General features: G+C 73.2%; 44 protein-coding genes and 2 pseudogenes (1 of these 46 running past the window's edge). 15 read left to right on the top strand and 31 right to left on the bottom strand.

Annotation, left to right across the window (positions count from 1 at the left end; genetic code table 11):
* Window positions 1-271: 271 nt before the first annotated feature.
* The 4 genes and pseudogenes from AMK16_RS25770 to AMK16_RS25760 form a co-directional block, all read left to right on the top strand.
* Window positions 272-781, top strand: a complete 510-nt coding sequence (locus AMK16_RS25770) for a hypothetical protein (protein ID WP_073919738.1) — start codon at window positions 272-274, stop codon at window positions 779-781.
* Window positions 782-944: 163 nt separating this feature from the next.
* On the top strand, window positions 945-1,163 hold the full coding sequence (locus AMK16_RS35910; protein WP_143196870.1) for a hypothetical protein: 219 nt from the start codon (window positions 945-947) through the stop codon (window positions 1,161-1,163).
* A gap of 357 nt (window positions 1,164-1,520) precedes the next feature.
* A pseudogene (locus tag AMK16_RS25765) lies at window positions 1,521-1,980 on the top strand (lamin tail domain-containing protein); the annotation flags it as partial.
* A 1-nt stretch (window position 1,981) separates the two neighbouring features.
* A partial coding sequence (locus tag AMK16_RS25760) for a lamin tail domain-containing protein (RefSeq protein ID WP_143196896.1) occupies window positions 1,982-2,269 on the top strand: 288 nt, incomplete at its 5' end.
* A 182-nt stretch (window positions 2,270-2,451) separates the two neighbouring features.
* Here the strand turns inward: AMK16_RS25760 and AMK16_RS25755 are convergent.
* The 7 genes from AMK16_RS25755 to AMK16_RS25725 all read right to left on the bottom strand — a co-directional run bounded on the left by AMK16_RS25755 (window position 2,452) and on the right by AMK16_RS25725 (window position 8,370).
* Window positions 2,452-3,129: a hypothetical protein gene (locus AMK16_RS25755; RefSeq protein ID WP_073919736.1), complete on the bottom strand. Its 678-nt coding sequence runs from the start codon at window positions 3,127-3,129 to the stop codon at window positions 2,452-2,454.
* A 145-nt stretch (window positions 3,130-3,274) separates the two neighbouring features.
* The gene (locus AMK16_RS25750) at window positions 3,275-4,132 is read right to left on the bottom strand and encodes a hypothetical protein (protein WP_073919735.1); all 858 of its coding nucleotides are present in this window, start codon (window positions 4,130-4,132) and stop codon (window positions 3,275-3,277) included.
* Window positions 4,132-4,656 (bottom strand): sigma factor-like helix-turn-helix DNA-binding protein, encoded by a 525-nt coding sequence (locus AMK16_RS25745; protein ID WP_073919734.1) that lies wholly within the window; start codon window positions 4,654-4,656, stop codon window positions 4,132-4,134. Before AMK16_RS25745 ends, AMK16_RS25750 begins: the two co-directional genes overlap by 1 nt.
* Before the next feature lie 302 nt (window positions 4,657-4,958).
* Window positions 4,959-5,603 carry a GAP family protein gene (locus AMK16_RS25740; protein ID WP_073919733.1) on the bottom strand — a complete coding sequence of 215 codons (645 nt, stop codon included), beginning with the start codon at window positions 5,601-5,603 and terminating at the stop codon, window positions 4,959-4,961.
* 267 nt (window positions 5,604-5,870) lie between these two features.
* Window positions 5,871-6,416 (bottom strand): nucleotidyltransferase domain-containing protein, encoded by a 546-nt coding sequence (locus AMK16_RS25735; protein ID WP_073919732.1) that lies wholly within the window; start codon window positions 6,414-6,416, stop codon window positions 5,871-5,873.
* A 90-nt stretch (window positions 6,417-6,506) separates the two neighbouring features.
* Window positions 6,507-7,169, bottom strand: a complete 663-nt coding sequence (locus AMK16_RS25730; RefSeq protein ID WP_073919731.1) for a DUF5701 family protein — start codon at window positions 7,167-7,169, stop codon at window positions 6,507-6,509.
* Between the two features lie 523 nt (window positions 7,170-7,692).
* Window positions 7,693-8,370, bottom strand: a complete 678-nt coding sequence (locus AMK16_RS25725) for an SDR family NAD(P)-dependent oxidoreductase (RefSeq protein ID WP_242438939.1) — start codon at window positions 8,368-8,370, stop codon at window positions 7,693-7,695.
* Window positions 8,371-8,424: 54 nt separating this feature from the next.
* On the opposite strand from AMK16_RS25725, the gene AMK16_RS38175 reads away from it, so the two are divergent.
* Both AMK16_RS38175 and AMK16_RS38170 read left to right on the top strand, forming a co-directional pair.
* A complete protein-coding gene (locus AMK16_RS38175) occupies window positions 8,425-8,967 on the top strand; it encodes a LysR family transcriptional regulator (protein WP_079191765.1) in 543 nt (180 codons plus the stop codon).
* Complete coding sequence (locus AMK16_RS38170) at window positions 8,964-9,290, top strand: LysR substrate-binding domain-containing protein (RefSeq protein ID WP_158071240.1); 327 nt, start codon at window positions 8,964-8,966, stop codon at window positions 9,288-9,290. The genes AMK16_RS38175 and AMK16_RS38170 overlap by 4 nt, the downstream gene beginning before the upstream one ends.
* A gap of 191 nt (window positions 9,291-9,481) precedes the next feature.
* Here the strand turns inward: AMK16_RS38170 and hisC are convergent, their stop codons facing one another.
* From hisC to AMK16_RS25625, 17 genes are all read right to left on the bottom strand, one after another.
* Window positions 9,482-10,591, bottom strand: coding sequence for a histidinol-phosphate transaminase (gene hisC, locus AMK16_RS25705; protein ID WP_073919729.1), 1,110 nt, complete (start codon window positions 10,589-10,591; stop codon window positions 9,482-9,484).
* A 35-nt stretch (window positions 10,592-10,626) separates the two neighbouring features.
* Complete coding sequence (locus AMK16_RS25700) at window positions 10,627-11,901, bottom strand: ATP-grasp domain-containing protein (protein ID WP_073919728.1); 1,275 nt, start codon at window positions 11,899-11,901, stop codon at window positions 10,627-10,629.
* 31 nt (window positions 11,902-11,932) lie between these two features.
* Window positions 11,933-12,772, bottom strand: coding sequence for a TauD/TfdA dioxygenase family protein (locus tag AMK16_RS25695; RefSeq protein ID WP_073919727.1), 840 nt, complete (start codon window positions 12,770-12,772; stop codon window positions 11,933-11,935).
* Window positions 12,754-13,974 carry an MFS transporter gene (locus AMK16_RS25690; RefSeq protein WP_073919726.1) on the bottom strand — a complete coding sequence of 407 codons (1,221 nt, stop codon included), beginning with the start codon at window positions 13,972-13,974 and terminating at the stop codon, window positions 12,754-12,756. Before AMK16_RS25690 ends, AMK16_RS25695 begins: the two co-directional genes overlap by 19 nt.
* The gene (locus tag AMK16_RS25685) at window positions 13,971-15,377 is read right to left on the bottom strand and encodes an FAD-binding oxidoreductase (RefSeq protein ID WP_073919725.1); all 1,407 of its coding nucleotides are present in this window, start codon (window positions 15,375-15,377) and stop codon (window positions 13,971-13,973) included. Before AMK16_RS25685 ends, AMK16_RS25690 begins: the two co-directional genes overlap by 4 nt.
* Window positions 15,374-15,586 (bottom strand): ferredoxin, encoded by a 213-nt coding sequence (locus AMK16_RS25680; protein ID WP_073919724.1) that lies wholly within the window; start codon window positions 15,584-15,586, stop codon window positions 15,374-15,376. Before AMK16_RS25680 ends, AMK16_RS25685 begins: the two co-directional genes overlap by 4 nt.
* Before the next feature lie 32 nt (window positions 15,587-15,618).
* Window positions 15,619-16,824: a cytochrome P450 gene (locus AMK16_RS25675; RefSeq protein WP_242438905.1), complete on the bottom strand. Its 1,206-nt coding sequence runs from the start codon at window positions 16,822-16,824 to the stop codon at window positions 15,619-15,621.
* On the bottom strand, window positions 16,814-23,215 hold the full coding sequence (locus AMK16_RS25670) for a non-ribosomal peptide synthetase (RefSeq protein ID WP_073919722.1): 6,402 nt from the start codon (window positions 23,213-23,215) through the stop codon (window positions 16,814-16,816). Before AMK16_RS25670 ends, AMK16_RS25675 begins: the two co-directional genes overlap by 11 nt.
* Window positions 23,212-23,634: a nuclear transport factor 2 family protein gene (locus AMK16_RS25665; protein ID WP_073919721.1), complete on the bottom strand. Its 423-nt coding sequence runs from the start codon at window positions 23,632-23,634 to the stop codon at window positions 23,212-23,214. Before AMK16_RS25665 ends, AMK16_RS25670 begins: the two co-directional genes overlap by 4 nt.
* On the bottom strand, window positions 23,631-25,877 hold the full coding sequence (locus AMK16_RS25660; RefSeq protein ID WP_143196869.1) for an aminotransferase class III-fold pyridoxal phosphate-dependent enzyme: 2,247 nt from the start codon (window positions 25,875-25,877) through the stop codon (window positions 23,631-23,633). Before AMK16_RS25660 ends, AMK16_RS25665 begins: the two co-directional genes overlap by 4 nt.
* A gap of 221 nt (window positions 25,878-26,098) precedes the next feature.
* The gene (locus tag AMK16_RS25655) at window positions 26,099-27,997 is read right to left on the bottom strand and encodes a beta-galactosidase (RefSeq protein ID WP_143196868.1); all 1,899 of its coding nucleotides are present in this window, start codon (window positions 27,995-27,997) and stop codon (window positions 26,099-26,101) included.
* Window positions 27,994-29,031 carry a zinc-dependent alcohol dehydrogenase gene (locus AMK16_RS25650; RefSeq protein ID WP_073919718.1) on the bottom strand — a complete coding sequence of 346 codons (1,038 nt, stop codon included), beginning with the start codon at window positions 29,029-29,031 and terminating at the stop codon, window positions 27,994-27,996. Before AMK16_RS25650 ends, AMK16_RS25655 begins: the two co-directional genes overlap by 4 nt.
* A complete protein-coding gene (locus AMK16_RS25645; protein WP_073919717.1) occupies window positions 29,028-29,981 on the bottom strand; it encodes an inositol monophosphatase family protein in 954 nt (317 codons plus the stop codon). The genes AMK16_RS25650 and AMK16_RS25645 overlap by 4 nt, the downstream gene beginning before the upstream one ends.
* Complete coding sequence (locus AMK16_RS25640; protein ID WP_073919716.1) at window positions 29,978-31,246, bottom strand: aspartate aminotransferase family protein; 1,269 nt, start codon at window positions 31,244-31,246, stop codon at window positions 29,978-29,980. Before AMK16_RS25640 ends, AMK16_RS25645 begins: the two co-directional genes overlap by 4 nt.
* Window positions 31,247-31,515: 269 nt before the next feature.
* Window positions 31,516-32,109, bottom strand: coding sequence for a GPP34 family phosphoprotein (locus AMK16_RS25635; protein WP_073919715.1), 594 nt, complete (start codon window positions 32,107-32,109; stop codon window positions 31,516-31,518).
* Entirely contained in the window at window positions 32,106-32,708 is a 603-nt protein-coding gene (locus AMK16_RS25630; protein WP_073919714.1) for an HAD family hydrolase, read from the bottom strand. The genes AMK16_RS25635 and AMK16_RS25630 overlap by 4 nt, the downstream gene beginning before the upstream one ends.
* Window positions 32,705-33,943 carry an MFS transporter gene (locus AMK16_RS25625; RefSeq protein ID WP_073919713.1) on the bottom strand — a complete coding sequence of 413 codons (1,239 nt, stop codon included), beginning with the start codon at window positions 33,941-33,943 and terminating at the stop codon, window positions 32,705-32,707. Before AMK16_RS25625 ends, AMK16_RS25630 begins: the two co-directional genes overlap by 4 nt.
* A 161-nt stretch (window positions 33,944-34,104) precedes the next feature.
* On the opposite strand from AMK16_RS25625, the gene AMK16_RS25620 reads away from it, so the two are divergent.
* The 3 genes and pseudogenes from AMK16_RS25620 to AMK16_RS25610 all read left to right on the top strand — a co-directional run.
* A complete protein-coding gene (locus tag AMK16_RS25620; RefSeq protein WP_073919712.1) occupies window positions 34,105-34,872 on the top strand; it encodes a DeoR/GlpR family DNA-binding transcription regulator in 768 nt (255 codons plus the stop codon).
* A gap of 608 nt (window positions 34,873-35,480) precedes the next feature.
* Complete coding sequence (locus AMK16_RS25615; RefSeq protein ID WP_073919711.1) at window positions 35,481-36,416, top strand: helix-turn-helix transcriptional regulator; 936 nt, start codon at window positions 35,481-35,483, stop codon at window positions 36,414-36,416.
* A 91-nt stretch (window positions 36,417-36,507) separates the two neighbouring features.
* Window positions 36,508-36,966: pseudogene (locus tag AMK16_RS25610) on the top strand (Tn3 family transposase); the annotation flags it as partial.
* A gap of 52 nt (window positions 36,967-37,018) precedes the next feature.
* Here AMK16_RS25610 and AMK16_RS25605 read toward each other — a convergent pair.
* From AMK16_RS25605 to AMK16_RS25590, 4 genes are all read right to left on the bottom strand, one after another.
* Complete coding sequence (locus AMK16_RS25605; RefSeq protein ID WP_073919709.1) at window positions 37,019-37,348, bottom strand: alpha/beta hydrolase; 330 nt, start codon at window positions 37,346-37,348, stop codon at window positions 37,019-37,021.
* 495 nt (window positions 37,349-37,843) lie between these two features.
* Window positions 37,844-38,848, bottom strand: coding sequence for an NADP-dependent oxidoreductase (locus AMK16_RS25600; RefSeq protein WP_073920019.1), 1,005 nt, complete (start codon window positions 38,846-38,848; stop codon window positions 37,844-37,846).
* A gap of 171 nt (window positions 38,849-39,019) precedes the next feature.
* Window positions 39,020-39,373: an aldo/keto reductase gene (locus AMK16_RS38555; protein WP_443333606.1), complete on the bottom strand. Its 354-nt coding sequence runs from the start codon at window positions 39,371-39,373 to the stop codon at window positions 39,020-39,022.
* A gap of 45 nt (window positions 39,374-39,418) precedes the next feature.
* Complete coding sequence (locus tag AMK16_RS25590; protein WP_073919708.1) at window positions 39,419-40,111, bottom strand: SDR family oxidoreductase; 693 nt, start codon at window positions 40,109-40,111, stop codon at window positions 39,419-39,421.
* A gap of 125 nt (window positions 40,112-40,236) precedes the next feature.
* Between AMK16_RS25590 and AMK16_RS25585 the strand changes: the two genes are divergently transcribed.
* Both AMK16_RS25585 and AMK16_RS25580 read left to right on the top strand, forming a co-directional pair.
* On the top strand, window positions 40,237-40,839 hold the full coding sequence (locus AMK16_RS25585) for a TetR/AcrR family transcriptional regulator (RefSeq protein WP_073919707.1): 603 nt from the start codon (window positions 40,237-40,239) through the stop codon (window positions 40,837-40,839).
* Between the two features lie 272 nt (window positions 40,840-41,111).
* The gene (locus AMK16_RS25580) at window positions 41,112-41,648 is read left to right on the top strand and encodes a recombinase family protein (protein ID WP_242438904.1); all 537 of its coding nucleotides are present in this window, start codon (window positions 41,112-41,114) and stop codon (window positions 41,646-41,648) included.
* A 269-nt stretch (window positions 41,649-41,917) separates the two neighbouring features.
* On the opposite strand, the gene AMK16_RS25575 is transcribed toward AMK16_RS25580, so the two are convergent.
* From AMK16_RS25575 to AMK16_RS25565, 3 genes are all read right to left on the bottom strand, one after another.
* Window positions 41,918-42,112 (bottom strand): antitoxin, encoded by a 195-nt coding sequence (locus AMK16_RS25575; RefSeq protein ID WP_073919706.1) that lies wholly within the window; start codon window positions 42,110-42,112, stop codon window positions 41,918-41,920.
* A gap of 168 nt (window positions 42,113-42,280) precedes the next feature.
* On the bottom strand, window positions 42,281-43,138 hold the full coding sequence (locus tag AMK16_RS25570; protein WP_242438903.1) for an SDR family NAD(P)-dependent oxidoreductase: 858 nt from the start codon (window positions 43,136-43,138) through the stop codon (window positions 42,281-42,283).
* A 185-nt stretch (window positions 43,139-43,323) separates the two neighbouring features.
* The gene (locus AMK16_RS25565; RefSeq protein ID WP_073919705.1) at window positions 43,324-44,004 is read right to left on the bottom strand and encodes a hypothetical protein; all 681 of its coding nucleotides are present in this window, start codon (window positions 44,002-44,004) and stop codon (window positions 43,324-43,326) included.
* Window positions 44,005-44,588: 584 nt separating this feature from the next.
* Between AMK16_RS25565 and AMK16_RS25560 the strand changes: the two genes are divergently transcribed.
* The 4 genes in view from AMK16_RS25560 to AMK16_RS25545 are tightly spaced (at most 3 nt apart) and all read left to right on the top strand, a layout consistent with a single transcriptional unit that may run on beyond the window.
* Entirely contained in the window at window positions 44,589-51,965 is a 7,377-nt protein-coding gene (locus tag AMK16_RS25560) for a type I polyketide synthase (RefSeq protein WP_073919704.1), read from the top strand.
* Between the two features lies 1 nt (window position 51,966).
* Window positions 51,967-56,811, top strand: coding sequence for a type I polyketide synthase (locus AMK16_RS25555; protein ID WP_073919703.1), 4,845 nt, complete (start codon window positions 51,967-51,969; stop codon window positions 56,809-56,811).
* Entirely contained in the window at window positions 56,808-57,146 is a 339-nt protein-coding gene (locus AMK16_RS25550; RefSeq protein WP_073919702.1) for an acyl carrier protein, read from the top strand. Before AMK16_RS25555 ends, AMK16_RS25550 begins: the two co-directional genes overlap by 4 nt.
* 3 nt (window positions 57,147-57,149) lie before the next feature.
* On the top strand, window positions 57,150-57,671 hold the 5' portion of the coding sequence (locus tag AMK16_RS25545) for an alpha/beta fold hydrolase (RefSeq protein WP_073919701.1). It continues 312 nt past the right edge of the window; the window shows 522 of its 834 coding nt (coding positions 1-522); its start codon is at window positions 57,150-57,152; the stop codon falls past the right edge of the window.

The raw sequence follows: 57,671 nt of genomic DNA, 5'->3' as shown, positions 1-57,671 counted from the left end.
ACCCACCTGCGCTCCCACCACGCCCAGAGCCTACGTCTGCCGCGGACCCGGCGCAGCACGGTGTGCCCGGCAGTCGCCGGCCACCAACTACCAACTACCAACTACCGGCTACCGGCTACCGGCTACCGGCAAGAACTTGCGGAAAATTGCGTCCGCCCTCTGGCGGACGCGCGTAGACCTGGGCCACCATCCTCCTTGCCCGGTCAGCGCACCGGGCAACGCCCAGCACTGCCGTCCCGTCCGTCACGGTCATCAGCAGGAGGCAATCCCGATGAAACTCCGCTCGGTACTCACCGCGCTCGCCCTCGTCCTCGGCGCGCTGCTCGCCCCCGGAGTGGGCGTACTCGGCGGCGCCACCGCCGCGCACGCAGCGACCAAGATCAGCCACGCCACCGCGACGTCGATGTTCCGCAGCTCCGCCATCACCTGGTCCTCGTCCGGCGGCTGCTCGGACCGCAACAACTCGACCTGCACGTCCTTCGAGCAGCTGAACCTCGCCAGCGCGCAGGGCGCCCAGACCCTCAGGAGTGCCAGCGGCTGCGCCCTCAACATCACCGGAGGTACCGAGACCGGCCACGCCTCGGGCACCTACTCGCACTGGAACGGCTACAAGCTCGACTTCGGCAAGAGCACCTGCGTCACCAACTACGTGAAGAACACGTTCAGCTACATCGGTGTGCGCGGGGACGGCGCCCCGCAGTGGAAGTCCGGCGCCGGCAACGTCTACGCCGACGAGGGCAGCCACTGGGACGTGACGTTCTACAACTGCGGCGGCTGCTGACCCCCTGCACTCCCCCGCGTCACGCCACCGCGCACACGCTCGGGCGACGCTCCTCTCCGCGCGGCCGGGGCCGTGCGGAGAGGATCCGTCCGCCGAGACCACGCCAGGTGCCGCATGTGCGGCGCGACGCATCTGGCCAACGGGCAGGCGTTCGACGCACACCGTGCTCTTGGACCTGCGCGTCTACCCCGACGAGGCCACGCCCGACGTGGCCCGCTCGACCCGGGTGGGGCCGGGCCTGATCGCGAACGGGGCGCAGGCCGGTGGCCGATCCGGCGCTGGTGCGTACGGGAAGACGGCCGGCCCGGCCGTGCGCGAGGGCCGTCGTCGCATCGCCCGTCGTACCCGGCTCGCCGCCACCACCCGCACCTCAGAGCGATGACAGGCGGTTCCGTGCGAAGAAACGGCAGAAATGCCGTTACAGAGCGCTGGACCCGTTCGGCTCACAGCGCACTGCGTGGCGGAAATCAGCGGCTTATGTGACCGAAACGCCGCTGCACCGACACGACACGGGGCGCCCCCGCCCCCACCCTGCCGCGCGTCAATCGCATCTTGACGCGTGCATCCTGCATGGGAGAGTTACGGATATGTCCGCATCCGGCAACGCACGTCCAGGGTTGTGGCGGTTGAGGGCGGGTGCGGACCAGAGTGTGGCTCCTCGGCAAGGACGCCGGGAACCGTCCGGAACCACCCCGCTTGCACGAAGCCGGGCCGGCTGACCGTTCAAGGAGCCAACTGCATGACTGCTTCCCTCACCACCCGCCGCCTCCTCGCCGCGGTCCTCGCCGCCGGCGCTCTGGTCGGCGCGGCCGCCATCCCGGCGGCCGCACACGACGACGACCGCCGCGACCACGGGGGCCGGCGCTCCCAGGTCGTCATCGGCGACGTCCAGCATGACAGCCGCGGACGCGACAACCGCTCCCTGAACCGCGAATGGGTCGAGGTGACCAACACCGGACGCCACTCCGTCGACCTCGGCGGCTACACCCTCACCGACCGCGACGGCAACCGCTACCGCTTCAACCACCTGCGCCTGGACGGCCGCTCCAGCGTCAAGGTCCACACCGGCCAGGGCCGCGACACCCACCGCGACGTCTACCAGGACCGCCGCCACCAGATCTGGGACGAGCGCGACACCGCCACCCTCCGCGACAACCGAGGCAACGTCATCGACACCGAGAGCTGGGGCCGCCGCCGCTNAACCGCTCCCTGAACCGCGAATGGGTCGAGGTGACCAACACCGGACGCCACTCCGTCGACCTCGGCGGCTACACCCTCACCGACCGCGACGGCAACCGCTACCGCTTCAACCACCTGCGCCTGGACGGCCGCTCCAGCGTCAAGGTCCACACCGGCCAGGGCCGCGACACCCACCGCGACGTCTACCAGGACCGCCGCCACCAGATCTGGGACGAGCGCGACACCGCCACCCTCCGCGACAACCGAGGCAACGTCATCGACACCGAGAGCTGGGGCCGCCGCCGCTGACACCGGACGACCCGGCCATCACAAGTGGCGTGCCGCGGCAACCAGCCGCGGCACGCCGCACCCCGTCCACCCCGTCCGCCCCGTCCACCCCGTCCGCCTCGCCCGCGTCGTCCGCCTCGCCCGCCGACCGACCGACGGCCGCTGAACCCCCACGACGGCCCCGGCGGCACCGGCAGGTCCGCTCAGTCCTTGTAGTAGTCCGTGAGGACGCAGCCCTTGACCAGTGCCGGTTCCTTGCGGAAGCCGCTCGGCGGCTTGAAGTCCGGGTGGCAGTTGAGCATGAGCAGTCCGGCCTGCGGCTTCAACAGTGCGCTCATGGCGTCCGAGCTCTCGGACCCCATGGCGAAGTCCTGGCCGAGGACGATGCCGCTGTTGGGGTTCCCGCTGTCCTTCTTGGCATCCACCCGGGCCTTGAAGGCCGTCTGGAAGGCTTTGGGGTCCTTGATCAGGACGATGGTGGTGACGCTCCGCCTGCCGCAGTAGCCGCGCTCGGTGACGGAGAAGGCCGGCCCGAACTCGGTGTCCGGGCCTTCGCTCGGTCCGTTCTCTCCGTCCGCGGGGCTGACCGGGTCGCACGGGGTGTACACATTGATGAAGCGGGCGGCGGCGGCCATGGTGCCCGCCTTGGGCAGCTTCTGGAAAGCGGTCCCGTCCTTGGGCGCGTTCCCGTTGACCCCGCCGTTCTTCGTCGGGTTCTCCAGGGTGCCCTCATGAGGACCGCCGTCGGCCCCGGCGCCGGTTCCGGCGTCGGCGCCCGAGCCGACACCGCCGACTGCCGGATTCCCGCCGCCACCGCAGACGCTGAGCGTGAGCAGGGCGGCGACGGCCGCGGCCGCCGCCATGATCGATGTATTGCGCATGTCTGTGCTCGTCCCCGTGTGATTGACCTCGAAGTGACCTTGAACGGCGGCGACTTTATGGCCGTGATCATGTCCACGGCAAACCGCTCTGCGGGGCGGCTACCACTGGTGACCCCAACGTCACGACGCGCACCCCGCCGGTCGCTCAGGCGCTGGGAGCGAAGTCGCCCCAAACAGACGGTTTCCCCTCCGCCGTAGCCGCGTCCGCCCGGTAGGTGTCACCCCCGGCGTCCCGGCCACCCGCCACGTGGTCGTACTGGCCGGCGAAGACGTGCTGCCCCACGGGGACCGTCCTGCCGGGTTTGAGTGTCCAGCGGTAGACGAGCACGCCGTCGTACTCCCCCACCGCGAGGGCGAAATCGTCGCCGGGCAGGGTCTGCCAGCTCCCCGTGCGCCTGACGCCGCCCGTCTGGCGGACGCGCAGTTCCAAGGTCAGTGCGGTGAGGGGCTGTCGCGTCTTGACGGTGACGTTGCTCTGGGCCCAGAAACGGTTGCTGTGGCCATCGACGGACCCGTCCGCCCACAGTGGCCCGTCCTGGGTGTGCGTGCGGGCCGGATGGGCCGTCGTCGGCGGTGCGGACGTTGGGGACGGTAGGGACTGCAGGGACGGCCGCACGGTCTCGGAGGGCCGTGGTGTGCTGCTCGGCTGCGGGGGCTGCGGCACGTGGGGGGCGGGGGAAGGCGAGGACCGGTGGGAAGGGGACGAGGATGCGGCGGGGCGGGGGGCCGCCGCCTGTGGTCGTTCGTGGTCCTGGATGACGGCGCCCACGGCGAGGCCGCTGACCGCCAAGGTGGCGGCGGTCACGAGCGTGGCGAGTGCAATCCTCGGTCCGGACGAGACGGCCTTGCCGCGGCGCACTTCGCGGACGCGGGCGGGACCGGCGGTGGAGCCGGTGGGGACGGCGGACGAGGTCATGCCCTGTTCCACCCGGGCGAGGATGCGGGCCCGGCTCGGCTGGTGGGCGGTGGCGGCCTGGCGTAGCTGCGCGGGCAGCTCGTCCATCAACTCCTCCTCTCCACCGGCTCCCCGAAGACACCTGCGCCCAGCAGGCGTTCGAGCTCCGCCAAGCCTTTGGAGGTCCGTCTCCTCACCGTACCGGGCGATATTCCGAGGGCCAGCGCGGTGTCCTCCTCCGAGAGGTCGAAGGCGCACCGCAGCACGACGCACGTACGCCGGCGGAAGGGGAGCCGGCCCAGAGCGGTCCGGACGTCCATGACGCACGTGACGTCCGGACCTCCCCCGCGTTCGGCGCTCTCGGCCCGGAACGAGGCGACGCGGCGGCGCTCGCGGGCCGTGCCGCGGACGCTCTTGCGCGCCATGTCGGCGACCACGCCCCGGGCGCAGGCGAGCGGATCTCCCGCGCGCCGCAATCGGTCCCAGCGGTGCCGGATAGCGACCAATGCGTCCGCGGCCAGATCGTCGGCGGCAGCCGCGTCGCCCGTCAAGAGGTAGGCGAGGCGGGCCAGTTCGGCACAGTGGCGCTCGAAGAAGCCGTGGAACTCCGCGGAGGCGCCTTCGAGGAACATGCCCGGGGTGCACCTCTCCTTCATGTGAGCGCTAACAAGGCGAATGGCGGGTCAGCATAGCAACCGGTGAACGGGGCCCGGCGAGACCCCGTCGACCTGGCCGACGAACTGCCGGACCGGCAACGAGCATCGTTCCCGCGCCACCCCCCGCGCGGGCGCGCCGCCGGTCGCGCTGCGCCTTCGACGGCTCCGACAAGGCCGCTCCGCCAAGACCGCCCCGCCCCGGCCTGCCCAAGCGTGGTGAACGCGTCCGTCGCGCCGCTCCTGCGCCTCAGGAAGCGGGCCCGATACGACACGTGCCGTCAGGCGACCAGCTCGTGGATGCCCCGCGCCGTCAGCCACAGGCCGATGAGCAGCGAGAGGGTGACCAGCAGTTGTTCCTGGTGCTGCTCCAGCCAGGTCCGCAGGGCGTTGAGCCTGACGCCGGCGGCCGCCGGTGCCCGGACCGTGTACATCTCCATGACGATGAGGCTGACCGTGGCCAGCAGGCAGAAGCCGACCAGTGCGACCCAGTTGGTGAGGGAGGAGAGGTCTGCCGCCACGACGGTGGCGGCGCCCGCACCGACCAGCGCCCAGGGCTGCAGCAGCCAGGCCAGCCCGGCGGCCGTGGGCAGAGAGGCGCCGTCCACGCGGGCGGTCCAGTGGGGCGGCTCGTGCGGGCGGGGCGGCCGACGGCGTCGGTGCGCGCCGAACAGCACCAGGCCCAGGCCGATGGCGAGTTTCGCACACGCCGCGGCGGTCGAAGGTGCGGTGTGGCGGGCGGGGGGCTGACCACCGGTCAGCAGCACCACACACGCGATCACCACGACCAGGTTGGCGAGCCACGACAACAGGAACGCCAGGCCCTTGCGGACGCCGCGCCGCGAGGCGAGCAGGAGGATGTAGGCGCTGTTGTGCAAGGGCCCCAGGGTGATGGCCACACCGATCACGACCAGGTCGAGGACCATCTGCGCAGTCACTCCTGGAAGTCGAGGCCGTCTGCCGCCTTGGGACGGGCGCACCGGTGAGCAGGGTCGGGCGGCGCTGTCACGGCCGCCGCATCCCGACTGTGCGGGTGGCGCCTCGACTGGTCAAGCGTGCCACGCGCCCGTCCCCGAACGCCGTACGCCGCGTCGGGAGGAGCACCGCCCGCCCGCCACCGCGCGCCTTGCGGCGAGGGACATCGCGGTACCCGCCGCGGCGCTCTCCGCGAGCCGTGTCCGGGCGGGGCGCGGTCACGAACCAGACGCGGGCCGGTCGCCCCGTGCGCGCAGGGCGGCCTCCAGACGGGCGATGTCCTCGGCGTCCTTGGACCGCCGGGGCCGGGAGGGGTCCCAGACGGGCATCATCCGTTTGATCTCGATCTGGGCCTGCGGGCCGACGATCGCGCAGTGCAGGTGGCCGATACGACCCGTCCCGGCATCGAGCATTCCCTCGGGCCAGGGCGTGCCGGCCCACGGGCCCCCGGCGACCACCACACGGCCGGCCGTGTCCCGGTCCACGAGGGTGAAACTGCTGTCCAGCCCGTCCTTGGCGACATCGCGTTGCAGCTCCGGAGGCGGCCCGGGGACCGGCTGACAGCCGTGCAGCAGCAGGCCTTCCGCCAGGGCTTCCGCATCATCCGCCCGGGCGAACCAGTCGATGTCCTCATGGTCTCGCGTGACCTCGCCGAGGAAGAAGTCCATGGCCCATCCCCCGCGAAGCCACACCGGGACGCCGAGAGCTCCGGCAACCTGCACGGTTTCAGCGATCAGGCGCAGCTGCTGCTCGGCACGTTCCATGTCCACAGCCCGGCAGGTTACGCGGCAACCACGTGGCCCAGCACGTCATTTTCTCGCCCGCAGGGCGGGCGAAAATTATCCAGTGCGGTACTAGCCCGTGCGGCCGGCAGCGGAGGCGAAGCCCAGCCAGGTGTGGCGGTTGCCCCACCAGCACCAGCCGACCTTCGGGGCGTTGCGTCGCTCCCGGCCGTCCCGCCCCGTGCCGTTGCTGATCCAGATCGCCGGGGTACGGGCGTCCAGGGCGCCGTTCGCCTTGCGCAGGCGGGACCCGATGGTCATGAAGCAGCGGTTGCGCTCGAGGACCGCCGGCTGCTGGAGGACCCAGTGGATGCCTTCGGTGAGCAGCAACGGGGTGCGGTCCTCCCCGATGAGGGCAGGCAGTGCCTCATCCGGGCTCCAGTTGGCCATGTGGTCGCCGCGGTCGGGACCGGTGACGAGGTAGAGGGAGGCGTCGTCGGGCAATTCGACGCCGGAGGGGGTGAAGCGGTCGACGTCGGCCATGTCGCCGACGACGAAACCGGGCTTGCCGTCGCGGCGGAGCAGCGGTGCGAGGGCGGAGGCGGGGATGCGGTCCGGATGGATGGCGAGCAGGGCGTGGCCGTCTGCGCGACCGGCATTCTCGGCGAAGGCGCGCAGGTCCCGGGCAGGTATCCGCGCGAGCTCGTGCGCGCCGAGATCGATCAGGCGTTCGGCTTGGGTGGCGAGCGGCGGGAGGGGCGGCGCGGTGACGGCGGCGGACGAGGTATCGGGCAAGGTGTTCCCCCGGTTCGCGGTGGCGGGCGGTAGACCGGAGGTCGAACGAGCGGGCTGACCGAAGCGTTCCCGACACGGTCGGCGGCTGTTGTCGCACGTCTCCGCCGAAAAACAGGGAGGGGGCCCCGGTGCCATTGGCACCAAGGCCCCGAAGGAACTGCTACACCATCTGCCGGCCTTGATACTGCGCCGGCTCTCTGTTTCCGCCGGCCCGACCTGGATGCTGTCGGGCGTGCGGGGATCGCGGTTGCGTGACCGGAGACCACCTCACTATCGATGTCCTGCGGTACCCGGGCTCCATACGTGCTCGCCCGGGCGATCCTGATGGCGCGCGGTTCCTCCGTTCTTCCCTCTGAATCACTCACTCACGTGCCAACTACCTGTACTGCGGGTACTGCTGCCCGGCAGTTCGTCTCTGCCGGGCCCTGCTGTCTCTCTTGGGTATGAGAGAAACCATAGCCAGAGACGTCCGCAATGTCTACTCCAGTCAGCACAGATTTTGCTGCTCGCCTTGGACAGGTAATCAGGCGCGGCCGGTGACGTGGCCGCCGTTCACGCGCAGGGCGTGGCCCGTCACGAAGCCGGCGCCTGCGAGGTACAGCACCGCCTCGGCGATCTCGGACGCCTCCCCGACCCGGTCGAGCAGGGCGAGCCCGCCGAAGCCGTCCACGTCGGCCCCCTCGTGGAGCGGGGTGCGGATGATGCCGGGCGCGACGAGGTTGACGCGGATGCCGTCGGCCGCGAGCTCGGCGGCCAGGCTCGTGGTCAGCCCGTGCACGCCGGCCTTGCTGACCACCGGCGCGCTGGCCGGCAGGCCGGCCAGCCCGTGGTCCACCAGGACGGTGCCGATGTTGACGATGCTGCCGCCCTGGCCCTGCGCGCGCAGCGCCCGCACCACGGCCTGCGTGGTGAGGTAGGTGCCCTTGAGGTTGCCCGTCAGGAAGCCGTCGAGTTCGTCCTCCGTGACCTCGGTGAACGGCTTGGGGGCGAAGGTGCCGGCGTTGTTGACCAGGACGTCAATGCGGCCGAAGCGCTCCAGTGCCGTGCGGACGAGGGACTCGCCGGTCTCCCGCTCGGCGATGCTGCCCGCGGCCCACGCGGTCCGCTCCGGCCGGCCGAGGCCGGCGGCGGCCTTGGCGAGGCGGTCGGCGTCACGGCCGTTCAGGACGACGTCGGCGCCGCTCGCCAGGAACGGCTCCACGTCAGCCAGCCGGCCCTCAGTCAGCGGCTCACCCGGCTTGAGGCGGGCCTCGGCATGCAGCTCTTCGACCGCAAGGGCCGCCGCCTGGTGCCCAACGCGGCGGGGCGCCGGCTGCTGGTCGCCGCCCGCCATGTCCTCGGCGAACTGGCGTCGGCCTCGCGCGACCTGCGGGAGATCCGCGACGGGCACGGCCGGCGCGTCCGCTTCACCGCCCAGTGCAGCACCACCTTGCCGTGGCTGCCCCCCGTCCTGCGCGCCTTCCGCGAGCGCGAGCCGGAGATCGACGTGCGCATCGAGGCCGTTTCCGACGACGCCCCGATCCCGGCGCTGCTCGCGGACCTGGTCGACGTCGCGCTGGTCACGAAGCCGGACCTGCAGATGGACCGGGTGTCACTGACCGAGCTGTTCGACGACGAGATGATGGCCGTGGTGCCCGCCGCACACCCCTGGGCGTCGCGCGGGCACCTGACCGCCCGTGACTTCGACGGGGTCGACCTGGTCCTCTACGACGGCTACGACCAGAACCGCACCCGTCGGTGCCGCTGCCGGTCCCGGCCGGGGCCCGGCCCGGCAGGATCACCACCATGCCGGTGGTGACCGATCTGGTGATCGAGATGGTGGCGGGAGGGCAGGGTGTGACCGTGCTCCCCAACTGGGTGGGCGCCCCGTACGTGTCCTCGCACGGCCTCGCGCTGGTCCGCATGGGCGAGCAGCCCATGACCCGTACGTGGTTCTGCGCCACCCGGACCGGCCCGCGCCCGCCCCATATCGAGGCGTTCGTCGAAGAACTGGCCACGCGCCTCACGGCCCCGGTCGGCCCATCGCCGGGCCTGCTCCCCGAGCCGCACCGGGTGAGCACCTTCCCCGGCCGGTCCCCGGAGAGGAGCGGCTCGGCGGGCTCGACGCCGTTGCGCTCGTAGTACGCGACCAGTTCACCCCCGGCCAGTGCACCCCCGCCTCCGGTCGGACACCAGGACCGTGACGAACCGCTCCGGCTCCCCCGCCGGCGCGATCGGCATCTGCGGACTCGGCCCGCAGTCCCGTACCAGTACCCCGGCGGCCGCACCCTCCGGCTCTGCCCCGTACGGAACTTTTCGCGTCACGCAGCACCTCAGGTGAGACGCGGGACCCTGCGAGGACCGCGCGGCGGCGCAAGGAACGCGAAGCGGTCCGCGGCGCACAGGAAGGCGTCGTTCTCCTCCGGCAGGCCCACCGTGATCCGGACACCGTCGCCGGGGAAGGCGCGCACCAGGACGCCGTGCCGGGCGCAGAAGTCCGCGAAGGCGACGGAGCGTTCCCCCAGCGGCAGCCAGAGGAAGTTGGCGTGCGAGGGCGGTACCGCCCGGTGGCCGGGACACGACAGCAGCTTCGTGAGCCCGGCGTGCAGGCGCTCCCGCTCGCGGACCACCGTCCCGATCCGGTCGCGGACCTCACCGGGATGGTCCAGCACGGCCATGGCGGCGGCCTGCGCGAGACTGCTCACCGCGAAGGGGACGGAGACCTTGTTGGCGGCGGCGACCACGGCGGGCGGCGCCACGCAGTAACCGACACGGATCCCGGCCAGCCCGTAGGCCTTGGAGAACGTGCGCAGCACGGCCACGTTCTGCCGCCGGAGGGCCAGCGCGATGCCGTCGGGTACATCGGGGCTGGTGACGAACTCCCGGTAGGCCTCGTCCAGGACGACGAGGACGTTGTCGGGTACCCGGTCGAGGAACTCGCCCAGTTCTTGGGTGCGCACCGCGGTACCGGTGGGGTTGTTGGGGTTGCAGACAAAGACGAGCCGGGTCGCCGGGGTGATCGCGTCGAGCATCGCCGGCAGGTCGTGCCGGTGTTCCGAGTCGAGCGGGACGGTACGCACCGCCACGCCGGCGATCCGGCCGAGGACCGGATAGGCGTCGAACGACCGCCAGGCACAGACGATGTCGTCGCCGGGGCCGCAGTAGGCCTGGATCAGCTGCTGGCACAGGCTCACCGAGCCGCAGCCGACGCCGATCCAGGGCTCGGGCACGCCGAGGACCTCCGCCAGCCGGCTCACCAGGGTGTCGGAGAACCACTGGGGGTAGCGGTGCCCCTCGACCGCGGCCCTGGCGATGGCTTCGACCACCGCGGGCGACGGGGGCACGGGAACTTCGTTGGCGTTCAGCAGGACGGCGTCGGGCGTCTGCCGCGGGATGTTGTAGTCGGGTACATCGGCCAGGTCGGCCCGGATGGCCACAGCCATGGCACTCCTCGCATGGTTCTTGTCGGCAGGGCGGGTCACCGGGGGATGAGCCGGAAGACGTCGTCGCCCAGCGTCCGGATGCGGCGGTGGTCGGCGAGCAGCTGTTGCGGGGTGTCGGCGCTCAGGAAGACGCGGAGCGGGCTGGACAGCAGATCGGTGGTGGGCCGCATGCGGTCGCCGGGTGCCAGGCGGGGCGCCGCGAGGTGGACGGTGGCCAGTGCGGAGATCCGCGCGAGGGCTTCTTGGTCGACCGCCTCGACGACACCGCTGCGGGTGGTCTGCAGGTGCACGACCATCCCTTCGCGGTGTTTGCGGTACATGGTCTTGCCGCGGAAGCGGCGGGCGTACTCGTCGGGGCGTACGCAGGCCAGCGCGAGGAGGTCGGCCTGGTTGCCGTCCAGACAGGTGTCGTGGAAGCCGGGGTCCATCAGGCCGTTGAGGCGGGCCCCCACCTCCACCAGGGCCGGCCCGCCGGGGGTCATCATGATCTCGGCGTGGGCGGCGCCGAAGCGGATGCCGAGGGCGTCGAGAACCTCGTCCAGGTAGTCCACGAGCTCGGCGACCGGCGGGCTGTCGGGGTCGAGGAGGATGTCCTTGTCGTAGACGCGCCGAGGGCCGATGTCGGTCTTCTCGTACCGCCAGACCCCGCAGACGTGCCGTCCTCCGCCGGGGCCGCGGATGATGTCGACGATGTACTCGGTGCCGTCGAGGTGGGACTGGGCGAGCACCTCGGTGTTGTGACGTCCGAATATGTCGTGGCTGCCGAGGACGGAGGTGACCGCCGTGCGGACTTCGGCGGGACCTCGGCAGATGAAGACCCCGTCGGTGGATGCCGAGCTCAGCGGTTTGACGACGACCGGGTATCCCGTCGCGTCGGCCCATGCCACCGTCTCGTCTGCGTCGGCCGACTTCAGCTGGTCGGCGCAGCGGATTCCGGCCGCGCGCAGGGCTTCGATCATCTGGTACTTGTCGCGGCGCAGCGCCGAGGTGGCCCAGTGGTTGCCGGGCAGGCCCAGGCGTTCGGCCATCCGGTCGGCCGGCGGGACGCCGGTCTCCTGGCCGGGCAGTACGCAGCAGGGGTCGTACGCGGCCAGTTCCGCGGCGGTGTGTTCGGGGTCGTCGGCGCGGTGGACGACGTTGGCGAGGTAGGGGCCGAGGTCGGGTGGCGGTACGGAGGCCAGGAACCGCGGGGTGCTCTGGAGGTGGACGACATCGGCGCCGAGGCGCCGGAAGGCGGCGGGCAGGTACTTGCCGACCGAGTAGCCGTCGACGATCACACCGACGGGGGGCCGGTGACGGGTGTCGTGCATCAGGTCTCCCTCGGGACGTGCGGGCGAAGTGTCATGCGGCGGCGACGCTGATCCGGTGCACGGTCCGGGAGACGCCGGGGGCCAGATCGGTTGCCACGTGGTAGGTCGTGGCGGTCTTCCACAGCAGCAGGTCGTTCGGGGTCCAGCGGTGGGTGTAGGTGTGCGCCGGATCCCGCAGGAGGTTGTCGACGAGGTCGAAGAACGCCTCGTTCTCGTTGGCGTCGAGGCCGCTGACGCGCTCCATGTACGCGCGGGCCGCGTAGAGGTAGCGGCGGCCGGTGTGCGGGTCCCGGCGGACGACGGGGTGTTCGACGGCGGGATGCTGCCGCGCGATGAGGGCCTGCGCCTCCGCGACGGACAGGCCCACGTGCTCGGGGCCGATGCGCTGCTGCTTGGTGAGGGTGTGCACCCCGGTGAGGCCTTCGAGCCGGGCCTTCCACGCGGCGGGCAGCCGGTCGTACACATCGGCGGCGCCGGCGAAGTGGGTGTGGCCGCAGTCCTGCGGCACGTTGACACCGTGGAGCACCGTGTAGGCGGGAGGCCGGGCGTTGAAGGACGAGTCCTGGTGCCAGAAGTGGCCCACGCGTTCGATGCCGACGGGCCGGCCGCCGCGGTGTTCGTTGGAGGAGACGAGGATCTCGGCGAATTCGGGGTGGCGCCAGTCCGCGAGCAGGAAGGGCACCGGGCTGCCGAACCGGGAGGCCAGCGCGATCTGCTGGGGCGGGGTCAGGTCGATGCCGCGGACGACGACGAGGTCGCGCTGGTGGAGGGCGTCGACGAGGTCCGCGAAGACCTCGGGGCGGTCCAGGTCGGTGTGGGTCAGGCCGCTGTATTCGACCCCCATGAAGGGGGTCAGGTCGCGCTTGTGCATGGTTCCTCCTTGTGCCAGGCGTACGGGTGGGTGCGGGCGGCCACGAGCAGCAGGCCCGCCGCGCAGACGGCGGCTCCGGCGACGGCCCACGGCGCGCCCGCGTGGCCGGGGCCGGACAGCAGCAGGGCCAGTTGGGGCGCCAGGATGAAGGCCACGTTGACGCCGCCGGAGAACAGGCTCATGTTCCGGTCGGCGGCGGGGCCGGAGAGCCGGCTGACGTAGCCGAGCAGTCCGGGGAAGACGACGATCTCTCCGGCGGTCCAGACGAGGGTGGCGAGGACCAGGGTGGGCCCGGATCCGGCTCGGGCCATGAGCAGGAAGCCTGCGCCCGCCAGGGTGTATCCGGTCAGCAACGTCGGCAGGCTGCCGACGCGGGCCATGCGGACGTTGAGCGGGACTTCGAACAGGACGATGACGACGGCGTTGACGGTGAAGACGACGCCGGCCCAGTATCCGGGCAGGCCGAGCCCGACGATCACGTAGGTGCTGACGAAGACGGACGGCAGTGCGTAGGCGAGCTGGATGGGCAGGGAGAGCCCGAATACGGTCCAGAACCGCGTGCGTTCGGCTCTCGTGGCCCGCGGACGGGCCGAGCGCGGGCGCGGCGCGCCGGCTGTGTCCGGCGCGGGCGGCCGTCCGCGGTGGGTGTAGAGGTGTCCGGTGGCGGCGAGGACGCACAGGGCATTGACCCAGAACACCGCGTCCGGGTCGGCGGCGAAGACGAGGGCGCCGATCATGGGGCCGACGGCAGTGCCGAGGTTGACGGCGAGCCGGTAGCAGGCGAAGGCGACCTTGCGCTCTTCGGGCCGGGTCGCCGCGATGGTGGCCGAGTACGCGGCGGGTGTGACGATCTCGTAGGCGAAGCCCCAGACGAGCACGGCCGCCGCCAGGGCGGCCCGCCCGTGGAGCGCCGGGACGCAGGCGAGCACGGCGGCGTTCAGCAGGAAGCCGCTCAGCATCAGTGAGTGCGGGCGCCAGCGGATCAGGAGCGGGCCGGCGGCCAGGTCGGCGGCGAGCGCGCCGACGCCGAAGCCGGCGACGGTCATACCGGCCGCGGTCGCGTCGACGCCGCCGGAGAGGAGGAGGTGGGGGGCGAGGAACGGGTACGCCATGGTTCCGGCGCGGAAGATCAGGACGGTGAGGAAGAGCGTGCGCAGGGGGGCGGCCAGCCCGGCCAGTGCCCGCCGGGTCTCGGTGATCACGGCCTGCCCCGGCCGTCTTCCCTCCGGGCGAACATGCTGCCCGGGTTGAAGAGACCTGCCGGGTCGAGCGCGTCCTTGACCTGGCGGTGGACCCGCAGGGCCACCGGGCCCATTTCCCGCTCCAACCAGTGCTGTTTGAGCTTGCCCACCCCGTGTTCGCCGGTGATGGTGCCGCCGAGGGCGAGGGCCAGGGCCAGGATCGCGTCGAACGCCTCGCGCGCCCGGGTGTACTCGTCGGGCGAGGCCTGGTCGTAGAGCACGGTGGGGTGCATGTTCCCGTCGCCCGCGTGTCCCACGACGGCGACGGCCAGACCCGTCTCGTCTCCGATCCCGGCGCAGCCCGCGATCAGTTCGGCGATCCGGGTGCGGGGTACCGCCACGTCCTCGGTCAGACAGGCGCCCCGGGCTTCGAGGGCGGTCAGGGACACCCGGCGGGCGCGCAGCAGCAGGCCGCCCTCGGCGGGGTCGCTCGTGGTGTACGTGGAGGCGGCCCCGGATTGCCGGAACAGCGAGTCCAGCAGCTCCAGTTCCCGTGCGCCCTGCTCGCCGCCCGCGTCGGACTGGCACAGCAGGAGCGCCTGGTCGCCGTCGCCCGGCACCTCGGTGCCGAGGTAGTCGGCCGAGGCGCGCAGGGAGGTCGCGTCCATGATTTCCAGGAGGGAGGGGATGAGGCCCGCCCGGACCACCCTGTTGACGCTGTCCCCCGCCTTCTCCACGGAGTCGAAGGCGGCGACGACGGTGCCGGGCGCGGCCGGCAGCGGGCGCAGGGCGAGGGTGGCCCGCGTGATGATGCCCAGGGTGCCTTCGCTGCCGACGAGGAGCCGGGTGAGGTCGTAGCCGGCGACGCCCTTGACGGTACGGCGGCCCGTCCGCAGCAGTGACCCGTCGGCGAGGACCGCTTCCAGTCCGAGTACGTAGTCAGCGGTGACCCCGTACTTGCCACAGCACAGGCCGCCCGCGTTGGTGGCGAGGTTCCCGCCCAGGGTGCATGTGTCGAGGCTGGACGGGTCGGGCGGGTAGAACAGGCCGCGGGCAGCCGCGACCGTCCGCAGGTCCTGGTTGACCACACCGGGCTCGACGACCGCGAGCCGGTTGTCCGCGTCGAGTTCCAGGATCCGGTTCATCCGGGTGGTGACGAGGACGACGCAGCCGTCGACGGCGTTGGCGGCGCCGGTCAGCCCGGTTCCCGCGCCGCGCGGCACGATGGGGACTGCGGCGTCGGCGCAGGCGCGTACGCAGGCCTGGACCTGGGCGGTGTCGGCGGGCAGGACGGCCGCCAGCGGCTGCCCGTACGGCGCGAGGGGCATCATGTCGTGGGCGTATCCGCCGGTCGCGGCGGGGCCGGTGAGCAGGGCGGCGGGGCCGACGGCTGATCGCAGCGCGTCCAGCAGGGCCGCGGTCATGCCGGCAGTCCGTCCGCCGGGCCCACGAGAATCGCCTGCGCGGGACAGAGGTCGGCGGCCTCGTGGACGGCGTCCGCGAGGGCCGCGTCCGGGTCCGCGTCGAGCAGCAGGACGACGCCGTCGGTCTCGTCCTGGTCGAAGACCTGGGGTGCGGACAGGACGCAGTGGCCGGCGCCGACGCAGCGCTCGGGTTCGAGGGTGACCTTCACGGTCTGCTCCTTCGGAGGGGGCGGGGAGGGAATCACCAGGTCACGGGCAGGGCGTGGACGCCGTAGACCGCCATGTCGGACTTGAAGCGGATCTCCTCGACGGGCAGCGTGGTGCGCAGCGTGGGAATCCGGCGGGCGAGCGCGGCGTACACCTCCTGGAGTTCGACGCGGGCCAGTGACTGCCCCAGGCACTGGTGGGGGCCGTACCCGAAGGCGAGGTGCCCGTGGGCGCGCACCGTGGGATCGAACGCCTGCCCGGAGGGGAAGCGGCGGGGGTCTCGGTTGGCGACGTTGACGGCGGCGACGACCCCCTCCCCGGCCCGGACCGGGTGGCCGCCGACCTCCACGTCCTCGACGGCTATCCGGCGGATGCCGCGCTGGACGACGGTGAGATGGCGCAGCATCTCCTCGACGGTGTCGGCGAGCAGTGCGGGGTCGTCGCCCGCGCCGAGCGCGGCGAAGTGCCGCGGATGGCGCAGCAGGGTGAGTACGCCGAGGGCGATCATGTTGGCGGTCGTGTCGTGGCCCGCGGTGAGCAGCAGCAGGGCCATCGCGGCGAGCTGGGGGCGGCTCATCTCTCCGGTGGGCAGGTGCCGGACGGCCATGCGGCTGATGAAGTCGTCCTGTGGGTCCTTCTCCCGTAGGGAGACCAGGCGCTCCAGGTAGTCCTGGAGGCACTGGCGGGCCTCGGCGGCGCTCTCGGTGGTGCCGGCGACGACGTTCATGGTGTGCGTGAGGCCGCGGAAGACCTCGCGGTCTTCGAACGGCACGCCGAGGAACTCACAGATGACGGTGAGGGCCACGGGCAGTGCGAGGTCGGACACCAGCTCCGCCCCGGAGCCCCGGAGCATCCGGTCGATGAGGTTGCCGACGACCGCCCGCACGGCGGGGCGCCAGGACTCGGCCCGCTTGACGGTGAACTCGCCGAGCACCAGGCGGCGTACGGCGTCGTGCCGGGGGTTGTCCATGACGAGCAGGGTCGGTTCCACGGCGGTCTCGGCCAGTGCCACGGCGCTGGAGAGGGGATAGCCGGGGCGGCTCTTGTCGGCGCTGAAGCGCGGGTCGGACAGGACGGTGCGGGCGTCGTCGAAGCGGGTGAAGAGCCAGGGCCGCACTCCGTTCCAGAGCGCCACGCGCGGCACCTCCCCGGCGTCGCGGACGCGAGTGACCTCCTGGGGCGGGGCGAAGGGGCACTGCCTGTCCATGGGGTAGTGCGGTGCGGTCGGTTCAGTCGTCACGGGTGCTCCGGTCGAGGTACTCCCACCAGCGCCCCACGAGTGCGTCGTCGAGGTCGGGCGGGATGACGCCGAGGGGCCGCAAGGCGGCCATGGTGGCGTCGTTGCGGTGGTCAAGACGGCCCGCGGCCGGGTTGTCGCTCAGCTCCCGCAGGTGTTCGCGGTAGGCGAGGGCGGGCAGGGCGGTGCCGGCGTCCTCGGCGTCCGTCAGGCGGCGCAGCCAGGTGGCGAGGCCTACGGGTACGGTCGTCGCGCCGGTCTGCCGGTCGCGTACGGACAGGAGCGCGCCGAGGCCGGTCCGCCGGGGGTGGTGGATGTGGTGGACGGTGCCCGGCCCGGGGCCGGTGCGCGCCCGGTGGACGGTGGCCGTCCGCTGGCCGGTGCCCGCCCCGTGGCCGGCCAGGGCCAGCGCCACGACGGCTCGGGCCATGGTGTCGACCGGCAGCGCGTCGGTGGCGAGCCGGGGGTCGTCCGGGTAGCAGCCGAGCGCGGCGGAACTGGTCAGCAGGCGTGTGAGGAAGTCATCGGGGCTGATCACTCCCGCGGTGCTTCCCCCGGCCCGGCCCAGACGGTAGACGTGGGCGTCGGCGCCGCGTCCGACTGCCTGGGCGACGAGTTGTTCGGCCGCCCACTTGGCCGCCGCGTAGCCGCGGCCGAGCGGGTGCCTTTCACCTTCGGTGCCGGTGGCCTCGGTGATGGTGCGCGGCCCTGCGGCGTCGTCCTTGAACACGCCGAGGGTGGATATGTGGTGGAAGCGGGCGGCCCGGCCGGCCGCCGCGATCCGGAGCAGTTCGGCGGTGCCCTGGACGTTGGCCGCCGCGAGGTGCTGGAAGCCGGAGACGTGGTGGACCTCCGCGCCCAGGTGGAAGACGGCCCGTGCCTCCCGGACCGTCCGTTCCCACCGGGTGCCGGTCAGGCCCAGCCCCGGCAGGGCCAGGTCGCCGGGCACCGGCGTGATGCGCGGGTCGGACGGGTCGCAGCGCAGTCCGTAGCGGCGGACCGCCGTGGCGATGCGCCGGCGGGCCGCATCGGGGGACGCGGCCCGCACCAGGCACAGGACCGTGCCGCGGGTGCGCTCCAGCAGTTCCTGCAGGACGTGGGCGCCCACGAATCCGGTGGCGCCGGTGAGCAGGACCGTGTCGTGCGGCCGCGCGGGGGCGGGCCGGCCGGTGAAGACGACGTCGGGGTCGAGCCGTGCGTGCTCCGGTCCCGCCACCGCGCTCGCCGGGCGGGACCCGTCCTGGCCGGCCTCGCCGAGTCGGCGGGCCACCGCTCGTACGGTCGGGGCCGCCAGGAAGTCGTGGACGGGGATCCGGGTTCCGTACTCGCGCTCGATCCGGCCGAGCAGCCGGATGACGCGCAGCGAATGGCCGCCGAGTGCGAAGAAGTCGTCGTCCGGGGAGTCCGGTCGGCGGCCCAGCACCTCGTGCCACAGGGTGAGCAGCCGTCGCTCGGCAGGGCCGGCTCCGGCCGCCGCGTCGGAGGGCGCGCCGGAGGGGGGCGACGGCGGTTGCCGGTGGGCGGCCAGCAGCCCGGCGAGCGCCCGGCGGTCCGCCTTGCCGTGGCTGCTGGTGGGGATGGCCGCCACGGGGACGATCAGGCGGGGCACCATGTGGGCCGGCAGCAGCCGCAGGAGGTGCTCACGTGCCTCGCGCTCGGTGGCCCGGCCGAGGTAGCCGACGGCCAGGTCGGCATCGGCTCCGGACCCGAGCAGGACGGCAGCGGCCGCCCGGACCGCCGGGTGCTCCGCCAGCGCGGCCTCGATCTCGCCGAGCTCGATGCGAAATCCGCGGAGCTTGATCTGACCGTCGAGCCGTCCGAGGTAGTCGATGCTCCCGTCGGGCAGCCGGCGCACCCGGTCGCCGGTCCGGTAGAAGCGGCCGGCTCGGCCGGTCGTAGCGGGGCCGGTCGCAACGGGGCCGGTCGCGGGCACGGCGGTGGCAGGCACAGCGGTGGCGGGCAGCGCAGTGGTGGGCAGGGCGGTGGCGGGCAGGGCGGTGGCGGGCAGGGCGGTGGCGGGCAGGGCGGTGAAGAGGCGGGCGCTCAGCTCGGGATCCTTCCAGTACCCCTCCCCCAGCCCGGCTCCGCCCAGCCACAGTTCGCCGGGTACGCCGGTGGCGGCGAGGCGGCCGTGACGGTCCACGATGTGCGTACTCGTCCCGGGCAGGGGGCGGCCGACGGGGACCCGCGCGCTCCGGTCGTCCGGATCGGCCCGGTGGGTGGTGGCGAGGATCGCCGCCTCGGTCGGGCCGTAGCCGTTGATCACCACACGGTCCCGGGCGAAGTGCCGGGTGTCGTGGACGTCCGCCGGTTCACCCGCCACGAGCAGGACGCGCACGCCGGCCAGATCGGGGCGGTCCAGGGCGCGCAGCAGGGAGGGGACGGTGACCATGACGGTCACCCCGGCGGCGCGCAGGCGGCGGGTGAGGGCCGGACCGTCGCCGCGGGTGGCGTCGTCCGCGTACACCAGGGTGGCGCCGGACACGAGCGGCATGAACTGCTCGAAGGCCGCCACGTCGAAGCCGGGTGAGGTGAGCTGCAGCCAGACGTCGTCGGGTGTGAAGGGGTGGCGGGCGAGGCTTCCGTACAGGGTGTTGGCGACCGCGCGGTGGGAGACGACCACGCCGCGCGGACGGCCGGTGCTCCCGGACGTGTAGATGATGTACGCCGGATCGCCGGGCGACGCCGTCCCGGCGTCCGGGCCGGGGCCGCGGGCGGGCGGGCCGTCCTCGTCCGCCGGGACGGTGAGCGCGTCGATGTCCAGGACCGGCGGGCCCGGCGCCCCTCCTGCGGCCGGCGGGAACAGGGCGTCGGAGATCTCCTTGGCGGACACCAGCGCGCGGACCTGCGCGTCCTCGGTGGTGTGCCGCAGGCGCTGCGCCGGGTAGGCCGGGTCGAGCGGGACGTATGCCGCTCCGGTCTTGAGCACGCCGAGGATGGCCGTGATCAGCCGGGGTGAGCGGTCGAGGCAGACCGCGACGCGGTCACCGGCCCGGATGCCGTACCCGGCGAGCCGGGCGGCCACGGCGTCGCTGAGTCGGTCGAGTTCGCGGTAGGTGAGGGTGATGTCGGCGCCGATCACGGCGGTCTTGCCGGGGTGGGCCGCGGCCTGCCGGGCGACGAGCGCGTGCAGGGTGGCGTCCGGGCCGGTGGATGCCGCCACCGTTTCCGGGACGGCGAGCAGCCGCTCGCGCTCACCCGGTTCGAACAGCTCCGCGTCGCGCAGTGCCGGCGCGTCCACCAGGCGTTGCAAGACCGCTGCCAGCTGGGCGGCGAGCCGCTCGACGGTTGCCCGGCTGTAGAGGTCCGTGCTGAACTCGACCTCCAGGTCGAGCCCGTCCCCGGCCTCCTGGAAATGGAAGGCCAGTTCGAACTTCGCGGTGCTCCGGTCGCCGGACGGCCAGGGATCCGCCTCGGCGTCTCCCGGTTCCAGGGAACGCGGCTGCCGCGGCTGGTAGTTGACGACCGCCTGGAACGGGACGGCCGGGCGCGCCGCCGTGGGCGAGTCCAGCTCCCGTACCACGGACTGGAGGGGTACCTCCTGGTGGCGCAGGGCCAGGACGCAGGCGGCCCTGATCCGCGCCAGCAGTTCCGGGACGGGCGTGTCTGCGGTCGCCTCGATCCGCACCGGCAGCAGGTTGGCGAAATAGCCGATGAGGTCGTGCGTACCGGCGCGGTCGCGCCCTGTGGCCAGGGTGCCGAGGCAGAGCACGTCCCGTTCGGCGTGCGCCGCGAGCACGGTGTACACACCGGCCAGGCAGAACATGTACGGGCTCACGCCGTGCCGGCGGGCCGCGGCGCCCTGCCGGGCGGCCTGGTCCGCTGCGATCCGCAGTCGGACCCGGTCGCCGGAGCCGCTGAGCACGGCGGGCCGCGGGAAGTCGGTGACGAGGCCGATGGCGGCGGCCCCGCCGTCGAGGGCGCCCCGCCAGAAGTCCCGTGCGGCGGCGACGCGCTCGGGCCGCGGCCGCAGCGCCCGGCGCAGGTGGTCGGCGTACCGCAGCCGGAGGGGCGGGAGGGCGGCGGTGGCCGTCGCGGTCGCGGTCGCCCGGTACAGGGCGGAGAGTTCGGTGAGGAAGATGTCGAGGGACCAGTCGTCCGCGACGGTGTGGTGGATGTCGAAGTGCACGACGGTACGGTCGGGGCCGAGGGTGATCACGAGGGTGCGGACGAGTGCCACGTGCCCGGTGCCCGGATCGGTCTGCGTCTGCTCGCGGACGAGGGACCTGGCCCGCTCTTCGCGCCCGTCCACCGGCGTCCGTGTGAGGTCGACGTGGCGCAGGGCTGCGCCCGGGTCCGCCGTGAGGGTTTGCCACCAGCCTTCGCCGTCCTGCCGGATGGCCGTGCGCAGGGCGCTCTGCCGCTCTGCCAGCCGGGTCAGCGCGGTCCGCAGGGACCCCACCCGCAGCGGGCCGCGAACCAGGAAGGTGCGGGGGATCGTGTAGCGCTCGCCCGGTGCGGCCTGCTGCTCGAACCAGATGCCCTGCTGGCCGGGGAGCAGGGGGATGCGGCCCGGGTCCGGCGCACTCGTGGCGCCGGTGGCATCGACGGGGGCCGCCGCCGGGCGGGAGGCGGGGGCCGGGCCGGTGGCGGCCGCGTCCACGAGGGCGGCCAGGCCGCGGACGGTCGGTGCCTCCAGGAAGTCGGCGATGGCCGGCGCGGCCCCCCGGCCGCGCTCCAGCCGGGCGAGGACGGCCATGGCGGTGAGCGAGTCGCCCCCCGCGGCGAAGAAGTCGGTGTCCAGGTCCGGCGGCGGCTGCCCCAGTACGGCCTCCCAGTGGGCGGCGACGGCGCGTTCACCGGCGCTTCGGCCGTCGGCCTCCTGCTGCGGACCGGAGTCGTGGCCGCAGCCGTGCGGGGCGGGAACTGCGGCGCGTTCGGCCCGCTCTGCGAGCCGGCGCCGGTCCGCCTTGCCGTTCGCCGTCACCGGCAGCTCCGGCAGTACGGTCACCCGCGAAGGCACGGCGGGCGCGGGAAGCAACCGAAGGGCGTGGGCGGTGAGTTCCGCGTGCGGGGCCCGGTGCCCGGGTGCCAGAACCACGAAGGCCGCCAACCGGCGCGACCCGGTGCCCGCACCGTAGGGCACCACGACCGCTTCGCGGACGGCCGGGTGAGCCAGCAGGGCCGCTTCCGTTTCGGCGGGTTCGACCCGGTGGCCGCGGATCTTCACCTGGTCGTCGGACCGCCCGAGGAAGGCGAGGTTGCCGTCCGGCAGCTGCCGGACCCGGTCCCCGGTGAGGTAGGCCGTGCGGCCGGGCCGGCCGGGCTCCGGGATGAAGCGTTCGGCGGTGAGCTCGGGCTGTCCCAGGTAGCCACGGGCCACGCCGGTGCCGCCGATGCACAGCTCGCCCTCCTCGCCCGGTGCGGCAGGTGTGCGGTCGGGGCGCAGCACATGGACGGTGGCTCCGGCGAAGGGCCGCCCGATCGGGACGTCCGGCCAGCCGTCGTCGTACTGTTCCGGCCCGTCCAGCACCTGCCAGCAGGCGTAGACGGTCGTCTCGGTCGGCCCGTACCCGTTGACGACGCGGCAGCCGGGAAGCTCCCGCAGCGCCGTCCGCATCGCCTCCGTCCCGGGACGGTCCCCGCCGCAGACGCACAGGCGCAGCCCGCGCAGGTCGGCGGTTATGTACTCCATGGCGAGCCGGAACAGGGGCGCGGCCAGCCGCAGCACGGTCACGCCGTGCCGCACGGCCTCCCGGCCGATCTCGTACACGCCGGGCCGGTCCGTCTCGGGCAGTACGAGGCGGGCGCCGTTGAGCAGCGCCCCCCAGATCTCGAAGACGGAGGGGTCCACGTGGAGCGGGGCGAGCTGCAGCACGACGTCGTCGGGCCGCAGGCCCGCCTCGGGTGCGTGGGCCAGTGCGAGGACCGCATCGTGTCCGACCTGGACGCCCTTGGGCCGGCCGGTGCTGCCCGAGGTATGGATGACGTAGGCGAGGGCGTCTGTCCCGTTGGGGCCGGGCTGCGGCAGCGCGTCCGCAACGGGCCCGGAGACGGCGTCGTCGAGCGGCAGAACGTCCACCCGGGCCGGGAGCGCGGCGCGCAGGGCGGTCAGGTCGTGGCGGTCCGCAAACACCGTGCGGACACCGCTGTCCTCGACCAGGGCCCGCGTCCGGCGCTCGGGGGCTTGCGGGTCCAGGGGCAGGTACGCGCCCCCGGCCAGCACGGTGCCGAGGAGGGCGGCGATCGTTTCGGGCGAGCGCCGGGCGTGGATCCCGACGAGCTCCCCGGGTCCGATCCGTGCGGCGAGCCGGGCGGCAACCGCGCCGGCCCGGCCGGCCAGTTCGCCGTAGCTGATCCGCAGGTCGCGGTGGACGAGCGCGGTGCGGTGCGGGTGGGCGCGCGCGACGGCGGTGAAGGCGGCGCCCAGGGGGGTGGTGGCGGGAGTCTTCACGGCGCCGGTGTCACCTCCCGCGGCCGGGTCAGGGCTTCGACGACGCTGGCGGTGTCGAAGAGGTCGAGGTACCGGGAGATCAGGCCGTCGCGGACGGTGAAGACGTTCATCCATGGGGCCTCGTAGCGGGCGTCGTTGGCGAGGACGCGGGTCCGGCTGAAGCCGAGCACGACGACCCGGTCCCCGGCGTCGAGGTAGTCGTACGCCTGGCACTCCTGCACCTGGATCAGTTCGCGGACGATGGCGAAGAACTCCCGGAAGCCGGTGACTCCGCTGTAGGTGCCCGCCCAGGGCAGGGATCGGGGGCCGTAATAGACCCATTCGAAGTCCGGGGCGAGCAGCGGTTCGATGTCGGCCAGCCGGCCCTCCTCGAACAGCTGGAAGAAGCGGCGCACCACTTCCACGTTGTCGTGGCTCATGTCGTACTCCTTCGGGTTGCGGGCTCGGGTTTCCGTGCCCGGCGCGGCCCGGGGCTCAGCGCCTGGCGCAGCCTCTCGCCGAGGTGGAAGCGCGCCACCTGGGCCAGGAGCCGCAGGGGTCCGGTCCTGGACAGTCGGCGGGCCCCTCGCATCACGTGGCGGATCTCGCGCTCGGTGGCGTTCAGCGGCAGGAGGAAGACGTCGTAGACGACGAACGCCCTGGCGCGTGTGATCCACCAGAGGATCAGGGCGTAGGTCATGAGCTCGCCCTGCGGGTCCACGAACCGGCCGAGCGGTCCTGGCACCCTGGGTTCGAAGCGCCCGAGCAGCCCTTCGCTGAAGCGGCGGCCGACGACGCCCCCCGGGCCGGTGTCCATGGCGGCGAGGCCCGAGCGCACCACCTCGGACAGGGTCCGGACGCGGTCGTCGAGCCCGAGCGCGTCGACCTGGGCGATGGCGTGCAGGGCGAAGTGGGCGCCGAGCCCGTGGGCGTGCTGGCCGCGCAGTTCCCCGACCAGCTGGGGATGGGCCGCGCGGGCGGCTTCGTACACGGCTTCGGAGACGAGGGCCGCGCCGGTGGGGAAGCATCCGTAGCTGAGCGCCTTGGACAGGCTCATCAGGTCGACGGACGGCAGCCGGCCGTGGTGGGCGAAACGGGTGCCGCAGCGGTAGTAGGAGGTCAGCACCTCGTCGACGCCGACGAGATAGCCCTGTGCGGTGCGGCCCTCGGTGACCGCCTCCAGGAGGTCGGCGGGGATCGGGGCGTAGGCGTCGGAGCTGCCGTGGACCAGCTCGATCCAGACCAGCGCGACCTCGCCGTCGGCGGTTGCCGCGCGGAACTCGTCGACCGCGTGCGGGGTGAAGGGGTCGATGTAGCGGATGTCCTCGTAGAGCGGCCCGAACGGCGCCCGGGTCCGGTCGGCCGCGGTCGCCAGGAGCGAGACGAGGGTCTTGCCGCCGTAGTTGTGCCGGAAGACGATGATCCGCCTCTGGTGGGGGCGGGCGAGCCGGGCCAGGGTGAACGCGCTCTCCACGGCCGAGGCACCGCTGACCGCGGGGAACGTGCGGGGCAGTCCGGTCTCCGCGGCCAGTACCCGCTCCAGTTCGCCGACGTGGTCGCGGGCCGGATCGTGGCTGCGCACCACCTCGGTGAGCGCGTCGGCGGGGCTGTGGCCCGCCACTCCGAGGCCCGCCCCGCAGAGCCCGTCGACCAGCTCCAGGGTGCGGCCGGAATCGAGCCGGACGGTGAGCCGGGACCCCTTGGCCCGCACGACGTTGAGCGCTCCGCGCAGCTTGCGGTGCATGCGTACCGTCATGGGGTTGACGTGCCGGGCGTAGAGGTCGAGCGTGCGCTGGCGGTCGTCGGCGGCCGCGGCGAGGGCCCGGTGCACCGGGGCGTTTGCGTCCCAGCGCGGCAACAGCCGGCCGATGACGGCGCGCATCGCGACGGTGTTGCCGCCGTAGGTGTTGGAATGCAGGAAGGCGGCCTGCGGGGTGCTCCACGGGGCGAACATGTCGTGGCTGCCGGTGAAGGCGCCGAAGGGGACCTCGTAGCCGGTGAGGGATTCACCGAGGACGACGAGGTCGGGCCGCAGGGCGGTGACGGCGGCGTCGCTCTGGCGGCCCGGGTCGATGTCGCAGAGGTCGACGGCGATCCGCGCACCGGCGGCCCTGGCCGCGGCGGCCAGGGCGACGAGCTCGGCGAGTCCTTCGGCGTCGAGCAGTTCCGGGCGGCGCACGACGAGGCCGCACAGGGCGGTTCCGGGCAGGGCGGTTCCGGGCAGGGCGGCGGACAGTTCACGGAGCGTGGTGTACGCCACGAGCCCGGGGACGAGGGCCCGCTCGGGTCCCTCTCCGAGGGGGTCGGCGCGCCGGGCCAGGGTGCCGTCCGGGTCCAGGACCAGGACGCGGCCGCGGTGGGCTGAGGCGGTCGCCGCCGCCCGGTGGCGCAGTAGTTTGACCGCGCCGTGCAGGGCCTCGTAGCGCGAGTTGGCGAAGAAGCTGCGGAAGTCGGTGCCGGGCGGTCGGCCGCCCAGCTCCCTGACGAACTCGCTGATGAGGTGGCCCGCCTGGGCGGATTCGGTGGTGACGAACCAGGAGGGCATCGCGAAGATCGGCTGCTCCTTCCCGATGAGGTCGGTCAGGATGCCGAGGGTCCGCGGGCCGGCGGGCAGCAGGTGGCGCCCGGGGCCCGACGAGGGGCGGGGGGCCGGGTGGGGTTCGGGGTGTTCCTTCGGGGGCATGGCGGCATCTCGCTCGTAGGAGGGCTGCTCGTCGGCGCTTCCCACCGGGCGGGTGCCCGCTCGGGCGGGTGCCCGCTCCGGGCGGGCGGGCACCGGGGGAAGGCGCACGGGTACCCGCGCAGGGCAGGCGGGTGTTCCGCCGCAGGGACTGCGGGGGAAGGGGGAAAGGGGCGGACGGCGGGGTGCGCGCTGTCAGGTACGCTGCCCCGCCGCCCGCGTTCTCAGGAGGCCGCGACGCGCAGTGCGTCGGCCTTCTCGCCGGCCCAGGTGAGGGCGGCGGGTGCGGCGGCCTGCGGGGCCGGCGTCGCCGCCCAGCCCAGGAGGGTCCCGCCACGGGTGACGGCGACGGCGGCGGAGCCCGCCGGGAGGTCCAGCTCCCAGGCTCCTTCGGGGCCGGTGACCCGGTCGTCGCCGTCGGTGGGGTTGAAGCCGCCGATGATCCGTACGTCCTCGGGACCGGTGCGGCTCAGCACGACCGCGCGGCGGTGCTCGGACGTCCAGCGCGCCGCGCCGCCCGATGCCAGGTCCGCGACGAAGGCGGCGACCGCGCCGTCGGCCGGGGCGCCGGCGGCGAGACTCAGCTCGCCGGTGGTCCGGGGGCCGTCCGGGTGCCCGGCGCGCAGGACCCCCACGGGTACGGCGGGGCCGGCCGCGGCCGGCCGGGGGTGCTCGTCGAGCCATCCCAGGCCGATCAGCCGCCCACGGTCGCGCAGCTGCTCCTGCACGGCGTCGGCGAGTTCCCGGAGCGGGGTCCGGCCCTCGCGCTGCCAGGCACCGGCCTCGGGCAGGGCCCGGTCGAGGAGGACCAGTGCGTCCCGTTCCAGCTCGGTGTCCAGGAGCAGGCCGCCGAAGCGGTCGAGGAAGGCGGCCAGCAGGCGCAGGCCCTGGGCGTTGGGGTTGTGCGTGCCGCTCTCGCCGAGAGGCGCCCCGGGGCAGTAGGGCGGTGCGTGCAGGGCCGGGTCCACGCCTTCCGCGCGGAGTCCCTCGGGGTCCATGTCCACCAGGGGACCCCAGCTGCCCGCGGCGCACGCCGTGTAGACGCTGACCGTGGTGGAGCCGAGGAGCAGCGCCAGGAGCGCGTTGAACACGGGGGTGCGCGGCTGGGCGAAGGTTTCGTCGGTCCAGGTGAAGCCCCAGTTGGCCTCCGCCACATCGGTGCCGCCGAGCAGCATCCCGGTCAGGTGGGAGGAGAAGGCGGCGCTGTCGCGTGCCGGGTTCCCGACCCACTCGGTGTGGCCGGGCAGGTGCCGGGAGCCCCTGACGGCCCGTTGCCGGGCGGCCCACGCGTCCAGGGCCGCCCCCGGCCCCGTGGTGCTCGCCAGCGGCACGTTGGCCATGCGGACGGGGCCGGCCGGGAAGAGGTCGGAGATCCGGTCCCACATGCCGACGATGGCGTGCCCGCACCACTGCGACCACAGCAGCCGAAGGCCACTGGTCCACCGGTCGAGTTCCTCTGCCGCCAGGGCGGCTTCGTCCGTCAGCCCGCGTCCGGTCAGCCAGTGCGCGAAGGCCTCGCGGGCGGCCGGGGAGGCGTCCTGGGCGTCGACGGGGAGATTGGCCTCGCCGGCCATGCCCTCGTTGCCGAGCTGGAGTGCGACCACCGGGCCGTGGGGGGCGGCGGCCTTGGCCACGACCTCGTCGGCGACGGCGCGCAGCCAGACCTCGCTTTCGGCCCGGACCGCCGGGTCCAGCAGGCTGGGCAGCGGCTTGTCCTGCGAGGTGAGGACCGTGCCGCCCAACCCGCGGTACGGGGTGTGCGCGGGCCCGCAGAGCCGGTCGGGCAGCCCGCCGAGCTGGACCTCGGCGTGGATGAAGGGGCCGGGCTTGAGCAGTACGGCCAGTCCTGCCTGCGCCGCCAGTTCGAGGAGCCCGGTCACGTCGCGCTGGGGGTCGGTCCGGCCGGTGAAGTCGAAGGTCCGCCGGGCGCCTTCGCCGGTCTCGTGGAACCGCCAGGGCAGGTAGCAGGAGACGACGTCGACACCGAGCCGGCGCAGCTCGCGGAGGTTGGAGGCCCAGTTGGCGGGGTCGGCACGGTAGTACGGGTACTCGCCGACGATCACGGGGCGGCCGGCGTCCGGGACCAGCGCGTCGCCCATGCGACCGCGGGCCGGGGCGCTCACGCCTCCGCCCCGGCGTGCGGCGGTACGAGGACGACCTTCAGCGCGCTGTACTCGGCGTCGGGGACGGCGGCGAGGGCCTTGAACGCCTGCTCGTGGTCCGCCAGGGCGAAGCGGTGGGTGACCACGCGTTCCAGCGGGAGGGTCCGGGCGAGTTCGATGGCCCTGGGGAAGATCTGGCTGTTGTAGTCGCCCGCGCCGATGATCTGCAGGCCCCGTTGGAGGAGGGCCAGGGGGCGCACCGTGGCGGAGGCGTTGCTGTTGAAGCCCATGATGACGATCCGGCCGCGCACCGCGGCGTAGCCGATGCTCTGCTCCAGGAGGTTGCCGACGGAGTCGACGACCAGGTCGCCCCGCTCGGTGAGTTCGTCGTCATCGGGAGCGTGGACGCTGACGCGGCCGCCGAACTCGGGGGTGTCGAACACCTCGCGGTCCAGCTGCTGGCGGACCGGGTCGGGTTCGACGAGCAGCACCCGGGCCCCGTACAGCTGGGCGGCCATGGCGGTGACCACGCCCATGGGACCGCCGCCCACGACGATCACGGTCTCGCCCGCGGCGAGCCGGCCGGCCTCGATGTTGTTCAGGGCGCAGGCGAGCGGCTCGACCACGACGGCGCGGTCGAAGCTCATGCCGTCCGGTATGGCGTGGCAGAAGAGTTCGGGGAGGCGGATGAACTCCGCGAAGGACCCGTCGTAGTCGAGGCCGACCTCGGTGCCGGCCTTGTGGCCGCAGAAGTTCCAGTGGCCTTCGAGGCAGGCCGGGCAGTTGCCGCAGTACAGGGTGGGGTTGACGATCACGCGGTCCCCCACGGCGAAGCGGGTGACGCCGGGACCGGTGGAGTCGACGACGCCGACGGCCTCGTGTCCCATCACCACACCGGTCTCGGCGGGGAATTTGCCGACGAGCACACTGCGGTCGGTGCCGCAGATCCCGCTCTGGGCGACGCGGATGACGACGTCGTCGGCGCGGCTGGGCTCCGGTTTGGGGTGGTCGACGAGGGCGAGCGTGCGGTCCGCGGTGAGCGTCAGCGCCTTCATGATGCCTCCGTCGTGTGGGGGGTGGGGGTGGAGCCGAGGTTCCAGTGGACGGACTCCAGCAGTTGCTTGTGCAGTTCGGGGGTGGAGGCCGCGATGCACGACTTCTGGTTCATGGGACCGAGGTCCACGAGGGAGGTGCTGCCGAGGTCGTCGCCGTAGGCGTCGGTGATCACCACGCCGGCGAGGCGGGCGAGGTAGACGGCGGCGGCGATGTCGTAGGGGAAGAGGTGCAGGATCGAGCCGCGGCCCACGCGCAGGAAGTCGGCCTCCGTCTGCGGGTGGTCGCGCAGGACCCGGTTGCCGATGTCGACGAAGGCGTCGAGCTGGCCGGTGATGATGCGCGAGATGGAGAAGGTGCTGCTGTTGAAGACGAAGATGCCGCCGGTGTTGGCCGAGCGGTCGACCAGGTGGGCGTAGGCGTCGGACATGAGCCGCATCGGGTGGCCGTTGAACTCGATCGACCAGAACATCTTGGCCAGGTCGGTGTTGCGGCTCAGGCGCGGCACCGGGGTGCTGAACCCGCCGCTGGTCAGGCCCTCCTCCTCGTCCCCGTACAACCAGGCGCCGCTCTTGATCTCCACCAGGCAGGCGGCGGTGACGTCGGCGAGGGTGGGCGCGCCGTCGCCGTAGGGTGCGGCGGCGATGGACACCATGCCCATCTCCAGGCCGGCCGAGGTGGGCCGGGTGCCGTCGATGGGGTCGACGACGAGCAGCACCTGGGGATCGGGCGCGAGCTCTACGTAGGACCCGTCCTCGGTGTAGAGGGCGAGCGGGATGTCGGCGTGTGCGCGCAGGTAGTCCAGTACGGCCTGCTCGGCCACCTCGTCCACGTCGAACTGTGCGTCGCCGCCGGGCGAGTCGCCGTGGACCTGGCGGGCCAGGCCGCGGTCGGCGTAGGCCAGGAGTTCGGACCGGACGTGGGCGCCGAGGCCCGTCAGCAGCTGCTTCATCGGGCCAGCTCCGCGAGGAAGAGGTTCTCCAGCTTGTCGCAGATCTCCTCGGCCTGGTCCATCGTGAGGATCAGCGGCGGGCGGATCTTGAGGACGTTGCCGTAGCCGTAGCGCGAGGTGCGCAGGATCAGACCGTGCTCCATGGCCTTTGCGGCCAGGTGGTTGGTGAGCTTGACGGCCGGTTTGCCGTCGAGTTCCGCCATCTCGAAGCCGATCATGAGGCCGACGCCGCGGACGTCCACGATGGCCTGGTAGCGGGTCTGCATGTCGCGGAGGCGTTCCATGATGTAGTCACCGGTCCTGGTGACGTTCGCGAGGAACTCCGGCTGCCGCACGATGTCCAGGGTGACGTTCGCGGCCGCGGCGGCGAGCAGGTTGGAGCCGTACGTGAAGGAATGGTGATTCGCGGGAAGTCCGGCGAGCCGCTCGTTGGTGATGATGGCGGCCACCTGGGCACCCGATCCGCCGAGGCCCTTGGCAGTGGTGATGGCGTCCGGCTCCACATCGAAGTACTGCGCGGCGAACATATGGCCGGTGCGGCCGATTCCGGTCTGGATCTCGTCGAAGATCAGGGCGATGTTCTGCTCGTCGCAGAAGGCACGCAGTTTCTGCATGTAGCCGTCGGGCGGGACGATGTTCCCGCCGTTCCCGGATATCGGCTCGATCAGGACGGCGGCGACGCGGCCGCTGCTGGCGTAGTCGACGAAGTCCTCCAGGCGGTCGACGCACATCAGCCCGCAGGTCTCCCTCTGCTGCCCGTAGAAGCAGCGGAAGCAGTAGGGGTCGGGCACCTGGAGGCTGCCGGGGAAGAGATTGGGGAAGGGCTCGCGGCGGAAGGCGTTGCCGGACATCGAGGTCATCATCATCGTTTGCCCGACGTGGCTGCGGAACAGCGTGATGACGTCGGACTTGCCCGTGGCGAGCTGGGCCATTTTGATGGCGCCCTCATTGGCCGCCGAGCCGCCGGACACCTTGGGGTGCACCTTCGTCAGGCCCGACGGGGAGGTCTCCACCAGCCGCTGGACCAGGCCGTTGATCGGGTCGCTCTGGTACGAGGAGGTCATGTGGACCACCTTGTCGAGCTGGTCCTTCATGGCGGCGATGACGGCCGGGTGCGAGTAGCCGAGGCTCAGGTTGAACGTCGCCGATGCGCAGTCGAGGAAGCAATTGCCGTCCTCGTCGTACAGGTAGACACCTTCGCCCCGTTCCATTTTGCGCTCGCTGACGGGGTAATAGAGGTGATCGGTAACATCCTTGGTGTCCATTTTTCCTTCTCACGCGGGTAACGGGTAACCGGAAAACGTCAGGGTTCGGACGAACAGGTGTGACTCACGTCCAGAGAAACGAAGGGCGGGCGGCTCTTTCACCAGGGAGGGCCTGCGGCCCGCGGGGCGCTGCGCCCATGACGGCGACTCGGATTCTTCACCCGATGCATATCGGGGTCTCGGCGCCTGCTCATTCATACGATCACATTCAAACCGGTCATGACAAGTGCCCTTTGGGGAAATATCGATGTCTTGACGGGACCGGATTGCTATCCGGAAAACGTCAGGGCGGCCCTGGCGGACGAGAGGGTTTCGGACACCGTCGCAGAAATGCGGGCCACGGGCTCCCCGGCGGGCCCGAGGCCGGCCACGGCCCGGGCCGTACGCCGGCCGGCGGACGCGGCGGACATCTCCGGCCAGCCGATCCGGGCGAGCCCGGCGGCGGTCAGCAGCTCGGCTGCCGCGACCGCCGGGACACCGAGGCGCGCGGGGTGCTCCACCGCCTCCCGCACCAACCGCCATGCCTGGTCCGGTAGCAGGGCACCGGCAGCCGGCCGACCGTCGAGTCCGGTCCGCAGCCGTTCCAGCGCCCACGGACCCAGCCGCTCCACCCACGCGGCAGGCGCCCGCTCCCGGGCGGCGGCGCCCATGCGCTGAAGTGCCTCGTCCAGGACCGCGTCGCCCGTGCCCTCGCCCCGCAGCACCAGGACCCGGTCCCGCGACAGCTCCAGCCGTCCCGCCAGCGCGCCCTGCAGCAGCAGTGCGCCGACCAGGCCCAGCCCCGTCTCGGTCTCCCGGCGGCGCGGTGGGAACGGACCCCGGGCGGTGGCGCACAGTGCGAACAGCAGGGGTGTGGAGGTCACACCGACAGGCCCTCCAGTGCGGTTTCCAGGGCGTCCGGTGAGGTGAAGACGTGCCCCAGCAGGCCGAGTTCGCGGGCCGCCGCGACGTTGTCCGCCCGGTCGTCCACGAAGAGGATCTCCCCGGCGGGCAGCCCCAGTTCCCGTACGCACCACTCGTAGGCGGCGGGATCCGGCTTGGCACTGCCGATCCGGCAGGAGAAGCCGACGACGGCGAACCGGTCCAGCCAGGGCTCGGAGGTCTCGTACCGGACGGCCAGCTCCTCGGGGATGTTGGACAGCAGTCCGAGGATGAAGCCCCGGCCCGCGAGGGTGTCGAGCAGCTCCACGGCGCGCGGATCGACCTCGCTCCAGCTGGCGAGGTCGGCCGCGATCAGGTCGGCGGTCAGGCGCGCGTCGAGCGGAATGCCCAGGGTCTCGCAGACCCCCTCCCAATAGGCGGGCCCGGCCACCTCGCCGCGGTCGTACGGGGCGCGCTGCGACCAGTACGCCGCCCAGAACTGCTCGCGGTCCACCCCGGCCGTGCTTTCCAGCACGGCCTGGGACGCGGGTGACTGGAGGCGCGCGAGGACGCCGAACATATCGAAGAGTACGGCTTTCATCCTTGGATTCCTTGGGTCGGGACAGCGTCCGGGAGGGCTTCGGGGCGGGGGGCCGCCGCGCCGTCGGGGTCGGGGGCGTGCTTGCGCAGCCACAGGCTGAGCCCCACGCAGATGACGGCGAGGGCGAACAGCACCAGAGGGGCCGCCCGCACGTCCATGGTGTCGATCACCCCGCCCAGCAGCGGCGGGAAGGCCACTCCGCCGATCATGGAGGCGGCGATCACGTAGGCCCCGGCCGCGGCGACGCTCGGTACGGCCCGGTTCAGCCAGGGCAGGCAGGTGGGGAAGATGGGCGCGATCATCAGCCCGACGCCGAAGTAGGCGTACGGGGCGACGGCGGGAATGGTCGCGAGCACGAGGAAGGCGGCCATGCCGGCGCAGCAGACCGTCAGGATCGACGGCGCGGACCAGCGAAGGCTCAGGGGGACGATGACGAAGCGGCCGATGGTCATGGCGGCCCAGTACGCGGAGGTCGCGGTGGCGGCGGTGGCGGCGCCGTAGCCGACGGCCTCCAGGTGGGTGGGCTCCCAGCCGCCGACACCGGTCTCGATGGCCACGTGCAGGACGTAGATGCCGATGAACGCGGCGATGACCGGCAGGACGCGGGCTCCGCGGGCCTCTTCGCCCTCGGTGACGTCCGGCTCCGGCTCCCGGGCGGCGACTCCCCCCAGGGTGAGCAGGATGAGCAGGCAGACGATGCCGATACCGACGAAGATCTCCGGGTAGCTGTCCGCGCCGAGCCAGCCGATCAGGGCGGGACCGGCGATCGCGCCCACACCGAAGTGGCCGTTGAGCAGGTTCAGCATGGCGGTGCTGCGGCGTCCGAACCCGATGGCGAACAGCTGGTTGAGGCCGTAGTCGATGCCGCCGAAGCCCAGCCCGATGACGAAGGTGCCGGTGAGCGCCAGGATCCAGCTCGGCGAGAACGCGAAGAGCGCCGCGCCCGCCGCCATGAGCAGGTACGAGCCACCGAGCAGCGTGCGGTTGCTGCGCCGGCCCCTCAGGACGTGGTAGATCAGCACGCCCAGGAGGGCCCCGATGAAGTGGGCGCTGAGGCTCAGCCCGGCAACGGCGGGGCTGATGCCGAACTCCTCCCGCAGCGCCGGGATGGCGGGACCGTACAGCGCCTGCAGGGCGCCGATCACCACGAACGCCACGCAGGAGGCGACGATGGCGACGGTGGTGAGCAGGGGCCTCGCCGTCTTGGACGGGTCGGCCTCACTGGTGGCGGACATCGCTCTCCTCATCGTTCGTTGATAAATGAACATCATCCGCGTTCATTACAGCGCGTAATTCACACTCCGCTTGGCACACTACTCACGGTCGATGTTCATTTCAACAGCCATCATGCGCACTCCGGCCCTTGGCGCGGCTTTTCTGTGCTAGAAGCAGACGTATGAACGTGATGGACAGACACAAGTTCGTGGTCGCGCTGCTCATGAAGGAGAACCGCGCGACCGTCGCGGAGTTGGCCCTGGCCACCGGCGCCTCCGAGATGACGATCCGCCGGGACCTGGAGGTACTGGAGTCACGCGGCGCCCTGCGCAGGGTGCGCGGCGGCGCCGTGAGCAATCTCCCGGGTGGCGTCGAACCCCCTTACGCCATCCGCGCCATGTCGGGCGCGCAGGCGAAGGAGCGGCTCGCGAACGCGGTGCTGGAGCTGCTCACCGACGGCGAGACGGTCGCCCTGGACACCGGGACCACCGCCGTGGCCATCGCCAAGGCGATGGCCGACCGCCAGTTCACCGTCACCCCCCTCTCCTTGCACGCCGCCTTCGCCCTGTCGGCACACCCGGGTATCCAGCTCCTGCTCCCCGGCGGCCAGGTGCGCCCCGAAGAGCTCTCCTTCTACGGCCACACCCCGGTCCAGACGTTCCGTGATCTGTGCTTCGACACGTTCATCCTGGGCTGCTGCGGCGTCGACCCGGTTCAGGGCGCCACCGCCTACAACCTCGACGACGTACAGGTGAAGCGGGCGGCGGTGGCCTCCGCGCAACGGGTCATCCTGGTGGCGACCGCCGACAAACTCGGCCGGGCGGCACTCGGGCGGATCTGCCCCATGGAGCAGATCGACCTCATCGTCACGGACGCGCCGGAGAGCTCACCGGTGGTCGAGGAGCTGCGGGCACAGGGAGTGGAGGTGGTCCACCCGTCGGACGGCTGAGCCGTACGACCCCCGCCGCCGGCGGGGACGTTCGTTTCATACCTCGCCCTTCTGCGCATCGCGTCCTTCTGCGCATCGCACCGACACCGTCCGGCACGCACCGGGACCGGTGCGTGCGTTTCAAGACTCCACCGGAGCCCGCCTCTCACCAACAGACCCGGACCGTCCTGTTCACGACTGTCGCGAACACGCCAGCAAGCCATTTCAGCAACTTTCAGCCGCCTCGGGCGCCCCTCGCGGGCGCCCCGGCGCGCTCAGATACCGGACGAATCTCCGCGGCGGGACGCCCGTGTCCGGTCGCGCCAAGGCCTCCGGCGTTTGGCGCCACCGGGTCCGACCCGATCCAAAAGGTGTCCGATACATGCGCCTGCGCGGGGCGCCCGTGGGGTGATCGCCCTAGCATCGCGATCGCGACTGACGCGAACGAGAAGGTGTCGAGAGTGGAATTACCGATACAGAGGTCACCGGAGGACCGGGACCCGCCCACGGAACTCAAACCCGCGGAGATTGATCTTTACCGGGAATTCGCTGAACAGGGACCCTTACGGCTGGAGCAGTTAATGAGCCGGCCGGACCGCTCCTCGGTGGTCAGGATCCTTGACACCCTTATGGCAGCCGGCCTGGTACGCCAGGCCGGAACCAACCGGTTTGCGGCAGCCAACCCGACCGATGTGTCGGGCAAGCTGCTCAAACGCTGGGAGGACCGGCTCCAGGGCGCCCAGCTCGACCTGCTGCGCATGCGCGGGCAACTCGCAGAACTCGCCCTCATCCACGCCACCCAGCAGCGGACGCTCCACGGACCGCCCCTGGAACGCATCGAATCCCCGGCGGAGGTCGACCGCATCCTCGACCTGGCCGTCGGCGAGTGCAGCGTGGAGGTCCTCAGCGCCCAGCCGGGCGGTCCGCGTCCGGCCCAGGAACTGAAGGGCGCCCACGAACGCGACCGGGACCTGCTCCAGCGCGGGGTCCGCCTGCGGACGCTCTACCAGCACTCCGCCCGCTTCGATCCCCCGACCGTGCGCTACGCCGCGGAGATGGCGGAGCTGGGGGGCGAGGTCAGGACCGTCACCAGTGGTCTTCCCCGGTGCCTCGTCCTCGACCGGACCCTGCTGGTCGTGCCCCTCCAGGACGCTCCGGGCGGCGCTCTGATCGTCCGCAGCCCGGACCTCGTCGACTTCGCCGCCGAGACGTTCGAAGTCCTCTGGACGGGCGGCGAGGTCATCAACAAGGCGCGCGAGAAGGTGTTCATCCAGGACATCGCGGATCAGACGAAGCGCTCCATCCTCCAACACCTGCTCCAGGGGGAGGACGACCGGGCCACCGCGCGGGCCCTGGGCATCTCGGTGCGCACCTGCCAGCGCCATGTCTCGGACATGATGCGCCGCCTGGGCGCGACCAGCCGCCTGCAGCTGGGCTACCTGGTCGACCGGCACGGCCTGCTGGACGCCGAGACGCCCGACTCCGAGAGAGCCGGGGCCGTCGTCATCGCGCCCGGCGCGACCCCGCCCACCCGATCGCACCGCCGTTCAGGAGAACCGACATGAGTGACACCGGCTGGGGCCCCCGCCCGACCACAGTGACATAGATATCCGAGCCCGCCCGCGGTGTGGGCGGGCGATCTAGGAACTCGGGCGGGCGGTGCGGACGGCGTTCATCTGCGACTACCTCGCCGGCGCGGACCTGCGCCGGGAGATCAACGACGGGGTCCAGGTCGTGGAGAACTGGAACTCCGCGAACCACGACCTGTTCTACGGAAAGGACGGCGCCCTGACCGGCTCCGACAAGGAGTCTCAGGAGGTGTCCATGCTCGCCCTGCACCTGCTCCAGTCGGCGCTGGTGCACGTCAACGCTCTGCTGCTTCAGGGCATCCTGAGCGAGGAGAAGTGGCAGAGGCGGCTCACCGACGCCGACCGGCGGGCCCTGTCCCCGATGTTCTGGACCCATGTGAACCCCTACGGCCGGTTCGAGCTGGATATGAACTCGCACCTCGATCTCGCCGCCGCGCGGGCGGCCATGGTGCCCGGGCCCCGCAGCGCGCCCGAGTCGGAAGCCGCCGGCTCGGCGGCGGACGGGTGGGCCGGGGTGGCATCTTGAAGGCCTGCCCCGCCCGGCGGCAGATGCCGGCCGGGCACGGAGGTCGGGCGTTCTACTTGAGGTTGGTCGTGAAGATCTCGTCGAGACGGTCGACGGTGATGAGGTCCTTGCGGTCGTACAGGTCGACGTGGTCCGCGTCCGGGACGATGACGAGTTCGACGTTGTCGGGTGCCATCGCCTGGATGTCCTCGGAGTAGTAGCGGGAGTGCGCGTCGGCACGGGCCACCAGGAGGGCGGGACGGGGCGCGAACATGTCGATGTTGGCCATCATGGGGAACGCCAAGAACGCCATGGGCGTGGTCGCGGTCCACCAGGTGGTGGAGTTGACCGACCGCGGGTGGAATCCGCGTTCGGTCCGGTAGTAGTCGAAAAAGCGAGCCACGATCGGGTGGGCGTCCTCGGGGAGGGTCTCGGGCAGTACGCGGTCGACCGGGGCCGGGTTGCCGTCCGCCCCGAGAACCGCGACCGCTACCCGGCCAACTGGCCGGAGATCAGCGAGGCGATCAAGAACCGTGCCGGGTGGCAGTGTGAGTGTGAAGGCGAGTGCGGACGCGGCAGCCACACCGGCCGGTGCCCCAAACGGCACAGACAGCCCGCGTACGGCGACATCTGTCGCCGAATTCGCATCGTTCCTGACGTGATCCGCACTCTTCGCAGGCAAGTTGTCGTCCGGACCGTGCTGCCGGTAGGCGACGCCCCCGCCGTGCACGGACACGGCGCGGGCCGGCGCTTTCTTGTACGACGACGGGGTGGGCATGGGGGAGCTGGACGGTGCGTTCGTGATCGGGTCCTGGTGTGGCACAAAGGAGCGTGGGGCGGGATCTTCTCGATGTGGCGGGCGGCGTTCTCGGCGTCCGGCAGGGCCGTTGCCCTGGGTTCACGTCATGGAGACGACGACCTTGCCGGCCTTCGCGCGGCCCTTTTCGACGTACTCCATGGCCTGAAGGGTCTCGTCGAAGGGGAAGACCCGGTCGACGACGGGGCGGATCTTCCCGGCGTCGATGAGGGGGGTGAGTTCGCGCAGCTGGTTGCCACTGGCCTTCATGAACAGGAAGGAGTACGTGACACCGAGACGCTTGGCCTGGCGCCGGATCTTGGCGCTGAGCGCGGCGATGCCCAGGCGGAGCACCAGGTTCGAGCCGAGCTCGCGGGCGGTGGCCGGGTCGGGCGGGCCCACGACGGAGATGGCCAGGCCGCGGGGCTTGAGGACGCGCAGGGACTTGGCGAGGTTCTCGCCGCCGAGGGAGTCCAGGACGAGGTCGTAGCCGGTGAGGAGTTCGGAGAAGTCCTGGGTGCGGTAATCGATGACCTCGTCCGCGCCGAGGTCCTTGACGAGGCCGACCTTGGCGGTGCTCGCGGTGGCGGCCACGTGCGCGCCCAGTGCCTTGGCCAGTTGGATGGTGATGGATCCCAGGCCGCCGGCGCCCGCGTGGATGAGGACCTTCTGGCCCGGCTGGACGTTCGCCCGCTCGACCAGGGCCTGCCACGCGGTCAGCGCGACCAGGGGGAGGGAGGCGGCCTCGGTCATGGTGAGCGTGGCGGGCTTGGCCGCCAGGTCGTCCTGGTGGACGGCGAGGAGTTCGGCGAAGGTGCCGATGCGGTCCTGGTGGGGCCGCGCGTAGACCTCGTCGCCCACCGCGAAGCGGGTGACGGACGATCCGACGCGGACGACGGTCCCGGCGAGGTCGTTGCCCAGGACGAGCGGGAGACGGTAGGGCAGGATCTGCTTGAGGTCACCGTCGCGGATCTTCATGTCCAGTGGGTTGACACTCGCCGCGTCGATCCTGACCAGGACGTCGTCGGCGCCCACCTGGGGGTCGGGTATCTCGGCGGCACGCATGTTGGACGCGTCACCGTACTTCTCGATCATGAAAGCCTTCATCGTCATCTCCGTTCGTGTGGTCTCCCGTCCAAGTGGGAGGGGTGTTCTGTCCGTGAGGGGTTTGTCTCGTTACGAGAAAGTTTGTGGTGCCTTCTGGTCCGTGCGCTCCGCGTCGGCACGGCGGTGGCCAGTGCCTGCGCGGAGAGCTCTGCGGCGGCCGTGTTTCCGGGCTCAGGCCATCGGCACGACCGGGGCGATGACGCTGCTCGCATCGCCGCCCCGGAGGCGGCCCAGCGAGCCCGCGACGCCCTCGGGCGGTACGCCGAGCGGCATGGCGCTGACCTTGCCGAGGCGCGCGTACTGCTCGTCGGTGGGCTGGACGTCGAAGGCTGCGAGGTAGCTGTCGGCGCTGTCGAGGAAGGTGCCGCCGGCCTCGGCGAACCGGTCGAAGATCCGGCGGGCCTCGTCGGGCTCGGCGCCGGCGCCCCAGCCGGTGCCGAAGTTCGCGGTGCCGAGCGCGTACTCGGAGACGCGCAGTCCGGTCCTGTGGCCGAAGGCCGTGTAACGCGTGAGAAGTCCTTGCACAAGGGGGCCTGGAAGGCCGTCGTGCCGTGGTGGAGGGGGTGAGCGTCAGCCCGCGTTCGGCTGGGGCGCCGCGGACAGGCTCTGCTTGACGTACCGGCTGGTCTCGTCGGCGAGGATCTCCTGCAGGCCGGTCTCGATGCCGGAAAGGGCCTGGGCCGCGACGTCGGCGGCGGCGACCTTCTGATCGGCGGGCACGCCGGCGGCCATGTCGGTGTCCATGTAGCCGACGTGCAGCGCCGAGACGGTGATCCCGCGCGGTGCCAGCTCCTCACGGGTCGCGTCGCTCAGCGCCCAGGCGGCGGCCTTGGAGGCCGCATAGGAGCCGAGGCCGGCCGGGTGGAACCAGGACAGGGCGGACAGGACGTTGAGTACGGCGCCGCCGCCGTTGCCCTCGATGACAGGGGCGAAGGCCCGGGTCGCGGCGAGCGGGCCGAAGAAGTTGGTCTCCATCTCGCGACGTACCTCGTCCAGGTCGCCGCCCACCAGCGTCGCGCCGGTGGAGACGCCCGCATTGTTGATCAGAAGCGTCGCGTCCGATGCGATGCGGGCGGCCTCCCGTATCGACTCCTGGTCCGTCACGTCGAGGCGCAGCGGGGTGACACCCGGCAGGTCGACCGTCTCGGGACGCCGGGCCGCCGCGTAGACCTTGGCGCCATGCTCCACGAGCTGAGCGGCCAGGTGCCGCCCGAGGCCCCGGTTGGCGCCGGTGACCACCGCGACCGCGTTCTTGAGTTCCATGCTCGCTCCTGTCCTTCGCAGGCGCCGTCGGAGCACCCGCGTCAATTAGATTGCAACCACAATCTAAACACGTGACTAGGATAGATGCCAATCGACATCCAAACTGGTTCGTGCAGGAGGTGGCCATGGGCCGCGTATCGCAGGCGCAGGCGGAGGAAAATCGCAGGCGGGTGGTGGACACCGCGTCGCGGCTGTTCCGGGAGCAGGGCACCCACGTCAGCGTCGCCGATCTCATGAAGGCGGCCGGCCTCACCCACGGCGCCTTCTACAAGCAGTTCGCCTCCAAGGAAACGCTCGTCGATGAGGTCACCGCCCACGTCTTCGATGAGATCGCACGGCGCAATGCGGCCGGGCTCGAGCGGCACGACGGGCAGCGGGATGCCGCTCAGCGGGCCCTGATCGACGCCTACCTCTCCGTCGAACACCGTGACAACGCGGCGGACGGCTGCCCGGTCTCGGCTCTCGCCATCGACGTCGCGCGCGGACCCGAAGGCCGCGAGGCGCGCCGTACCTACGCGGAGGGCGTGGCCGACTTCGCCGCGTTCCTCGCCCCCGCCGAGGGCGTCGGGGGCGGCGAGGGCATCGGGGGCGTCGGGGGCGTCGAGGGCGGCCTCGCCCGCCTGTGCACCCTGGTCGGTGCTCTGGTCCTGTCCCGGGCCACCCAGGGCTCCCCGCTCTCCGAGGAGATCCTCGCCGCCGCGCACGCGGCCCTGACGGAAGCCGGCTGACCGGGGGCCCGGCACCGGGCGCCGCGCGGCGTGTGTGCACCGGCCACACCCGAGGTGACGCGGGGTCCGAGGCTTCCGTGCTCGCGGCCTGATCGGTCTGGCGTAGTTCCGCGCTCCCTGCGGCAGTTGTCGTGCAAAATGCGACACCTATCGTGCTCAGGCTCCCTCCCGCGTCATCCTGACGACCGCTCACCTCGACCACACGCCCGAACACTGCGAGCCCGACAATCTCCGCGCGAAGGGCTGCCACCTGCACTACGACCAGGACCACCATGCCCGCACCCGGGCCGAAGCCCGCCTGGCTCAGCCGCGACGCCGCCGAACTGACTGGGCTCGCCGACCACCTCACCGCTCACGGCCTGGTCCTGGAGATGCTCGCCGGGCCGCTGCCCGGTATCTACGACCCCACCGGGCCGGGGAAACTGCTGTTCGCGTTCTTCGCGGCGATGGCGGAGACGAAGCGGGAGAACATCCGGGAATCGACGCTGGAGGGGCTCGACACCGCGGCCCGCAAGGGCAAGCACGGCGGCCGGCCCCCCGTCATCACCGACGACATGCCCCACACCGTGCTGCGGCGCCGCGCGGGCGGCGAGTCCGTCGAGCAGATCCAGCCCGACCTGATCATCCCCACCGGCAAACGCAAGGGCCAGAACCCCTCCGTCGCCAGCATCTACCGAGCGCTCGCCGAACACGCCAAGCGCCAGGCGTACCCCGAAGCCGTCGACCAGGCCCACGCCGACTTCGCCGCCCTCCAGCTCGGAGAAGTCCCCGGACCCCGCCCCGCTCTCCCCGACCGAGTACCACGCTGATTACAGAGAGCTACTTGTCACTTCGCCGTAGCTTCGGGAGAACAGGGCCGTGTGTACGCGCCCTGGCGCGCAGGCCTCCCCCGGTGACCCGGCACCGTGCTGGGGCGCGTCCCCGGCGGACTTCGCCCGGCCTTCCTCCGCGACATGCGGCGGCCACGGCTCCGGACCCGGCCGTTCCCTCCTCCCGCCGTGCAACCGGCAGGGCGGTGACGGATCGGCCCCCGGCGCTTGACGCCGGGGGCCGGGGGCCGTGGTGGCTGCCTTAGGGGTCAGCGCTCGGGCGTGCCGTCGCTGCCGTAGGAACGCCGGACCGCGTCGGCGGCCTTGTCGGTCTGGGCGTCGTACTTGTCGCCCGTACGCTCGTCGACCAGCCGTTCGGCGCCGGCGACACCCTTGTCGGCCTGGTCCGGGTGGCCCTTGGCCATCTCCTTGGCCTTGTTCGCCATGTCTCCCAGCTTGCCCATGAGTACCTCCAGCGATAGCGCCTTTGTCGTACGCACCCCGGCTACCCCCCGAGCCCGCGTCCATGCCGGACCGAGGGGACGGCCCGCTCAGAACCGCCCCTCCGGCTCGCCCCACGGCCGCCGCGCGGACGACTTTCGCGTCGACACCGCCGCGCCCTGGCGGTTGTCTCACGTGCGGAGGTAGGAGGCGCCGTTGAGGTCCAGAACCGTTCCCGAGGCCCATTCGGCCGCCGGGGAGGCCAGCCATAGCACGGCCGCCGCGATCTCGTCCGCCGACGCCACCCGTCCGAAGGGGCTCTGGCCGCGGATCGCCTCGCCCTGCGCGCCGCTCAGCCTGTGTGCGACCCGCTCCGTCTCGAAGAACCCCGGTGCGACGGAGGCGACGCCGATCGCGTACTCCGCGAGGTGCACGGCCAGGGACTGGCCGAGCGCGTGCACCGCCGCTTTCGTCGCGCCGTACGCCGGGTGGTCGGGCTCGCCGCGGAAGGCTCCGCGCGAGCCGACGTTGACGATGCGGCCGCCGCCGCCCTGCGCGATCATCCGGCGGGCCGCGAGATGGCTGAGGTTCGCCGTCGCGAGGAGGTTGACGCAGACGTGACTCTGCCAGGCCGCGGCCCAGTCCTCGTAGGAGGTGGTGGCGAGCGGGTGCGCCACGTTCACCGCGGCGTTGTTGACGAGCACGTCCAGCCCGCCCAGTCCGGCGGCCGCCGCCTCGGCGACGGCGTGCGCACCGTCCGGGGTGGACAGGTCGCCACCGGCGAGCACGTGCTCCGTACCGGAGAGGGAGCCGAGGGTTTCCTCGGCTTCCGCACGCCGCGAGCCGAAATGGACGGCCACCCGGTCGCCATTGGCGGCGAATGCCCGAGCGAGCGCACGGCCGAGCCCGCGCGAGGCACCGCTGACGAGCACGCGACGGCCGGTGGGCGGAAAAGGGCGTGCCGAGGGGGACGTGCCGGTGGCAGGGAAGACTTCCGTGGAGGGATTGGCGGAGGCGCTGGTGGAGGCGCTGGGCGCTGCGTCAGTCATGTGGATCATGATGCCTCTCCGTCCTCGCGACGGCCCCGGTCGAGGCGGCCCGGGAGGGCAGCCGGTGTGTCCAGCGCTGCTGCCGGCGGCGGCCGGACACACGGCCGACGTACGCGGAAGCCGTGGGCGCGGCCGCGGAGGGCGCCGAGGCCGTCGCGCTGACCTGTCGCCCACCGCCCGTCCGCCTACTTGGCGGTCCACTCCCAGGAGGCGCCCCGCATGTAGTCCTCGTCGGTCGTCACGTCCGTGGCCCAGGCGAGCCGGGCAGGCGGGTTGGACCGGTCGCCGGCGAAGACCGTGCAGAGGGTGCGGGTTTCGCCGATGTCCCAGCCCATGTAGACGGGCGGGACCGTGCAGCCGCCCTCGACGTAGCCCGTGTGGACGGTCGGCCGCTCCGCGACGTGCACGCCGTTCATGTCGAGGGCCGCGGCGTGGGCTCCGAGGTCGGGATTGGCGACTCCCGGCTTCCCTTCCTTCAGTGTGTAGGTGATGTACACGAAGTACGGTGTGTCACCCTTCGGCTCGCCCGGGAGGCGCTTGTCCCAGTGCAGGGACTTCGCCTGCTCGGCGGTGCCCTTCACGATCTTCGTTGCCGTCACCTCGAACTTCCCGCCCGCGGTGTTCTTCGGTTCGTACAGCTTCGGGGCCGGCCGGCCCATGGCCAACGCGGGCCCCCATTGCGGCTTGTCGGACGGACTCGCGGAAGGACTGGCGGAAGGTCCCGGCTGCCCGGCCGCGTCCTTCGCCGTGCGGCCCTCGGGAACGCCGGACTTCCCGCCTTCTGCGTCAGCGCCGCCGCAGGCGGTGAGCGAGACTCCGAGGACGGCGGCCAGGACCCCGTACAGGGCCTTGGATCGGCGGTGCATGCGTTCTTCTTTCCTGGCAGAGAGTCCGGAACCGGGGAGAACGGGAACCTGGGCCTGCCGCCCCCCTTCCGGCCGCGCCACACGCGCGACATGTACATGCTATGCACCTTGCGGGGCCTGTCCGACGCGTGATGCCCACGGGCCGGCCACAGCGGCCCGGGAAGCGCCGCGGAGGGCGCCCGCCCCTCAGGCGCACACGGCAGGCACGGCAGGCACGGAAACCGGACAGGACGCCAGAAGGGCCCTGGTGCCGCCGCGTTGCACAATGGGCCTACTGACCAGTACTTTCCAGGTCCTCGCGCGGCCGCACGTCCATCGAATTCGCGCCTTTCATTCCTCGTCGCGCATGACGTGACGGACATCGGTTTCCGGAATGCACCGCCCTCCGGTAGCGCTCCGGCGCCCTGTAGCCCCCTGCGGATCAGGGCCGCAGCGTTGACCCTTCAGTAACTTGCCGCTAGTTTCGCTACGTCCACCGAACGGCCCGAATTCCTGTTTCGGGCCCGCGCGACCCCATGCCTTCCTTCGGCTCTTTCGTCTCGACCGAAATCCCCCCGGGTAATGCATCGCACATTCGGAGAATTATGACGTCGGCAGAGCACGTCCTGGACCTGGTCATCGGATTGACTCCATTCGGCGAGCCCGACGCGCGGCTCGCGGCCGCCGTCACGCGCGGCGGGGGACTCGGCGTGCTGGACCTCGGAACCGGGGACCGGGCGGCCCGGACGGCCTGGAATGACCTGCGCAGGTGGCTCCCCGGCCGGCACGGGGTCCGCATCGGGCCGCGGTGCCGGTTACCCGTCGACCAACTCGTCCGCGACGGCGTGTTCCCGCACACCGTGGTGCTCGGCGCCGGAGCCGTCTGCCGGCCCGGCGCGCTGCCCCGCGGCGTGCGCGTCCTGGCCGAGGTGACCGGTGCGGACGAGGCCCGGGCCGCCCTGGAAGCAGGTGCCCACGGTCTGATCGCCCGGGGCAGCGAGTGCGGGGGGAGGATCGGAGAACTCGGCACGTTCGTCCTGCTCCAGCAGCTCCTGGACGCGGTCGGCCCCGATGGTCCGCCGGTGTGGGCCTGCGGGGGCATGGCGCCGGGCACGGCCGCCGCCGCCGTGGTGGGCGGGGCCGCGGGGGTGGTGCTCGACACCCAGCTCGCGCTCTTGGCGGAGTCCGCGGTTCCCGCGTCCGTCGCGTCCGTCCTGCGCGGCATGGACGGCTCCGAGACCACCGTCCATGCCGGCCACCGCTTCCTGCACCGGCGCGCCCCCCAGGTCCCGCCCGTGGGCGACCTGCCCGGCGATCCGGAGCGGCTGGCGGCCCTGCTCGGCGGCCGGGACCGGGAGGGACAGCTGCTTCCCGTGGGCCAGGACGGATTCCTTGCGGCCCGTTTCGCCGACCGCTTCCGCGACGCCGCGGGCGCGGTCCGCGCCGTCACCGGTGCGGTACTGGACGCGGTCCAGGGGGACCGCGCGGCCGGCGTCCTGCTTCCGGGATCGCCCATGAGCCGCGCCCTGGGCACGCGCCTGCCGATCGCCCAGGGCCCCATGACCCGCGTCAGCGACGGCGCGGACTTCGCCGAGGCGGTGGCCGACGGCGGGGCCCTGCCCTTCCTCGCCCTGGCGCTCGCCGGCCGCGACCAGGCCCGTGCCCTGCTGGCCGGGGCGGGGGCCGCGCTGGCCGGCCGGCCCTGGGGGGTCGGTGTGCTCGGCTTCGCCCCCGAGGAGACCCGCGCCGCCCAGCTGGAGGCCGTACGCGCCCACCGGCCCACCCACGTGATCATCGCCGGGGGCCGGCCCTCGCAGGCGCGGGCCCTGGAAGCCGACGGCATCAAGGCCTTCCTGCACGTACCCTCGCCCGGACTGCTGCGCCAGTACCTCGAACAGGGCGCCAGGCGGTTCGTCTTCGAGGGCGCCGAATGCGGTGGGCACGTCGGACCGCGCAACAGCTTCCCGCTCTGGGAGGCCCAACTGGCCGTGATCTGCGACTGGATGGACCGGGGCCAGGACCGGGATCAGGGCCGGGGCCAGGACCGGGATCAGGGCCGGGGCCAGGACCGGGGCCAGGACCGGGCCCCGATCCGGGACCGGGACCCGGACGGCGTGCCCGGCGTCGAGGTGTTCTTCGCCGGCGGCATCCACGACGCCCGCTCCGCTGCCATGGTCGCCGCCCTCGCCGCCCCGCTCACCGCCCGCGGCTGCGCGGTGGGCCTCCTGATGGGCACCGCCTACCTTTTCACCGAGGAAGCCGTCGCGTGCGGGGCCGTGCAGCCGCTCTTCCAGCGGCAGGTCCTCGCCGCCGGGCGGACGGCGCTGCTGCGCACCGCGCCCGGCCACGCCACCCGCTGCGTCCCCAGCCCGTTCAGCGACGGCTTTCGCGAGGTGGAGGCGGGGCTGCGCGCCGAGGGCCTGCCCGGACGTGAGGTGTGGGAGCGGCTGGAACGCCTCAACGTCGGCCGGCTGCGCATCGCCAGCAAGGGCGTCGAACGCACCACCGCCGGAGTCCTGGCGCCGGTGGACGAGGCCCGCCAGTACGCCGAGGGGATGTTCATGGCCGGTGAGGTGGCGGCGCTGCGCACCGCGACCACCACCGTCGCCGCGCTGCACGCGTCCGTCACCGAGGAGGCCGCCGGCTTCCTCGCCCGGCGCTCCGCCGACCTGCGCGGCGGCCTCGCACCCGGTGCGGACCGCGCCGCGGGCGCGGCGGATGCCGAGCCCGCGCCCGCACCACTGGACGTGGCCGTCGTCGGCATGGCCTGCATGTTCCCGCAGGCGCCGGACCTGGCCGCCTTCTGGGCCCTCGTCCTCGACGGGCACGACGCCGTCACCGAAGTACCGCCGGAGCGCTGGGACGCCGCCGTACACCACTCCCCCGGACCGGGGGCCACAAGCGCCTCCAAGTGGGGTGGCTTCCTGCCCCGGATCCCCTTCGACCCGCTGGGCTACGGAATCCCGCCGGCCTCGCTGGGCAGCATCGAGCCCGTACAGCTCCTGGCCCTCGAAGCCGCCCGGCGCGCCCTGGAGGACGCCGGGTACGGGGAGGAGGGACGGGCCTTCGACCGCATGCGGACGGGCGTCGTCTTCGGCGCCGAGGCGGGCAGCGACCTGTCCAACGCCACCACCCTGCGGGCGGTGCTCCCCTCCTACTACGGGCACGTCCCCGCCGAGTTGGACGAGCAGCTGCCGCGGCTCACCGAGGACACCTTCCCCGGCATGCTCGCCAACGTGATCTCCGGACGGGTCGCCAACCGGCTCGACCTGCGCGGCCCCAACTACACGGTCGACGCCGCCTGCGCGTCCTCCCTGGCCGCCCTGGACGTCGCCTGCAAGGAACTGGTGCTCGGCACCAGCGACGTGATGCTGTGCGGGGGCGCCGACCTGCACAACGGCATCAACGACTACGCGCTGTTCACCTCCGTGCACGCGCTCTCCCCCACCGGCCGCTCCCGGCCCTTCGACGACGCCGCCGACGGCATCGTCCTCGGTGAGGGCGTCGCCTGCGTCGTCCTCAAACGCCTCGCGGACGCCGAGCGCGACGGCGACCGCGTGTACGGCGTCATCAAGGGGGTCGGCAGTTCCAGCGACGGCCGCTCCCTCGGCCTGACCGCCCCGCGTCCGGGGGGCCAGCGCGCCGCCCTGGAGCGCGCCTACCGCAATGCCGGGGTCTCCCCCGCGCAGGTCGCCCTCCTGGAGGCCCACGGCACCGGCACCGTCGTGGGTGACCGCACCGAACTGGGCGTGCTCACCGAGGTGTTCACCGAGGCGGGCGCGGAAAGCGGCGCGTGCGTCCTGGGCTCGGTGAAGTCGCAGATCGGACACACCAAGTGCGCCGCGGGAATGGCGGGGCTCATCAAGACCGCGCTCGCCCTGCACACCGGCGTACGGCCCCCGACGCTGCACCTGGAGCGTCCTGTCTCCGCGTGGAAGGACGGCGAGAGCCCGTTCGTCTTCCACCGGGAGGCGCTGCCGTGGCCCGCCCCGCCCGAGCGGCGGCTCGCGGGCGTGAGCGCCTTCGGTTTCGGTGGCACCAACTTCCACGTCGTCCTCGCCGCGCACGGCGGTGACGGACCGCCGCCGGTCCACGCCCGGGACGCCTGGCCGGCGGAGCTGTTCACCTTCCGGGGCGCCACTGCGGCGGCGGCCCGCGGCGCCGCCGCCGAGCTGTTGGACCTCGCGGTCGCGGCCGAGGCGGGGACCGCTCCGTGGCGGCTGCGCGACCTGGCCGCCACGGCCTCGCGCCGCGCGGGCCGGGCTCAGGGCCCCGTACGGGCCGCCTTCGTCGCGCACGATCCGGCCGGCCTGTGCCTGCGGCTGCGGCACACGCTCGACGCCCTCGACACGCTCGACGCGCTCGACGCGGTGCCGTCGCAAGGGCGGCCGGCCCCGGCCCCGGCGCGGGTCCGCCTCGCCGCAGAGCACGAGCGCGCCGCGCAAGGCCCGCCGGCGGGTGTCCCCGGTGCGGGACCGGCGGGTGCGCCGGCGTTCGGGGTCCACCTCGCGCAGGAGGACATCGGCCCCGGCCTCACGGCGTTCCTGTTCCCCGGGCAGGGCAGCCAGCGCCCGGGCATGTCCGCCCACCTGCTCACCACCTTCCCGGAGCTGGGCCGGCTGCTGTACACCGGTGGCGGCGCCCACGACCCTCGCGCCCACGACCCTCGCGCCGACGACCCCAGCGCCGACGACTCCCGGGCCCAGGCCCCCGGCGCCCACGTCCCGGGCGCCCACGTCGCCGGCGCCCTCTACCCGCCCGCCGCGTTCGACGACGCCGGCCGGGAGCGCGCCCGGCGGGCCCTGACCGACACCCGGGCCGCCCAGCCGGCCCTCGGGATCGTCGAACTCGCCGCGTACGACGTCCTCACCCGCGCCGGTGTCCACCCCGACCTGGCCGCCGGTCACAGCTACGGCGAGCTGGTCGCCCTGTGCGCCGCGGGCGCCATCGAGCCCGACGCCCTGCCCGGCCTCAGTGCCGCGCGCGCGGCGGCCGTCCTCGCCGCGGCCGGCGACGATCCCGGCGCGATGGCAGCCGTCGCCGCCACCCCCGAGGAGATCGAGCGGGCCCTCGGCCGGCCCCTGCCGGACGGCCTCGTCCTCGCCAACCACAACGCTCCCCGCCAGAGCGTCCTCTCCGGCGGGTCGGCCGCCGTCGAGGCGGCGCTGCGGACGCTGCGCGACGCCGGTCACGGCGCCAAGCGGCTGCCGGTCGCGTGTGCCTTCCACAGTCCGCTGCTCGCGGGCGCCGGTCCCGTCTTCCGCCGGACGCTCGACCAACAACCTCTGCACACACCGGAGTTCCCGGTCTGGGCGAACCGCACCGCCCGCCCCTACGGGCTCGATCCCGACGCGGTACGCGACGAACTCGCCGCCCAGATCGGCGCCCCGGTGCGCTTCGTGGCGCAGGTCGAGGCGATGTACGAGGCCGGCGCGCGCACCTTCGTCGAGGTGGGACCCGGCCGCGTGCTGACGCGGCTGGTCGCCGACATCCTCGGCGGGCGCCCCCACCGCGTCGTCGTCTGCGAGCCGCTGGCCGACAGCGGCCTGGCGGACCTCCTGGACGCGCTCGCCCGGCTCGCCGCCGCCGGGCTGCCGGTCCTCACGGATTGGATGTTCCAGGGCCGGGACGCCGTCGACATCGACCGGACACCCGCACCGCGCCGCCCCGGCTGGACGGTGGACGGACACCTCGTCCGCACCGCCTCCGGCGAGCCGCTCCCCGGCGCCCTCGCGCCGGCCCGACGAGTCGTGGAGAGCCCCGTGACAGCGAATCCCGGTCAGCCGCAGGCCGGTGCGGCCGACGCCCTCATCGCCGAATTCCTCCGGACCAGCCGGGACATGGTCTCCGCACAACGCGACGTCCTGCTCGCCTACTTCGGCGCCGCCCCGGAGGCCGGGTCCCTCCCGGATCATGCGGCGCCGCCACGCGAGCCGGAGCGGCCGGCGCAGCTCCCGGTCGCGGGGGCCCCGTACGCCGTGCCCGCGGTGTCCGGCCCCGTCCCGCCGCAGGTCCCCGCGCCGGTTGCCGCGCCCGGACCGGAGGGGACCGGGGCCCTCACCGAGGAAGCGGTGCTGCGCACGGTCCTGGAGCTCATCAGCGAGCGCACCGGCTACCCCCTGGACATGGTGGAACCCGACCTCGACCTGGAAGCCGACCTCAGTGTCGACTCCATCAAGCGCGCCGAGATCGCCGGTGAGCTGGCGCGGCGTCTGGGCGCCTTCGACGGCTCCGCCCCGCTCGCCTTGGACGACGCGGAGCTGGAGGAGCTCACCCGCGCCCGGACGGCCTCGGCTATCGCACACTGGATGGCCGCCCGCGCTGCCGGTCCCTCCGGCGGCGAAACGGCCACCCCGGCCGCCCCGGCCGCCGGTCCGGCCCCGGGAAACGTTTCATCACCCGTACCCGTACCCGTACCCGAACCCGTACGAGTACCCGCACCCGCACCCGCACCCGCACCCGCACCCGACGACGCCCCCGCAGACCGGCCCCTCGTCGCCGCCCCCCGCCGCCTGCGGATGCTGCCGGTGCCCCTGCCCGCCCCGGAGCCCGACCCCGGACCGGCCGGGCTCGCCGGAGCACGCTACGCCCTGGTCGGCGACGGCACCGACGTCTTCCGCGGCGTCGCGGCAGAACTGTCAGCCCGCCTCACCCGGCTCGGCGCCGACCCGGTCCTCCTCGGGGCTGGGCAGGCTCCGCGCGGAGCGGACGGGCCCCTGGACGGCGTCGTCCTGCTCACGGCGCTCGGAGAAGACGGTGCGCCGTTCCTGCCGGACGGGTTCGCGCTCGTACGGGACGTCCTGCGGCACGGGCCCCGGCGGCTCCTCCTCGCCCGCGCGGCGGCCGGGGTCCGCGCCGCGGGGGTGGACGGGCTGGTGCGGACCGCCGCCCGGGAGTACCCGGCCGTGCGCGTGCGCTGCATCGGACTGGACCTGGGCACGGCCGCGCCACCCGCACGGGCGGCGGACGCACTGGTGGCCGAACTCCTCGCCGACGACGCCGTGCCCGTCGTCCTGCGGACCGCGGGCGGACGGTTCGCTCCCGAGCTGACCGCGGCGCCGCTCGGGCCGCTCGGCGCCGCAGGAGCGGGGCCCGCGGGCGAGGGCGCCGCCGAGGCGGCGGCCCTGGGCCTGGACCGGGACAGTGTCGTGGTCGTCGTCGGCGGTGCCCGCGGGATCACCGCGCGTTGCGTGGGGGCCCTCGCGACCGCCTCCCGGTGCCGGGTCGAGCTCCTCGGGCGCACGCCGGCGCCGGACGGGCCCGAGGACCCGGAGACCGCGGGCGCCCCCGACCGGGCGGCCCTGCGGACGGTGCTCGCGGGCACCGGCCGCTACGGCACCCCCGCCGAGATCGACCGGGCCGCCGACCTGGTCCTGGCCCGGCGCGAGGTGACCGCGACACTGGACGCGCTGAGCGCGGTCGGCAGTCGCGCGCGCTACCGCAGCGTGGACTGCCGGGAGGCGCCCTCCGTGCTCCAGGCGGTCAAGGAGATCCACTCCGAGCACGGCCGCATCGACGGGGTGGTCCACGCCGCCGGCATCATCGAGGACCGGCTGATGGAGGAGAAGTCGGCCGAGTCCTTCGGGCAGGTCTACGGCACCAAGACCGAGAGCGCCGCGGCGCTGCTCGCCGCGGTGGAACAGCTCCCCCAACCACCCTCCTTCGTCGTGCTGTTCGGCAGCATCGCGGCCGTACTCGGCAACCGCGGCCAGGCCGACTACGCGGCGGCCAACGACGCGCTGGACACGCTCGGCGCCGCCTGGGCCGCGCGGACCGGCCGGCGCGCGCTGACCGTCCACTGGGGTCCGTGGGCGCCGTCCGAGGACCACGCCGGCATGGTCGGCCCCGAGCTCGCCCGCCACTACGCGCAGCGCGGGGTCACGCTCATCGACCCCGAGGAGGGCGCCCTGGCCCTGCTGCGGGAACTGGCCTGGGGCGAGGAGACGGTCCGCTCCGTAGTCCACACCGCCTCGGAGTGGTGAGATGGCCCTCTCCGCCCCCGGGGGCGCCGCCCACGCCCCCGTCGCCATCACCGGCATGGCGGTGCTGCTGCCGGGCGCGCCCGACCTGGCGGCGTACTGGCACAACCTCACCGCCGGTGTCGACGTGATCGGCGAGGTGCCGCCGGGACGCTGGGACCGCGACTACTACTACCCGGGCAGCGCCTCGGAACCGGCCGCCGCCGACCGGGTGTACTGCCGGCGGGGCGGCTTCGTCGACGCCGCCCTGGAGGTCGACGTCACCCGGTTCGGCATCATGCCGCACTCGGTGCCGGGCACCGAGCCGGACCAGCTGATCGCGCTGCACGTCGCCGCGAGCGCCCTCGCGGACGCGGGCGGCACCGAGCGGCTGCCCGACCGCGACCGGGTCGGGATCGTGCTCGGCCGGGGTGGCTACCTGACGCCTGGGCTGGTCCGGCTCGACCAGCGGGTCCGTACGGCACGACAGCTCGTACGCACGCTCGGCGACCTCGTCCCCGGTCTGGACGCGGAGCAACTGGAGCGCGTCAGGGCGGCGTTCACGGAGCGTCTCGGGCCCGACCGGCCGCAGGACGCCATCGGCCTGGTGCCCAACCTCGCCGCGTCCCGGGTCGCCAACCGTCTCGACCTGCGGGGCCCGGCCTACACCGTCGACGCCGCGTGCGCCTCGTCGCTGCTCGCCGTGGACCAGGCGGTGGCCGCGCTCGCTTCCGGACGCTGCGACGTGATGCTGGCCGGGGGTGTGCACCACTGCCACGACATCACGCTGTGGAGCGTCTTCTCGCAGTTGCGCGCGCTCTCCCCCAGCGAGCGCATCCGGCCCTTCCACCGGGGTGCCGACGGCATCCTCATCGGGGAGGGCACCGGGGTGGTGGTCCTCAAGCGGCTCGCCGACGCCGAGCGCGACGGTGACCGCGTCTACGCCGTGATCAGGGGGACCGGCGTCAGCAGCGACGGCCGCGCCTCGGGGCTGGTCAATCCCGACCCTGCCGGGCAGACCCGGGCGGTCCGGGCGGCGTGGCGCGCTGCCGGCCTCGATCCGGCCGAGCCGGGCTCCCTCGGGCTCCTGGAGGCCCACGGTACCGCCACTCCGGCCGGTGACGCCGCCGAACTGGCCACGCTCCGGGCGGTGTTCGGACCGCCCCGGCCGACCGGGACCGACCCGGCCGGCCGGCCCGTCATCGGCTCGGTGAAGTCCATGATCGGGCACGCCATGCCGGCGGCCGGCGTCGCGGGACTGGTCAAGGCCGCCCTCGCCGTCCACCACGGCACGCTGTTGCCCACCTTGCACTGCGAGGACCCGCACCCGGCCCTCGCCGCCACCCGCTTCCGCCCCCTGGCCGAGGCGGCTCCCTGGGTGACCGGGCCCGGGCGGCCGCGCCGGGCCGCCGTGAACGCGTTCGGCTTCGGCGGCATCAACGCGCACGTCGTCCTCGAAGAAGCACCCGGCGCCTTGGGCGCCCCCTCCCCCGCGGCGGCGCCCACCCCCGCCCGCCGCGCCGCGGTCCTCGAGGCGGACGGCGAAAGCGAACGCGTGCTGCTCCTGAGCGCGGCGACGCCCGAGGCGCTCGGCGCGCTGCTGGACGCCCCCGGCCCGCAAACCGCACCCGGCGCCGTCGCCGCCGGGCCCGTACGGCTGGGGATCGTCGGTCCCACGCCCAAGCGGCTCGCACTGGCCCGCCGGATCGTCGCCAAGGGCGAGGCGTGGCAGGGACGCGGCGACGTCTGGTTCAGTCCCCGACCGCTCCTCGGCGGCGGCGGGCGGGGCCGGACCGCGTTCCTCTTCCCCGGTCTGGAAGGGGAGTTCACACCCAGGGTCGAGGACATCGCCGACCACTTCGGACTGCCCCGGCCACCGCTGGAAGCGCCACCACCCGGCGACGGCCGGGTGCGGGAGCCGGGCGGCGGCCTCGGCCGGCACGGGCTCGGTGTCGTCGCCGTCGGCAGGCTGCTCGACACGGCGCTGCGCCGCATCGGTGTCGTCCCCGACGCCGTCGCCGGGCACAGCGTCGGCGAATGGACCGCGATGGCCGTCGGCGGGATGTACGAGGAGGCGGCCGTCGACGCCTTCATGGCCGCCCTCGACCCCGAGACGGTACGGGCTGCCGACCTCGCGTACGCCGCCGTGGGCGCGCCCGCGGACCGGGTGACCCGTGTCCTGGCCGGCGGCGGCCACCCGACCGTCGTCCTGTCCCACGACAACGCCCCGAACCAGTCGATGGTGTGCGGGCCGCCGGAAGCCGTGGAGACGTTCGCGGCCGGCTTGCGCGCCGAGGGCGTCCTGGTGCGCGTCCTGCCGTTCCGGTCCGGTTTCCACACCCCGATGCTCGAACCGTGCCTGGGTCCCTTCAAGGAGGCTGCCGACGGCATGCGGCTGCGGGCCCCGCACGTCCCCGTCTGGTCGGGGACCACCGCGGCGCCCTTTCCCGCGGACGAGGCCGCCGTCCGCGCCCTGTTCGTCCGCCACCTCCTCGAACCGGTCCGCTTCCGCGCCCTCACCGAGGCGCTGTACGGGGCCGGATTCCGCGCCTTCGTCCAGGCCGGTCCGGGGCAACTCGGCTCCCTCGTCGGTGACACCCTGGCCGGACGCGACCACCTGGTCGTCGCCGCCAACTCCCCGCACCGGGGCGGCCTGGCGCAGCTGCGACGGGTGGCCACCGCGCTGTGGACGGTCGGGGCGGAGGTGGACCCCCACGTCCTGGACGCGCCCCGGACCGGCGCCGTTCCCGTCCCCTCGTCCGTGGCCGCGTCCCTCCCCTCCACGGGCGCGGCCCACCGGCGCGTCCGCCTCGACCTGGGCAGCGCCCTGGTGGACCTGCCGCCGGACCCCGCACTCACGACCGCGCTGACCCGCGATCCGGCAGCGGCCCCCGCACCCGCCCACGATCCGGCAGCGGTCCTCGCACCGGCCGCGTCCGCGTCACCCGTGGCGGCCGAACTGACGGCCCTGCTGCGCGAAACCGCGCAGACGGCCGCGACCCTGATCGCCGCGGCGGCCGCGCCCCGGCCGGCCGGTCCGGTACGCCGCCCGGCTCCGGTCGTACCGCACGGCGCCGGGTCCGCGGGGCCGTCACCGCGCCCCGCCACGCCCACGAGGCCGCTCACCGCAGCGCCCGCGACCGCGCCGCCCGGGTCCGCAGGGCCGGCGACCGCAGCGCCCGGGTCCGCAGCGCCCGCGGCCGCACCGGCCGCCGCCGGCTCCTGCGCCGTCGTGCGGCACGAGAGCGTACGGGTGGGCGTGGACCGGATGCCGTACCTGCTCGACCACTGCTTCTTCCCGCAGCGCGCCGACTGGCCGGACGTCGCCGACCGGTGGCCCGTGGTGCCGGCCACCACCATCGTGGCGCACTTGATGGCGGCCGCCGAGCGCTCCGTACCGGGCCGCGTGGCCGTGGCGGTGCACGACGCGTGCTTCGACCGGTGGCTCACGGCCGCCGACCCCGTGGACGTGCCGGTCACCGTGACGCAGCAGGGACCGGACCGGGTCGCGGTGTCGTTCGGCCCCGACGCCCGCGCGGTGGTGGAACTCGCCGCCCGCCACCCGCAGGCGCCCCCCGCGCCGGAGCCTCCCGACCCGGGCTCCGAGCGCGTGCCCGCGCACACCGCCGAGCAGGTCTACCGTGAGCGGTGGATGTTCCACGGCCCGTCCTACCAGGGCATGTCCCGGCTCTGCGCGATCGGCGACCGGCACGTCCGCGCCACGCTGACCACCCCGCCCGCGCCGGGCGCCCTGCTGGACAACGTGGGACAGGTACTCGGCTACTGGATCATGGCGACGCACACCGAGCGCACCGTGGTCTTCCCGGTGCGGATGCGCCACATGCGCTTCTACGGCCCCCATCCGGCCCCCGGCACACCGGTGGAGTGCGTGATCCGGATCGTGTCCCTCACGGACACGGTGCTCGAAGCGGACGCGGTGCTCACCGTCTCCGGCCGGGTGTGGGCGAAGCTCGGCGGCTGGCAGGACCGCCGCTTCGACAACGACCCGCACACCCGGCCCGTCGAGCGGTTCCCGGACCGCAACACCCTCTCCGCCGCCCGCCCCGGCGGCTGGTCGCTGGTGTACGAGCGCTGGCCCGACCTCGCCTCACGGGAGCTGATCATGCGCAACGCGCTGGGCGGCCCGGAACGCTCGGCGTACGCCGAGCGGCCGCCCCGGGGCCGCCGGCAGTGGCTGCTCGGCCGGATCGCGGCCAAGGACGCCGTACGCCGCCTGCTCTGGGAGGGCGGCGCGGGTCCCGTCTACCCCGCCGAACTCGTCGTCCGCAACGACGCGTCGGGCCGGCCGTACGTCACCGGCCGCCACGGCCGGGAACTCCCGCCGCTGGAGGTGTCCATCGCGCACCGCGCCGAGGCCGGCGTCGCCGTCGCCCGGCACCGGCCGCCGTACGCGGACGGGAACCCCGGCGCCCGAGCGGGCGGCCCGGGCATCGACATCGAGGAGATCACCGAGCCCGCCGAAGCGACCGTCACCACGGTGCTCACGCCGGCCGAACGGGAACTGCTGGCGGCCCGGCAGGCCGCCGGCCAGGAGCTGCCGGGGCTGTGGTTCACCCGCTTCTGGGCGGCGAAGGAAGCCGTGGCCAAGGCCGAAGGCACCGGTTTCGGCGGACGGCCGCGCGACTTCGAGGTGACCGGCGCGCGAGCGGACCGGCTGACCGTGGCCGTGCGCCCGCCGGGCCCACCCGGCGGCCCGGGCGCGCCCGCCCGTACGTACCGGGTGAGCTGTGAGCGGGTCGCCAATCCGCCCGGGCTTGCGCCGCGCGCGTACGTCGTGGCCTGGACCGACGGCCCCGCCCCGGATCAGCCGGGGCGGGAAACCATCCGTGACGAAAGGGACCAGACGTGACCACCACCCGGCCCACCGGCCCCGTGCCCGACGGCTCCGTGCGTGCCGACGAGGCAGCGGTCCTCGCCGATCTGACGGGCATGATCGAACAGGTCCTGGGGGAGTACGGGCTCGACGACACCGGGATCGCGATGGAGACCCGGTTCGGCCGCGACCTGGAACTGGAGAGCATCGACCTGGTGACGCTCGCCGGTCTGCTGGAGGAGCGCTACGGCCGCACGGTCAACTTCGCCGAGTTCGTGGCCTCCATGGAGCTGGAGGAGATCATCGAACTCAGCGTGGGCCGGCTCGTCGAGTACGTCTGCCTGTGCCTGAAGGCCGCGGGACGGGACTGAGCCATGGCAATCGTCGACACCGGCGACGTCCGGCTGCACGTCCAGCGCCTGGCCGCCCGCCCCGCCGCCACCGGCGCGCCTGCGCACGCCACCGTCGTACTGCTCCACGGCCTGCTCACCGACAGCCTGGCCAGCTACTACTTCACCGTCGCCCCGGCCTTCGCGGCGGCCGGGCTGGACGTGCTCATGTACGACCACCGGGGCCACGGCCGCAGCGGGCGTCCGGAGCGGGGCTACACGCTCGGCGCGTTCACCGACGACCTGGACGCGCTCCTGGACCGGCTCGACGTCCCGGGCCCGGTGCACCTGGTCGGCAACTCCTACGGCGGCACGGTCGCGTTCACCCACGCACTGCGCCGGCCTGAGCGGGTCGCCAGCATGGTCGTGATCGAGTCGGAACCGGCCACCGCGGCCTGGGCGGCCAAGCTCGCCGGGCTGTTGGAGCGGGTCCGCCACGAGATGAGCGTGAACGAGGGCGCCGCCCTCGACTGGATCGCCGCCCACCACGGCGGCCACACCGCCCGG

Origin of the sequence: Streptomyces sp. CB00455, assembly GCF_001905445.1 — a bacterium.
Classification (GTDB): Bacteria; Actinomycetota; Actinomycetes; order Streptomycetales; family Streptomycetaceae; genus Streptomyces.
The sequence above is the reverse complement of the archived record's forward strand: the minus strand, read 5'-3'. Positions and strand labels throughout refer to the sequence as shown.

What these genes read in the sequence shown, in the direction of transcription:
- AMK16_RS25770 (WP_073919738.1), top strand. Translation starts at nt 272, where the DNA reads ATGAAACTCCGCTCGGTACTCACCGCGCTCGCCCTCGTCCTCGGCGCG.
- AMK16_RS25755 (WP_073919736.1), bottom strand. Translation starts at nt 3,129, where the DNA reads ATGCGCAATACATCGATCATGGCGGCGGCCGCGGCCGTCGCCGCCCTG.
- AMK16_RS25750 (WP_073919735.1), bottom strand. Translation starts at nt 4,132, where the DNA reads ATGGACGAGCTGCCCGCGCAGCTACGCCAGGCCGCCACCGCCCACCAG.
- AMK16_RS25745 (WP_073919734.1), bottom strand. Translation starts at nt 4,656, where the DNA reads ATGTTCCTCGAAGGCGCCTCCGCGGAGTTCCACGGCTTCTTCGAGCGC.
- AMK16_RS25740 (WP_073919733.1), bottom strand. Translation starts at nt 5,603, where the DNA reads ATGGTCCTCGACCTGGTCGTGATCGGTGTGGCCATCACCCTGGGGCCC.
- AMK16_RS25735 (WP_073919732.1), bottom strand. Translation starts at nt 6,416, where the DNA reads ATGGAACGTGCCGAGCAGCAGCTGCGCCTGATCGCTGAAACCGTGCAG.
- AMK16_RS38175 (WP_079191765.1), top strand. Translation starts at nt 8,425, where the DNA reads ATGCAGCTCTTCGACCGCAAGGGCCGCCGCCTGGTGCCCAACGCGGCG.
- hisC (WP_073919729.1), bottom strand. Translation starts at nt 10,591, where the DNA reads ATGGCTGTGGCCATCCGGGCCGACCTGGCCGATGTACCCGACTACAAC.
- AMK16_RS25700 (WP_073919728.1), bottom strand. Translation starts at nt 11,901, where the DNA reads ATGCACGACACCCGTCACCGGCCCCCCGTCGGTGTGATCGTCGACGGC.
- AMK16_RS25695 (WP_073919727.1), bottom strand. Translation starts at nt 12,772, where the DNA reads ATGCACAAGCGCGACCTGACCCCCTTCATGGGGGTCGAATACAGCGGC.
- AMK16_RS25685 (WP_073919725.1), bottom strand. Translation starts at nt 15,377, where the DNA reads ATGACCGCGGCCCTGCTGGACGCGCTGCGATCAGCCGTCGGCCCCGCC.
- AMK16_RS25665 (WP_073919721.1), bottom strand. Translation starts at nt 23,634, where the DNA reads ATGAGCCACGACAACGTGGAAGTGGTGCGCCGCTTCTTCCAGCTGTTC.
- AMK16_RS25660 (WP_143196869.1), bottom strand. Translation starts at nt 25,877, where the DNA reads ATGCCCCCGAAGGAACACCCCGAACCCCACCCGGCCCCCCGCCCCTCG.
- AMK16_RS25650 (WP_073919718.1), bottom strand. Translation starts at nt 29,031, where the DNA reads ATGAAGGCGCTGACGCTCACCGCGGACCGCACGCTCGCCCTCGTCGAC.
- AMK16_RS25645 (WP_073919717.1), bottom strand. Translation starts at nt 29,981, where the DNA reads ATGAAGCAGCTGCTGACGGGCCTCGGCGCCCACGTCCGGTCCGAACTC.
- AMK16_RS25640 (WP_073919716.1), bottom strand. Translation starts at nt 31,246, where the DNA reads ATGGACACCAAGGATGTTACCGATCACCTCTATTACCCCGTCAGCGAG.
- AMK16_RS25630 (WP_073919714.1), bottom strand. Translation starts at nt 32,708, where the DNA reads ATGAAAGCCGTACTCTTCGATATGTTCGGCGTCCTCGCGCGCCTCCAG.
- AMK16_RS25625 (WP_073919713.1), bottom strand. Translation starts at nt 33,943, where the DNA reads ATGTCCGCCACCAGTGAGGCCGACCCGTCCAAGACGGCGAGGCCCCTG.
- AMK16_RS25620 (WP_073919712.1), top strand. Translation starts at nt 34,105, where the DNA reads ATGAACGTGATGGACAGACACAAGTTCGTGGTCGCGCTGCTCATGAAG.
- AMK16_RS25615 (WP_073919711.1), top strand. Translation starts at nt 35,481, where the DNA reads ATGGCAGCCGGCCTGGTACGCCAGGCCGGAACCAACCGGTTTGCGGCA.
- AMK16_RS25600 (WP_073920019.1), bottom strand. Translation starts at nt 38,848, where the DNA reads ATGAAGGCTTTCATGATCGAGAAGTACGGTGACGCGTCCAACATGCGT.
- AMK16_RS25590 (WP_073919708.1), bottom strand. Translation starts at nt 40,111, where the DNA reads ATGGAACTCAAGAACGCGGTCGCGGTGGTCACCGGCGCCAACCGGGGC.
- AMK16_RS25585 (WP_073919707.1), top strand. Translation starts at nt 40,237, where the DNA reads ATGGGCCGCGTATCGCAGGCGCAGGCGGAGGAAAATCGCAGGCGGGTG.
- AMK16_RS25580 (WP_242438904.1), top strand. Translation starts at nt 41,112, where the DNA reads ATGCCCGCACCCGGGCCGAAGCCCGCCTGGCTCAGCCGCGACGCCGCC.
- AMK16_RS25575 (WP_073919706.1), bottom strand. Translation starts at nt 42,112, where the DNA reads ATGGGCAAGCTGGGAGACATGGCGAACAAGGCCAAGGAGATGGCCAAG.
- AMK16_RS25570 (WP_242438903.1), bottom strand. Translation starts at nt 43,138, where the DNA reads ATGACTGACGCAGCGCCCAGCGCCTCCACCAGCGCCTCCGCCAATCCC.
- AMK16_RS25565 (WP_073919705.1), bottom strand. Translation starts at nt 44,004, where the DNA reads ATGCACCGCCGATCCAAGGCCCTGTACGGGGTCCTGGCCGCCGTCCTC.
- AMK16_RS25560 (WP_073919704.1), top strand. Translation starts at nt 44,589, where the DNA reads ATGACGTCGGCAGAGCACGTCCTGGACCTGGTCATCGGATTGACTCCA.
- AMK16_RS25555 (WP_073919703.1), top strand. Translation starts at nt 51,967, where the DNA reads ATGGCCCTCTCCGCCCCCGGGGGCGCCGCCCACGCCCCCGTCGCCATC.